Here is a 57,671-nt window from a genome sequence, read left to right as displayed (position 1 = left end):
GCAGCCGCTATTGCACGAGCAAAAGCGAAAAAATTAACAGCTGCAAATGCTGACTCAGAGACAACTACTGAATCAGCGACTGAGCCAACAACTCAGCAAGCAGATCCTAAAAAAGCAGCCGTTGCAGCCGCTATCAAACGCGCCAAGGAAAAGAAATTAGCAAAAGAGGTTGAGACGGCTCAAACAAACAATCCATCAGAGCCTGATAATACAGAAGTGATCAAACAACGCGCTATACGAAAAGAACAAGCTCGTTTGCATAAAAAACAATTGGAAGAAGCGCAAAAATCGACACAAGAAATGCCAAAAATGAGTGTTCAAGAAACACAACCAGAAACGAACAACGAAGACGATACTCAACAGGCTCAAGTAATAGCATCTAATGAGTCTGTCAGTGATAATAATCAAGATGATAGAAAAGCCAAAATAGCGGCTGTCATTGCCAAAGCAAAAGCCAAAAAACTGGCACAGAAGGATCAATAACCCATGGCACTTTTTAGTTCGACCTCGCCACACCAACGTATCAAAAGACGTACACCCGAAATAATGAAAATGGTTATTTTAGGGTTAACGCCGGGGATTATTGTACATAGCTACTTATTTGGTTTAGCTATTTATGTACAGATAGTATTAGCTGTCGTTACCGCTGTTGCAGTTGAAGCTCTATTTATGACCCTGCGCAAACGCTCTGTGATGGCTAGTATTGGTGATTATAGTGCTGTGCTTACTGCGATTTTATTAGCTATTGCGATCCCGTCTCTTGCACCATGGTGGGTGATTGTAATTGGTACCCTGTTTGCGATCCTTATTGTTAAACATCTTTATGGCGGGCTAGGGCAAAATATCTTCAACCCTGCAATGGCCGGTTATGTATTGTTATTAATATCTTTTCCTGTGCAAATGACAGCATGGTTGCCAATACAATCCATGCAAGCTTTTCCTGTCACGTTCATTGATACCTTAAGCCTGATTTTTACCGGCTTCAGTGTTGATGGCTATAGTGTCACGCAAATTAAAACGTCTATCGATGGTTTCACTTTGGCAACGCCATTGGAAACCATTCGAAATGCGCTGCACGTGGGTGAAACAATATCTGAAACATTGAAAACAACCTTATTCAGTTTGGACTCACTTCAAGGTAGCCAATGGGTTAATTTAGCGTACTTAGCTGGTGGGCTTCTATTACTGAAAAAACAAGTCATCATGTTGTATATCCCAGTGGCTTTCATCGTAGGTGTCACTGTTTTCTCGTTTATTCCCTTTGCAAGTGATCCCGATTTATATTCATCCCCTCTTTACCATCTATTTTCAGGTGCCACTATGCTTGGCGCTTTCTTTATTCTAACTGACCCGGTCACGGCAAGTACCACGGTGAAGGGACGCATAATCTATGGTTTATTATGTGCTTTATTAGTTGTGGTGATCCGCAATGTCGGTGGTTATCCTGATGCCGTTGCTTTTGCAGTATTGCTCGCCAATATGTGTGTGCCGTTAATCGATTATTATAGCAAACCCAAGGTTTACGGGAGAAAACGCACATGATGCTACCCATTATCAGTCGTAATGCTTTCTTACTAGCAACCTTTGCCGTTGTTTGTACTGGCGCAATCGCATTAATTAACGTGTTAACGCAACCGATTATTTTGCAACAGGAGCAAATTGCACTGCAAAACAATATTAATGAACTGATTGAACCTGACCAATATGACAACCAAATTATAAACAGTTGTTTCACCGTAATTGACTCAGAATTATTAGGTGACCAAACACCTAAACAAGTCTTTATTGCAACCAAAAATAAACAGCCGATCGCCGCGTTGATCCAAACCAGCACCTTTAAAGGTTACTCTGGCGAAATTAAACTACTGGTTGGCATTTATACCGATGGTAAAATCGCAGGTGTTCGTATTAATAGTCATACAGAGACACCAGGATTAGGCGATAAAATCCAAACCAATAAATCTGATTGGATTTATTCTTTTGATGGTAAAAGATATCAAGAAAGTACCGCTAGCAAGTGGGAAGTGAAAAAGGACGGTGGTAGTTTTGATGCATTTACTGGTGCAACTATTACACCAAGAGCCGTTGTGCATGCCGTTAAAGATACGCTTGTTTACTTTCAAAAAAACAAAACGCAGTTATTTAACACCCCTGCAAATTGTGGAGATAAATAATGACGCAAGAAACAGTACACAACACGGCAAATAATGCAGATCTCGAAAGTGATATAGCGGCAGATGAAGTGGACCTTACAGCTAACGAAGACCTTCAAATCTATAAGGACTTAAGCTGGCAAGGGTTATGGAAAAACAATCCAGGCATAGTGCAGTTACTCGGGTTATGTCCATTATTAGCAGTAACTAATACTTTAACCAATGCATTAGGGTTAGGTTTGGCAACATTATTTGTTGTTATTGCCTCTAATATATTGATCTCGTTAATTCGACATCATGTACCTAAAGCGATACGTATTCCTGTCTTTGTGATGATCATCGCTTCCTTGGTTAGCTGTATACAATTGCTGATGAATGCCTATACCTATCAACTTTATTTATCACTCGGTATCTTCATTCCATTGATCGTAACCAACTGTATGATAATAGGTCGAGCAGAAGCATTCGCCTCTAAAAACAATGTAAAACACTCCGCATTTGACGGTTTGATGATGGGCTTAGGTTTTACCGCAGTATTAGTATTATTAGGAGCTGGCCGAGAAATTTTAGCGCAAGGTACCTTATTTGATGGTATTGAAACATTATTAGGCGATTGGGCAAGTTTTATGACCATCACCCTTTACAATACCGACACCAGCTTTTTACTTGCGGCGTTACCACCGGGCGCATTTATTCTAATGGGCTTGATCATTGCCCTTAAAAACTTTATCGACCATAAGATAGTGAACAAATGAATACAGTAAAGCGCAGAGAAATATTAACCCGTTTAAGGGATAACAATCCACACCCAGAAACTGAGTTAAATTTTAGCTCCCCTTTTGAGTTATTAGTGGCAGTAACACTATCAGCACAAGCAACCGATGTGAGTGTTAATAAGGCCACAGATAAGCTATTTCCTGTCGCTAATACCCCTGAAAGCATTTATGCACTCGGTGTCGATGGATTAAAAGAATACATTCGCACCATCGGCTTATATAACAGTAAAGCTGAAAACGTTATCAAAGCTTGTAAAATGTTGATCGAGCTTCATAACAGCGAAGTGCCACAAGACAGAGATGCCTTGGTAGCATTGCCAGGTGTGGGCAGAAAAACCGCCAACGTAGTGTTAAATACAGCCTTCGGTTGGCCAACCATTGCCGTTGATACGCATATTTTCCGTGTTGCTAATCGTACTAAATTAGCCATGGGTAAAAATGTTGACGATGTAGAGCAAAAGCTATTAAAAGTAGTACCTGCGGAGTTTAAAGTGGATGTTCATCATTGGTTGATCTTACACGGCCGTTATACTTGTATTGCCAGAAAACCACGCTGTGGTTCATGTTTAATAGAAGATCTCTGTGAATTCAAAGAAAAAACCAGCGATTAACACATTCACCTTGATACAATATCAATAAGCTTTAATACTCTTTTAACGTTCGCTTATCTTCTCAAACAGCATAACTAGCAAAGCACTTATTGTTGCTATAAGCAGATAAAAGAATAATTGAAAATATCAATTTTCAAAGATTTGTTTCCAAGACTTTATCTAAGCTTTGGGGTTAATATAGTGAGGTTAATACAGTGAGTTCCAGAACTTTGATTGAACATATAGCTACCCTGTATATTTGAAATCAAACCAAACCATATAAAAAGTTGAAATTTATGCCTTTTCATTATCTACAGTACACACTATTTTTATTGCTCGGCTCTGTCACTTTAGGGCTCTCCGCAGCTAGCATTGGCACGGTTACACTTGATAACGGTGCCATAATATCATTCCACGATGATTACACTTGGGAATATGTCGCCATTAGTGATGACGCAGCAGATCAAGTGAGTAAAACTATTTCATCAAACAACATTAATTCAAATGTAGTCAGCCCTGCTAATTCTGAGCAAGCTTTAAAAAACAGATCTTCACTGCTACGCTCGGGTTTATTGAATACTAGCGTTAAAAATGACGTAAAAGTAACCTATAGCGATTCAATTTGGCGAGACCAATCCCTTGGTTTAAAGTTTATACTATCCAGTGATAATACTGATGGCGTTGTTATTGTTAAGGTGGCTATCAGTTTTTATGATGATAAAACCAATAAAATAACAGAACAAACCGTTAATGTTTGGCAAGCAAGCTATCGATTACCTGAAACATACTTACGAAAAGGTGATACACGAAACAGTCGAATCATTTGGATTGATGGCATCGACAAAATGAGTTGGACAAGTAAATTATTAAGTTTGAAGGTGATTGAAGTAGAAACTCGCTAATTTTTATATGGTTGGTAGAAATAATAGGACAACCAACCTTTTCAAGATTACTTACTCAACTCTGCATTGAGTTGTCCATCTACATGCATATCAAATAATAGGGATTAAGCATAATCGCATATGTAGTGGTACAGTAATAGTTGCATAATTGTATAGTTGTATAGTTGTATAGTTGAAAATAGCAACTTTAACAATCGAGGCAGAGCTGTAATGATTAGTCTTCAAAGTTTATGTGTCCAAGACTTTTATGAATTTTTCACGCTCGTTTTATCTCAGTAACGAGATAATGAACTAAGTCGCTTTCCCTCCCTTTGCGCATTACAGCCACCTCTGATCCACTCCCTCAAAAAATAAAATCCATAATAAAGAAAACATGATCATTTAAGCATTTGGTCTTTTAAAAGAAGCAAAATGAGAATATGATGTAATTTACAAATTAATCATTTTTTTGTGATCATTTAAAGTTTGCGCTTTTAAAGTTAATTTAGATAGGTTTACTGTTTTTTTAGGTGTTTCATCGTTATTTTATAATGAAGCCATTATTTTTCCGATAAAAATACCTATTTACCATAATAGTCATTTTATGCATGTTACTTTATGGAAAAAAAAGGCTTAACCATTACAGTTAAGCCTAAAAGAACATAAGTTCTTTATATCGATACATTATTGGGTAGACAGCCCTAGTATCGTTCTTATCACACCCACTCAACACACAACAAAAACCTTTTACTCATTTAAGCGACTCTTATTTTGTTTTTCAAACTTATTTTTGCGGAATCCAGAATATCTGGATTCACTTTTATACTTAACTTACTCTTAGCTTTATTCCCTAGAAAATAGGCAACACGTTCAGCATTTGCTCCACTTGGATGTGGTAAACCAGAAAGAAGCTGGTTAGGTTTTAGTGCCCCTTTTTTTACTAAGTATTCCAGTCCTTCTGTAGCGGCCTTTCCAAGAGGTATCCATAAACAGTCTGGTCCTAATACTTCAACTTCTTCAGCTAGGTAAGAATCTAACATTTCACGTAGAAATGGATGCTTAGATGCCTTTGGTACACCGTTATAATTATTTCCATTTTCCAAAACAACGGGGTAACGAATGGTACTTGTGTAATGTACTAAATCAGTTTTGCTATCAAATAAGTCATTGCATGTCTCAATGTTTAACTTTTCATTCAAACCAACAAGATCTAACATATCGCTCAACGGCTTTCTAAACCCCTTGAAACTTGCCGCTTGCTTTGCTTCTTCCTGTATTTTAACCAAATCAGTTTCAGAAATAATCCCTGTTTTAGCCGTATCAAGAGCTTGAGTTGCTTGCGTTTTTCCTGGTGTAATACCACAAATTACTACTTTAGCTTTGGTGTTAATATGCTCAAATGGTGCATAGTAAACAGATAATTTACTATCACTGTATATTTTTAATTCAGGGCTCCACGGAGACTCTGGCTCACACTTAACGACTGCTTTATAAAAATCATTTAGTATTTTCTTTTCCATATTTTAAATCCTACTTTAATTGTATTTATATTGTGGTAGTGACTACTACACCTGTATGGCTAAGCACCTACTTATAGCACTTTCAAGATAGTTTCCAGTTTGTTATGTGTAAGCATTTTAAATGTCCTTTTCGATTATTTTTATCAATTATAAACACCACAAAATAATTAATCAATATATTTTGGCTAATAAATTTAGCCTAAATAATCATTGAGTTTATTATTTAACTTTTATATAGTTAGTTTATAACAACAGAGGAAGGACAAAGACTAACCATGCAAGACTTAAAAAAGCACATTAATGAATTTTGTGAACGTATAGAAACATTACTCAATCCGCTAGGGATACGATATAAAGAGTCACTATTCTGTGAAAGTAAGATTGAATACTATTCGAATATTTGTTGTGAGCTCAGGGATACGGGAGGATTAGATAGTTCAAAGTTCCATACTATGGATCTATTTCACTTCACCAATTCAATGATTCAGATGGCAAAGGCAATAGAATTAGATCCAACTCTGGGCTGGTATGAATGGGAACCTAATGGTGATTCATCAGGCTTACTCGAACTGATGTACCTTGGGCTTGGTTATGCGCTGATTTATGAAGATGACTCTTCTGTTTTAAATGATTCTCTAGTCACTTATTCTACACTAAGTGACTCGTTAGGATCTTTATCTACAGATCATATGAGAGCAATGGCTGCGGTTGCAAGAATGAAACATTCGAGTTTTAAGTCTGCGGTATCTTTAGCTGGTATACAACTGTCTTCTGTAGATGATAATGATTTAATATCTTTTGTTAAAAGTCGACGTGGCTTTAAGCCGCTCAATATTTATGATGGTGAAGCGATCCAAGATGACTTTAAATTTTACTACTCAGAACATATAGCTCATTCATATAGATTCCTAGCAAATACCCTAATTAATAGAGCCAAATGGAGAAAAATTGATAGAACTCTCTTATGTCATATTTTACGTGTGGATGCCGATAAAAAGTTAGAAGATGAAATTATTCTGCTAGAAAATGCCACTACAGTATCAGAACTTCTTTCACTTAACCTTGAAGCTTATCTGCACTATTTGCAGAAATTGGAATTTGAAACGTTAAAAGAGGCAATAGCCATTAAATACTCAGAAGCGAGAAAGGTATCATCCAAGGTAGATATCTCTGATATCAAAAGTGACGATGAACGGATAACACCAACAGATTTCATCGAAATGGTCAAAAGTATCGGCCATATTCACCCCTCTTATGGTTCAAACAAAAAGCTGATGGGAGTATTGCTAAATAGTGGTATAGAGATAGGAATTGAGCTAACAGTAAAAACTGTCACCCTCTGGCTTAATGCTTCCAATAAAAACTTAATTACAGAACAATACATCAAAGCAGAGTACGACGCAGTATCAGATACTAGTGAGAAGTATGGTCGCCATAGTGCACTGCGAATTTATGATCAATTAGGGTATGCACCCGCCATAAAACTATCAATCATGAGTGTTGGAGAAGCAAAAAAAGTACTTAACAGCTTGAAATAACTTCAGATGAGAGAGTGAATACGATACTTTTAAGTAACTCAACTGAATTCTTTAAATTCAGGTAAAATAATATGACGCTCGTTTTTTTCCAGAAGCGATCATAATAGTAACAACTGTTTTTTGCTTACTATCTCTATAATGGGAGCGAAAGTGAGCTAAATTCATATATGTATTTACCATAACACCCGTTTTACGCATTAGTTTGAGGCCACCTAAAAATGGTGGCCTTTTTTATGGCTGAATATAAATTGGCTATCTTCGTTTACGTCCCAAATAACTTTAGAAAACTATGTCCACGCAGCATCGAGTTTAAACGAACTGAGCGACCATCATCTGGCTGTTTAGCCAATACGACTACATTTCTGTAGTGCTATTCAATTGATCCGTAATTGCTCGTAAACAGACCTTAACACTCAGTGGCATTTGGTTATTAAAAGGATGCAGTGCATAGACCGTATTCAATTGTAATTGATATTCCGGAAACACTTCATGCAACTCGGTCACTAAATTTTTCAAATGAAAATCAGGTATAATTCCTATCCCCGATGCAGATTTAATTAAAGCTAAGCAAGTATAAAAAGAGTTTGAAATACAATGGGTATTAGTATTGTAAATAAAACTATCCATTTTTTGATCTACTTGCTTAACTTTTGGTGCTTTAGAAGAAACAGATTGATACTTTGCGTGATAGTTAAACTGATGGCGTATCTGATGTCCTTGCCAAGTATTACCAATATACGCTAACTCTTGCCACGGCTTAGAAGCAATATATTCAGGTCTCCCACAAAGTACATCTCGAAACTCACCAATGCGTTTTTGCTTTAGTCCGCTTTCTTGGGATTGCCCTACTCTTATTGCTAAATCGATATCTTCCGATATCAGATCCAAGTGATGGTCATGACTAATTAACTCTGGGTTTAATAACGGATATTGTGCTAATAAATCTGCAATGGCGGGCGTGACTAAGGTTTCCATTAGCGCATTGGGAGCGGTGATCCTAATTCTTCCTTGCGGGATAGCTTTCATTTGTTGAGCATCATTCCATGCATCACTGGCCACTTGATTAAGGGTTTTACACTGTTGATAAAACTGTTGCCCAGCGACCGTCAATATTTGTTTACGCGTCGTACGTTTTAACAACATGATGCCTAATTCAGTCTCAAGAGATTTGAGATGCTGACTCACCACAGACTTTGATAATGTGAGTAATTCAGCAGCTGCGGTGATTGATCCTGTTTCCACTATATGCGCAAAAACCGACATTTGACGTAATCTAATCATGGTCATTGTTTACTTTTATTAAACAGTGTTTATGAATATAGCTGTTTTTCTTCAGTAATTATAGCGCTATTGTTCGTCTCAGCTATTGTTCATTTCAATCAGGGCACTACTTCTATCAAGGATAATTATATGACTAATGCAACAGCAGACAACATAACGTTAATCGCATGTAAAAAAGGTATTTCAGCTTGGCAAACTGCTTTCAACAATTCAGATGCTAAAGGGTGCGCAGCACAATACCAAGAACATTGCGTAATGACAGCGAGGCCATTCGGCGTCTTTGAGGGGCGTCAGGCAATTCAAGACTTTTGGCAAGGCATAATGGATCAAGGTTTTAAAGACGTGGATTACACACAAGTCACTTGGGAAGCTGAAGATGAAGGTTATATTTTAACATCACATTGGACCATGAATAATGCATTCGGGGTTGTGCATCGTGAGCGCTGGGTATTAGAAGCTGATGGCCAGGCTAGACTTGCTAGTGATGACTTTGAAGTACAAGGTGAACGCTAAAAGGAATATCAAATGCAGATAACTCAACACCGTTTACAAATCAGTAATCCTGAAAAATCATTAACCTTTTATCTAGATATTATGGGTATGCAGTTGATTCATCATTATGAATCAACACAAGGCATTCATTATTTTCTTGAATATTGTTATAACCAAAGAGGCTGCAGTGATGAAACAACAAACAAGACTTTCCATGCTCAACTTGAGCTGGTTTTCAATCCACAACAAAAATTTATAGTACCCGCTCAGCCTAATCGACAATCAGGTTATTGGAAATTCACTATCGCGGTTGGTCACTTAACGACTGCGCACCAGAAATTATTAGATAATGGTATTGAAGTCAGCTTATGTACGGTCATTCCTAATTTAGCTTATTTATGCCATCTAACGGATCCCGATGGTTATTGTATTGAATTAATTCAAACTCATTTAATTGAAAACACACAAACTGATTTAATTAAACTAGACGACATCGATTTTCCCTTAGGTTCGGCTGCACATATAAACTTATCAACACTTAGAATCAAAGATCTGAAACATAGCTTACCCTTCTATCAACGATTAGGCTTTGAACTGGTTTATACCTACCGCTCCGATGAACGCGCGATGACATTGTACTTTTTAGCAAATAAGCAGTCTGATTCATTTAATGATATAAAACATTCAGATAATATTATAGAAACATTATGGCAATACTCTGACACCCTATTAGAATTTCAACAATTTGATGGGACACAAGAGGATGATAATTTTAGCTATAATACCGATATCGAAAATGGTTTTTTAGGTTTAACGATCACTAATATCAGAAATATCAGAAAAAGTAATCTGCCCTCAACTCAAGCTAGTGAGTTGAACCTTCAAACAAAGAGTCATTTAATTGATCCTGATGGGTATCTCATAATTAATGATGAATGATGAATGATGAATTCTCACCTAAAAGACTTTGATACACAACTTACAGCACCCTAATCACTTTCCCATGAGCCCTTTAAAAAAGGTTCAGGGAGGTCAGATTCTGCCTTTTTCTTTATGAGAGAGTATCAATATAAATAGGGTAACCACAGTCAACTACCCGGTGTTAATGCATAAACCCATAGTAATAATCGAGTTTACTTCGATCTAATTATTTATATCTGAACCAATCAAAATGCTTACCTGTGACCATAGTATGAAATAATTTTTGAGGGTTAGGGTAGATTAACGATTGGGATTTAAGGTAGATTAATTATGATGACATATTAATTTATTCTATTCCTAGATTTGCATAATAAATACCATAAAATCATAACTAACGCTTTCGGAGTGCTTTTGTACAAGATAAAAAAATCATACAACGGATTTTACAACATAAAATTTTTTATACTCCTATTGATGAGCCTTACCTTATTTGTTCCATTTGGATTTGCACAGCAAAATAGTCTCGATAAAAAAATAGTTAACGAAATAGAACGCTTAGATAAAAACACCGAATTACTTGATGAACAAAAAAAACCAATTCTCACGACACTAGAAGATGCTCGAAAAATACTTACCAAAGCAGACGAGCAAACAAAGTTAGCTAATACCTTCAGTGAAAAAGCCGCTACCGCACCTCAAAAAATATTAGCGATTCAAAATGAAAATAATCGCTTAAAAAATCAAACAATAACAATCGCCCCCGATCAATCGACTGATAAATTAGAAAACCAACTATTAATAGACCTTGCGGAACAAGAAAACCGTTTGAGGGCACAGGCTGAAAAGCAGACAGAGCAAGATAACTTGAGTGTTCGCGCGAGTGAAATTGCAAATGAACTGAGTGCAGCCCTAGCAGATAAAAAAGCAATTAGTGATACGATCACCAAGCAGCCAAACCAAGATACAAGTCCTGATGAGCGAGCTGATTTTTATAAAAAAAGTGCAACTATTGAGAAGCTTGCGGCAACAATAAAAGCACTTGAACGAGAAATAGCCACCATCCCTGTAAGAGAAGCATTAGTAGATGCAGAGCTTATGCAGATGCGGTTACAAAGTGAACTTTCTGAAAAGAAAATTTTGGGGGTACAAAATTATTTATCGCAAAGCCGTAATGTAGAAGTAGAAAATACCTTAAAACAAAGCAAAGAAATGCTGAGTCAACTTGAACTAAAGCCAACGCTTTCTGTTATTGCGAAAGAAAACTTGTCGCTTGCAGAGCTACTCGCCAACAAGCAGGCCAATTCATCTGATAACAAAAAAAACATAAGTGCTTTACGTAGCCAAAAACGAGAAGTTGAACAATCATCTGAAACCATCGAGCGCGTATTGGCAACCGGAAGAGTAACCGATGAACTAGGGGAATTATTACGTAGATTACGAACGTCTTTACCCAACGAAGCACGTATTGAGAAACGTAAATATAACATTGAGGAAGATGCTGTTCGTAATCAACTTGATGTCATATTGTGGCAAGAAAGTTTACGTAATACAGCTCAAATTGAAGTTGCCGCTAAACAATTTCTGACCGATGCACGTCAAGAAAATAAAGAAAATTTAGTAAAAGAAAAAAGTGATATCGATATTGAATTCACAAACACTGATATAGAAGTGGCTAAAAATCTGGTGCAAGCGCGTCGTGAGTTATTGACCCTTTTAATTGAAGTATCAAGTGAACAATCTGATAGCATAGCAGAAGAAAAATTACTGATTAACCAGTTGTTGTTATCAAGTGCCGAGCTGAGAGAACTCCTAGATCGAAGACTTATTTGGTTACCTTCAAACTCAGAAAAATCAGGTGATCTGCTCATTAATTTCGTTAATAATATTGAGTGGTATACATCGCCCAGTTCTTGGTGGAAATTAATAAATATCGTGTATGCTGGTGTATTAACGGTACCAGCTTTACTTTTACTCACCCTCCCCATTACAATTTTGCTGCTACAATCTAGAATTAAAGGTGTTTTACGGTCATTGGTTGAACAAGTTGGTAAGGTAGGAAAAGATACTTATATTACAACCCCTCTTGCTCTAGTATTAACCTTTATCTTAGCCTTCCCCCTGCCCATTTTTTTATTCACGATTGCAGGAATTATCTTCAATAATGCTGAACCTAGCAGCTTTTCAACAGGCATTGCCACAGGCCTTGCATCAATGGCATCTGTAAGTTTGATTTTACTATTTTTTCACTCAATGTGCCGTGAAGATGGCATATTTGATAAACATTTTGGTTGGAGTGATATTGCACGGGATAAACTTCGAAAAATGTTAACGTGGTTTGTGTGGATACAGTCTTTGGTAACGTTTATCTTCGCAAGCGCCATCGCTAGTGATGAACCAGACTTGCGATATGGTATCGCTATTATTGCCTTCATCATTGGGTCTATTTTTATTACAATATTTAGTTATCAATTCTTTCAACCTAAAAGCGGTGTAGCAACCAGTGTCGAAGGACGTACCGCAGCCAGCACCTTAGCTATTTTATCTTTCCCAATTGTTGTTATTTCTCCGTTCGCGATTGGCTTACTTCCATTATTTGGCTTTTTTGATACGGCAGTTGAATTGCAATCAAAATTATTTTTGTCAGGTATCTTACTGGTGCTGGCCGCGGTGGTATATGGCATTATGTTGCGTACCTTTTTGGTTACTTTTCGACGTTATATAGTAAGAAAGAAACGCTTAGAAGCATTAGAGGCGAAACTTCAGCAAGAAGAATCTGCAGCACAGAACAGTGATGATTTAATCCCACCACCGACCATAAATAACAATATAAATAAAGACGAAGTTGTTCGCCAAAGCAGAGCAGTTATACACTGGGTCACCAGATTACTGTTTATAGTTTGCTTATGGTTTGTCTGGAAACCCTTATTGCCCGCATTAGGCATTGTTGAAGACATTGTGCTTTGGCAACAAGCTACCGTTGTCGATGGCGTAGAGTTATCTAGCGGTGTGACATTGTGGCAAGTTATTCTAGGAATTGGTTTTATGGTTGGAGGCGTGGTTGCGGCCAGAAATATTCGCGGCGTCATTGAAATTGGATTCTTTGAACGGTTTGCTATGGATAACGGTGCGCGTTATGCAATAGTGACTATTTTAGGTTATGTATTAATAGGGACAGGTGTTGTTGTTGGCTTATCTTTATTAGGTATAGATTGGTCAAAATTACAATGGATTGTTGCCGCTTTGGGTGTCGGTTTAGGTTTTGGTTTACAAGAAATTGTGGCTAACTTTGTTTCGGGTATCATCATCTTATTTGAGAGGCCGATTAGAGTCGGTGATTTAGTTACCATTGGCGATCAATCGGGCACTGTCACTAATATTGCTATTAGAGCGACAACACTAACTGATTTCGACAACCGTGAGGTTCTGCTTCCAAATAAGTCGATTATCACTGAGAACGTGACTAATTGGACCTTAAATGATGCTATTACGCGCGTAGTGATTAAAATAGGCGTTGCTTATGGCTCTGATGTGGATCAAGTGCGAGACCTGTTGATGCAAGTGCTTACGGATAAAGAAGATATATTAACTCAACCTGCGCCTCAGGTTTTCTTTTTAGAACATGGGGATAGTTCGCTTAATTTTGAAGCGCGAGTATTTGTTGAAAGAACTGAGCATCGTCTACCAATGACGCATGCTATTAACACTGGTTTTAATCGAATCCTTGCAGAACACAATATATCGATACCTTTCCCACAGCGAGATCTACATATTGTTTCAGGGCAAATAGGCGAACAAAGTGAGACATAAATGAATGAATTCTAGTCAAGGCTAGATTCAATATCATTCTTAGCTATTACCGCCTTATCTTATAGCGGGGTACAATTTTAGTGGTAGATTACTTTGCGCCGAAACTCGTGTCGTAATGACAGTCAGTGACTTATTAATAAATAATAGGCATAAAAAAACCGAGCTAGCTAGCTTGCTCGGTTTTTATCAGTATTTTCATACTTAAGACAGTCTATTTTATTCGACTTCTACTGCATCGGTACTTGGTTTAGTACCACGGAATTGCACAGTGATCCCGTCAATGAAACGACGTAATAATTGGTCGCCACAAGGTTTGAAGTTACGATGATCCGCTTTTCTGAATAAAGCAGATAATTCACCTTTAGAAACAGGGAAATTTGCAAGCTTCAGTGCATTTAGCATATCTTCATCTTTAAAGTTTAAAGCAATACGCAGCTTACGAAGAATATCATTATTAGATAATACAGCTTTAGCCGGTAATATTGCTGGAACAGCACCTTCTTTGCGACCACGTTTTTCGTAAATTAAGCCATCAAGAAAAAGTGACAATACGCTGTCACGACAAAAAACAAAACCTTCTGCATCTTCTTTTGCCATAATGCTGTGTAAAAAATCAACATTCATTTCGTTATCAACAGAAGCAAAAATTGCGAGCATTTTAGTATCGTTTAATTGCAGTGCAAAACGAACTCGACGTAAAACATCATTAGTAATCATATATTCTCAATAAGTTGTGTAAATAAAAACTGTTATCCACAGCATTTAAAGTAAAACGCTTATGCGTTACCTTTAACTTTTAACTGTTGTTCAGCAGCAAAGTTTAACATTCTATCTAACGACACTAATGCGCCTTTGGCAACATCAGCATCAACATCAATCTCATGCCCATTAGCATCAGTTAACGCATTATAAATCGCTTTAAGGCCATTCATAGCCATCCAAGGACAATGTGCACAGCTGCGACATGTTGCACCATTTCCAGCAGTAGGAGCAGCCATCATCTCTTTGTCTGGGCAAGCTTGTTGCATCTTATAAAAAATGCCCGTATCGGTTGCGACGATCAATTTCTTATTAGGCAACGTTTGCGCTGCTTTAATCAATTGGCTTGTAGATCCAACCGCATCAGCTAACTTCACCACGCTTTCAGGCGACTCAGGATGCACTAAAACAGCCGCATCAGGATGCACAGCTTTCATATCACGCAAAGCACTCGCTTTAAATTCATCGTGCACAATACAGTCACCTTGCCACATGATCATATCTGCTTTAGTTTTGCGTTCGATGTAACTACCTAAATGGCGATCAGGCCCCCAAATAATCTTTTTACCTTCGCTATCAAGGTGCTCAACAATTTCGAGCGCGATACTTGAAGTAACTACCCAATCGGCACGTGCTTTTACCGCTGCTGATGTATTGGCATAAACAACCACTTCACGATCTGGGTGTTGGTCACAAAACGCTGAGAACTCTTCTACAGGACAACCGACATCCAGTGAACAAGTTGCTTCTAGTTCAGGCATTAGTACCGTTTTATGTGGAGTTAAAATCTTCGCAGTTTCCCCCATAAAGCGTACACCAGCAATAATAAGTGTTTTAGCTTGATGGTCACGGCCAAAACGCGCCATCTCTAACGAGTCCGCTACATAGCCACCTGTTTCTTCAGCCAAAGCTTGTATTTCAGGGTCGGTATAATAATGAGCGACAAGTACTGCATCTTTTTCAACAAGTAATTGTTTGATTTTAGCTTTATAATCGATTTTTTCCTGTGAAGATAATTCAACAGGTTTACCTGGAAACGGGTAATCCGATCCAACAAGCGGGGAAAATTGGCTCATTCTTAACTCTTAGAAATGGAAAAATAGATGTAAATTATAACAATTTGAAACAATAATTGTAATGAAAAATTTAAGGGAATATAAAAGGATAAATCAGGGGAGTGGTGGGCCGTGAAGGATTTGAACCTTCGACAAATGGATTAAAAGTCCACTGCTCTACCAACTGAGCTAACGGCCCATATCATTAAGATATAGTATGGTTTTAATTTCTAATTCACTTTTAAACTAAAAGTGTATCAATAGCTCTACCAACTGAGCTAACGGCCCATATCATTAAGATATAGTATGGTTTTAATTTCTAATTCACTTTTAAATTAAAAGTGTATCAATAGCTCTACCAACTGAGCTAACGGCCCATATCATTAAGATATAGTATGGTTTTAATTTCTAATTCACTTTTAAATTAAAAGTGTATCAATAGCTCTACCAACTGAACTAACGGCCCATATCATTAAGATATAGTATGGTTTTAATTTCTAATTCACTTTTAAATTAAAAGTGTATCAATAGCTCTACCAANCACTTTAAAAAGTGGTGGGCCGTGAAGGATTTGAACCTTCGACAAATGGATTAAAAGTCCACTGCTCTACCAACTGAGCTAACGGCCCATATCATTAAGATATAGTATGGTTTTAATTTCTAATTCACTTTTAAATTAAAAGTGTATCAATAGCTCTACCAACTGAGCTAACGGCCCATATAGTTTTATATTAAAAGTGTTTCAATAGCTCTAACAACTGAGCTAACACCCATATAGTTTCATATGGCTTGGTTTTATTTTTGATATTCACTTTTAAATTAAAAGTAATTCAATAGCTCTACCAACTGAGCTGACTATAAAACCACTTTAAAAAGTGGTGGGCCGTGAAGGATTTGAACCTTCGACAAATGGATTAAAAGTCCACTGCTCTACCAACTGAGCTAACGGCCCATATAGTTTTATATGGCTTGGTTTTATTCTTGACATTCACTTTTAAATTAAAAGTTTTTCAATAGCTCTACCAACTGAGCTAACAACCATATAGTTTGATATGGTGATGATTTTCAACTCTTCATGTGAGTTTTTTGTTAATAGTTACAACATGAGCTAAGTCACATGTCCCTCTCAACTGCGGCGTATAATATAGAATTTTTTTAATAGCGCAACAAAAAATTACTACTTTTATTTCATCTGCTGAGAAATTAAACAAAATGCAATTAATGCACTATTAATTCAAATTATATTGTTAATTTTATAATGCTTTTAAACGTTTAGCAGATAACCCAGCTGCCGAAGAACTTGGGTATTCTGTAATGGTTTTTTGATAAAAAGATCTTGCTGAATCTTTATTACCTAAGTATTCATCAATAATACCAATTTTAAACATTGCATCAGCACGTTTATTCGAGTCTGGGTACTTATCTGTTACAACTAAAAATGCAACACGTGCCTCATCTCGTTTTTTCTCTTTGTATAAGAGTTGTCCTAACCAATATTGTGCATTAGGTACATAGCTTGATTTAGGGTGGTCAATCACAAAGGCTTCAAAAGCAGTGATCGCCTGCTCGTATTGTTTATCGTTGAGAACCAAATCTACTGCAGATTGATAAGCAGCCCTATCAGTTCCGTCACCAGTATCTTGATTAACAGGGGTTAATGCCCTAGATGAGTTAGTTGAACCTTTTTGACCTTCATCTATCATCTGATAAAGATTACGCTGTCTCTCTTCTATTTGCTCTAATTGATTAGCAAATACTTCCAATGAGCCTTTCATTTGGCTTACTTCTTGGCCGAGTTGATTAAGTTGAGTTTGAAAGCGAATTTGCATTTTATTGCGAGCGGTCATTACTCGAGTCAATTCGTCGATGCGATTCAGTAATTCTGCGTTAGTTGCAGTATTCACTGTTGCATCTGAAATAGGCGCAGCGGCATATAGTGGGTGAGAGATAAAAGCGGCCATTAGCATGGCCGCCTTAATAGTACTTTTATTCATAGGCGGATTAGTAAACTAATTCAGCACGACGGTTTTCAGTACGAGCCATCTCGTTATGTCCAAGATTAACTGGTTTTTCTTCACCGTAGCTTACTACTGTAATTTGGCTAGCTGCAACACCCATGTTTTCTAGGTATGTTGACACTGCTAAAGCACGACGTTCACCAAGAGCGATATTGTACTCAGGTGTTCCTAGTTCATCTGCATGACCTTCAATCGTAATTGTTTTGTCAGTGTTATTTACTAAGTATTTTGCATGTGCGTCTAAGATCACAGCGTAATCAGGCATGATTAAAGATTTATCAAACTCAAAGTGAATAGTTGTTTTTAAGATAGCATCAGTATAAAGCTGAGCTAGTTGCTCTTCAGCAGTTAATTCGATTGCTTCAATAGTATTTGTTTGCACATCATCAACAACTTGTTCAACAGCTTGAGTTGCGTTTTTTTCTGCAGACTCTGCATCTACATCAGAATTTGAAGAACAAGCACCTAGCGCTAACATTGGTAAGGCTATTAACAAGCTTTTTGAAATTATTGAACGATTCATTTTATTTCCTTAGTACGTTTAAATTAAATTATTGTAAAAATGGTGACCATGCCGGAGACTTCACATCACCGTTGTTCGATGGAATATTCGCTTTAAATCGCCCATCCATCGAAACTAATGCTAAACCTTGTTTACCTTGGTAAACAGTGCTGTAAATTATCATACTGCCATTTGGGGCAATACTTGGAGATTCGTCTAACTTTGTTTTGGTTAACGTTCTTAATTCTCCTGAATCAAGGTCTTGCACGGCAATCATATAATTCCCATTGTGACGACTAACCAGTACTAGATTATCACCATCAGGGGTTATTGTTCCACCTAAATTTATCTCCCCTTCCCAGGTAATTCGTTTTGTTTTACCAGTTGTGAGCGATACTTGATAAATTTGTGCTCTTCCGCCACGTTCTGATGAGAAGATAATAGATTTCCCATCTGGAGCCCAGCTCGGTTCGGTATCTATGACACGGTTTTTAGTCAATCGTTGCAAAGATTTTGTTAAAATATTAAAAGTATAAATCTCAGGCTGACCATCTTTTGATAGAACCAATGCTAACTGCGTTCCATCAGGAGACCACGTTGGTGAACCATTGATTTTAGGGAACGAAGTCATTAACTCACGCTTCTGTGTATATAAGTCTTGGATATAAATTTGTGAACGGCGTTTTTCGAAACTAACGTACGCTAATTTCCGTCCATCGGGAGACCAAGAAGGTGACATAATAGGTTGTTTTGAACGCAACACTAACTTTTCCCCTTCCCCATCATAATCTGAGATACGTAATTGATAAGGATGCGAGCTTTTCCGATCCACGGCAACATAAGCAATGCGTGTCAAAAATGCCCCTCTTTCTCCTGTTAATTTTTCATACACAATATCACTGATACGATGCGCATATTGACGTAGTTGATTTGTAGCGACGGTATTACGTCGTTTATCCATAATTGGATTATAATCAGCCATATTAACATTTCCCGTTAACACATCTAATAACTCAAAGGTCACAATATAATGACCCGCTTTAGTATCAGGTTTAACTTCGCCCATCACTATTGCTTCTATACCGAGCTTTGTCCAAGCAGCATAATCGACTTCGGCACTGGTAGAGGGCGTTTTAGGCATATTGTTGATAGATAAGGGATTAAATTTACCACTGCGTTGTAAATCGGCAGCAATAATTTCAGAAAAATTCTGCGGTTTTTTACCTTGTCCCAACCATTTAAATGGCACAACGGCAATCGGACGCGCGCTGTTGACACCTTCGGTGATCAAAATTTCTAATCGAGCTGATGCACTGCTACAAGCAGTGACCAGTACTAATGCCATAATAAATCTAATAAACATCTGCATTCCTTATAATTCAGGCTCTAACGTAATATCAAAATCCCGAAATTGAGAGATAATTTCAGGGTCTTTAGGAATAGGAAGTGTCTTTGCTTGTATAGTGGCACGACGCGCAGAATCACATAACCTTTTATCTCCACGGCTCATTCTTGCACTAAGCACTAAACCATCTGGAGCCAATTTTATTGCTAACGTACAACTACTCCCTTTCATACTCGGGTCAACTTTCCAATTTCGACTAATTTTGGCACGTATCAGCGCTTCATATTTAGCAATTTCAGATAGCTGTTTCGCGCTTCTAGCACTAGAGAAATCATCAGAAAACTCTGCCGCCATTTGCCTATCAAGTTCTGCTTGTCTCAACCGCTCTTTTTCCGCCGCAGCTTTACGCTTTGCTTCTTTCTCTGCTTTAATTTTGGCTACTTTTTCCTTTGCAGCTTTTTCTTTGGCAGCCTTCTCTTTTGCTTCTTTTGCGGCCTTTTCCTTAGCGGCTTTATCTTTCGCTTCTTTTTCAGCTTTTTCCTTCGCTGCTTTTTCTTTAGCTTCTCTTGCAGCCTTTTCTTCTGCCGCTTTTTCTTTCGCTAAGTTTTCTGCTTTTACCCTTTCCGCTTCTTTTTTAGCTGCTGCTTTTTTTTCAGCATCTTGTTTTATCCTTAGCGCTTTAGCATCTTCTTCGGCTTTTTGTTTCTCTTTTAAAGCGCGCGCTGCATCATCGGCCTTTTTCTTTTCCTGTAATACCTTGGCCTCTGCTTCAGCTTTTTGTTTTTCCTGTAATGCTTGAGCAGCCGCGACTTTTTCTGCTTCTAGTCGTTTTACTTCCTGTTGTTGTTTTAAAACTTCCTGCTCTTTACGTTGTACAGCTTCTTTTTCTGCTTTAATTTGGTCTTCTTTTTGCTTTTTAAGGCGCTCAGCCTCAGCCTGATCTCGTTCTTTCTGTTGTCGTGCATCATCTATTTTTTGCTGCTTAGCTTGCTTATTTTTTTGCGCACTTTTAGCGAGATCATCAAGCATTTGTTGATTTATCATGGTCGCTTCAATAATAGATACGGCTTCTTTAGGCTTATCCTTAGGCAAAGAGAAGTCGACATTCATGAGCAACAACCCACCAACAATAAGATGTAAAGAAAGCGCGGTAATGAATGCGATTAAATTTGTGCTTGTTTTCATTTATTGATCAGGCTCTGTCATTAAACCAAGTGATGGAACGCCCGCTTGCTGCAGCAACACCATTAAATCAATTACGGTTTTGTAATTCACATCACCGTCACCTTTAACAATAAATTGAGAGTTAGGGTCAAGTTCCAATTGTCGCTCAACAAGTGCAGACATCTCTTCTGCTGCCAATGGGGTATCGACACTATCGCCAACACTTAAGTAATATTGACCTTGTTTATCAATAGAGGCGATCAGCGGTGGTGTTGTATCCTCAGGCAACGATTCCGCTACTGCCTGTGGTAAGTCAACTTTAACGCCTTGTGTCACGAGAGGAGCCGTTACCATAAAGATAATCAGTAGTACCAACATTACATCAATGTAAGGCACAACATTTATCTCTGCAATGACACGTTTGCGTCTAGGAGTACGATAAGAATGTTGCATATAACTTACTCACCCTCAGTCATTGCTTGACGATGTAATATTGAAGTAAACTCTTCCATTAAATTAATGTAAGACGTTTCTAACTGCCCAACTTGGGTAGAAAATTTGTTATAAGCCATTACAGCTGGAATAGCTGCAAATAAACCCATCGCTGTTGCAATCAAAGCTTCAGCAATACCCGGAGCAACCATTGACAATGTGGCTTGTTGAACTTCACCAAGTGCGATGAATGAATTCATAATCCCCCATACTGTACCAAACAAACCAATATAAGGACTGATTGAGCCAATAGTAGCAAGCACTGGCAACCCGGCTTCTAACTCATCCATTTCACGCGATAGAGTAACGCGCATTGAGCGATGAGCACCATCAATCACACCTTCAACTTTACGTCCAGGCATACGATGTAAACGGGAAAACTCTTTAAATCCCATATAAAATATTTTTTCGCCACCATTAACACGCTCATTACGTGCTGCCGTTTCTTTGTATAAACGACTTAAATCATGACCAGACCAAAAACGATCTTCAAAGTGACTAAGCGCACTCTTGGCTGCTTTTAGCATTCTCGAACGCGAAAAGATCAACGTCCATGAATAAATAGACATGCCTAAGAGCAATAACATAACCGACTTTACAAGCAAACTTGCTTGTAAGAATAACCCTAAAAATGACATATCAGCGTGCACGAGTAATTACCTCAATTATTTCTGTTGGAATAGCGTTTGGTTTCATTTTTTGTAAATTTACGCAAGCGATTAGAGTATCAGCTTGGCAAAGAAGTTCCCTGCTATCATTGAAAATTTTCTGTGTGAACATCAAACTCGCTTTGCGGTAAGACGTCACTTCTGTTTCGACATTAATCAACTGGTTAAAACGTGCCGCTTTTATGCAATCCATTTCCACCTTTTTCACCACAAATGCAATATTCTGCTGTAATAGCGTATCTTGTTGAATATCATATTCACGTAAAAACTCTGTGCGGCCTCTTTCAAAAAATTTCAAGTAGTTGGCATAATAAACAATGCCACCCGCATCGGTATCTTCGTAATATATACGAATTGGTAAAGTTGAAATTAACACTCGGCTCCCCATTCACTAATAATAAAAAACATGAACGCGACAAACGCTACTACAACTACCACTTTTTGTCGATAAAGTGGTAGTAATTGCTGTTTTTTAGTCACAAAAAACGAGCATATCTTCTTTTTGTTTATTTGTTTACTATTCTTTTGAGTTAAAAATAAAAGAATAATCTTAGCCAATAAAAAGCCCTTGAAAATAATCATCTTCAAGGGCTTTAAAACACTAAAATGAATAACGTGCTCCTTGTTAAAAGAGCCGTTTTAGCTAGTCGGTCACCGACTTCATTTCACTATTAGACTTTACTTTATCTTGCTGTTCATTGTTTTTATTTTCTAGCTCATTAGTTTCTACTTGCTCTAACCACAAGCCATTGATAATACCTAATGCACACGCTAATAAAACACCTAAAATCCATGCAAAATACCACATAAAAAAACTCCTAATTAATACGCTGAATGTTTGTATTTTTTCATATGGGCAATACCGATACGTCCAAACATTTTCAAATAAGCAAACCCTGTATATAACAGAATTATTGGTATAAAGATGGCCGCCGCAATCGTCATTATGTTTAATGTGAACTCACTTGAAACAGCGTCCCATACGGTCAAACTCGCACTTGGATCTAAGCTTGATGGCATAATGAATGGGAACATGCTGAATGCACATGTCAATAACACGCCAACAATCGCAATACTGCTGCTGGTGAAAGCCGTTCCGCTATAATCTTTTTTACTCGCAAACCAAGCAAATAACGGAAATAACAAACCGATAGCAGGAGCAATCATCATCAGAGGATACTTATCATAGTTAGCTAACCATGCCCCAGGTTCAGACATTACTGTTTTTAGTAGTGGATTAGCTGCGCCGTTATTATCAATAACAGAAGTCAATACATAACCATCGATGCCTTTTGCTAACCACAGACCTAATACTGCAAATAAAGTAACAACAAGAGGTGCAACAATTAGACTCACCATTCTTGCGCGTTCTCTCACTTGCGCTTCAGTTTTCATTTGCAACCAAGTAGAACCCTGCAAGACAAACATCAGCAATGTGAAGATACCTACTAATAAAGCAAATGGGTTTAATAAACCGAAGAAACCTCCATGATAAGTAGATCGTAAAAACTCATCTAACGTGAAAGGTACACCTTGTAATAAATTACCAAAAGCGACACCAAACATAATAGGAGGAACAGCACTACCAATGAAAATTCCCCAGTCACATGTACTACGCCAGCGAGTATCAGCAATCTTACTACGATAATCAAAACCAACGGGTCTAAAAAACAGTGTAAACAAGGTCAACATCATGGCCACATAAAAACCAGAAAATGCGGTAGCGTAAACTGCAGGCCATGCGGCAAAAATTGCCCCTGCCGCTAATACTAACCAAACCTGATTACCTTCCCAATGAGGTGCGATGCTGTTGATCATAATACGGCGATCTTGGTCGGTTTTGCCTATCACAGGAAGCAACGCCCCTACGCCCATATCAAAACCATCGGTAATAACAAAGCCAATCAACAAGACGCTGATCAAAACCCACCAAATGACTTTTAACGTTTCGTAATCAAACATAATTTATCCTTATCCTTGCTTGTTTTCGAGTTGTTCAAAATGATAACGTCCAGTTTTCAAACTGCTTGGACCTAAACGAGCAAAACGAAGCATCAAAAATACTTCAACAACTAACAGCACGGTATAAAACGACGCAATAGAGATGATGCTGAACCAAAGTTGCTCAGTTGAGACCGTAGATGCACCCATGTGAGTTGGTAATATTTCAGCAATCGCCCATGGTTGACGGCCATATTCAGCAATAAACCAACCTGCTTCAATTGCGATCCAAGGTAACGGTAAACTGTATAGGCAGATACGATGGAATAATTTATTTTCGCCCACTTTATTTCTTGCTGATTGGTAAAATGCAAATAAGAAAATAAACAGCATAGCAACACCAGCTCCGACCATCACACGGAATGACCAAAAGATTGGAGCAACACCTGGAATACTATCATCCACGGCCATTTTGATTTGCTCTTCGGTTGCGTCAACAACATTGGGAGCGAACCTTTTTAATAATAAGCCGTAACCTAGATCTTCTTTAACCTGATCAAAGGCTTCAATATTTTCAGGCGTGTCCTCCCCCGACTTTATTTTTTCTAATAGAGAATAAGCCACCATACCCGTTCGAATACGCGTATCATGCTCCGCCATTAGATCTTTTAAGCCAGTAACCTCTTCATCAATAGAACGCGTTGCAATAATACCTAAGGCATAAGGAATTTTTACAGCGTAATCTGTACGTTGCTCTTCTTGGTTAGGTAATCCTATTAAATTGAATGCAGCAGGCGCTGGATGAGTTTCCCATTCAGATTCTATTGCAGCCAGTTTCACTTTTTGCACATCACCTACTTCATAACCACTTTCATCACCTAAGATGATAGTACTAAGGATACCTGCCGTCCCAAATGCAGCTGCAATCGCAAAAGAGCGCTTAGCAAAGGCAAGATCACGACCTTTTAGCAAATAGTATGAGCTAATCGCTAATACAAACATAGCACCAGCAACGTAGCCAGCAGCCACTGTATGAACAAATTTAACTTGCGCCACAGGATTAAATACCAGATCAGCAAAGCTATTCATTTCCATGCGCATGGTTTCATAGTTAAACTCAGCACCGACTGGGTTCTGCATCCAAGCGTTGGCAATTAATATCCATAACGCAGACATACTTGAGCCAAAAGCAACAAAGAATGTAGCCGTTAAATGTTGTAATTTAGACAGCCTATCCCAGCCAAAAAAGAATAAACCAACAAAAGTCGACTCTAAAAAGAACGCCATCATGCCTTCTATGGCAAGTGGAGCACCAAATACGTCCCCCACATAATGCGAATAATAAGCCCAGTTAGTACCAAACTGGAATTCCATTGTAAGGCCAGTAGCAACCCCTAGTGCGAAGTTAATACCAAATAACTTGCCCCAAAACTTGGTCATATCTTTATAAATCTCTTTACTGGTCATCACATAAAGCGATTCCATAATCAGTAAGATCCAAGATAACCCAAGGGTTAAAGGTACAAATAAAAAGTGATACATCGCGGTCATGGCAAATTGAAATCGCGATAAATCAACAATATCGTCCATTGTATTCTCCTAAGCTTATAAGTAATTAGTGTGTAAATTAGTTATGTTTAAATGTTTAAATCTTTAAATGTGTAAGGTGTAAAAGTTATATGTTTGAAATTTATATAAAATATTGATAAATAGTTAGCGTATTAACCACTATTAGGTGATAGCTGTATTGAAAAATAGTCACGTTCGAAAATGAGTGAAGTCGAGATGAGAATAGTATTTTTTAACTGTCTAAGCTGATCATTGTGCTCTTTAATAATAAAATTAAAGGATGAGAAAATAAAATCGAAAAAAGATGCACATTGGATAAGAAAAATTGCGCTCTTTTTAGTAATTTTTACAGTGTAGAATTGGTTAATCAAAGAAATAAATAGATATCTATTTTCAGGCAAAATATTTTTAAGCATTTTCCATTCCTTTTGAAATTAACCATCAAAAAACGAGATTAACACTTGCTTGTTAACTTAATGTAACAGCAGCAAGGAAACAAGCACATTCATTAACCAAGCTTTAACATAAAACAAACAATTATTTAACATCAATGACTTACGGGCCTATTGGACGTTATTTATACTGTTTATATTGATCTTGATCAAGTGAAAAGTATGATCTTGAATAAATAAATTAGAACTGTGAAATAGAAGAGAGTAAATTAAGATAGTCTGCATATTGAAAAGGATATCATCAATTTCAATATGCAGTAAAAGTAGAAATTAGAAATTAGAAATTAGAAATTCAGCTAAAATGTGGATCTATATTGACGGTTTATCAAAACCAAAATGTAGATAAGTACGATTAGTCGCAATTCGCCCTCGAGGAGTACGCTGCAAAAAACCTTGTTGAATCAAATAAGGCTCTAAAACATCCTCAATAGTTTCTTTTTCTTCACCAATCGCTGCTGCTAAGTTATCTAAGCCTACTGGGCCGCCTTGAAAAGTATCTAAGATAGCCATTAATAACTTACGATCCATATAGTCGAAGCCTTCATTATCTACTTCTAACATATCCAACGCTTGTTTAGCCGTTTCATCATTGATCACCGCGGCCTTTTTAACTTGTGCAAAATCACGAACTCGTCGTAATAAACGATTAGCAATACGTGGTGTACCACGTGAACGGCGCGCGACTTCAACCGCGCCTAATTCATCCATCACTAGTTGCAAATGCGAGGCACTACGCATCACAATTTTAGTTAATGATTTTAAGTCATAGTATTCTAATCGCTGCACAATCCCGAAACGGTCACGCAAAGGCGAAGTCAATGAACCGGCACGTGTTGTTGCACCAATCAGTGTAAATGGTGGTAAATCTAACTTAATAGAGCGCGCTGCCGGCCCCTCACCAATCATAATATCCAATTGGTAATCTTCCATTGCTGGATAAAGGATCTCTTCAACTACTGGACTTAAACGATGTATTTCATCAATAAACAAAACATCGTTCTCTTCAAGATTGGTTAATAACGCCGCTAAATCACCGGCTTTTTCTAAGATAGGCCCTGACGTTGTTTTAATATTGACTTCAAGTTCATTCGCAACAATATGCGATAAAGTGGTTTTACCTAAGCCTGGAGGCCCAAAAATAAGTAAATGATCCAAGGCTTCGTTCCGCTGACGAGCAGCCTCAATGAAGATCTCCATTTGCGCGTTCACTTGCGGCTGGCCTTCGTAATCAGCTAATAATTTAGGACGTATAGCCCTATCGATTAAATTATCATCGATCTTTTGCGTACCGGAAATAAGGCGATCTTCTTCAATCATGAATGACTCTATTGATGGTTAAGGTATAAGTTAAGGAATAAGTTACGATATAGGTAAAACATTAAATAAATGAAAACAGAATAAATGGATAATAAAGCATTTACATCATATTTTTTAATGAACTGCGGATCAAAGCCTCACAATCCATACCTTCTTGGTAAACTTGTTGAATGGTTTTCTCTGCCACAGCAGGCTTATAACCTAATGCTATCAATGCGCTAATCGCTTCATCTTTAGCGTTACCACTAACAAAAGTGCTTTCAAAGTCATTAGTCAGCGATAACCTATCGGATTCAGGTGTTAACAGATCAGAACCACCCCAGTTTTTCAGACGATCTTTCATTTCAACCACTAATCGCTCAGCCGTTTTCTTACCTACACCGGGTAATTTAACTAACGTACTAACTGCATCATTGTTAATACACTGCACAAACTGATTCGCCGACATGCCAGATAAAATAGCAAGGGCGAGCTTCGGCCCCACTCCATTTACTTTGATTAATTCACGGAACATTGCTCTTTCATGCTTATCGGCAAAACCATACAATAATTGTGCATCTTCCCTTACCACAAAATGCGTATAAACGACTGCTTCTTCACCCACAGCAGGTAAAGGATAAAAGGAACTCATCGGCAGTTGTATTTCATAACCAACACCGGAAACATCTAATAATATCTCAGGAGGTTGCTTTTCTAATAAAATACCGCGTAACAATCCAATCATGCTGTTCCCTGCCTTACTATTTAATAAATGATGACAAGCATAAAAAACAACTGAGTAAATATCCAGTGTTTTTTATGCTTGTTTGTTTTATTTAAACCATTTAATTAATTTACTTTCTAAAACAAACACTAATATTCCAAACCAAATACAAGCAAAGGTAAACATCTTGATAAAAGAGATAGGTTCATCGTAAACCAATACAGCGAACACAAATAATATGGAAGGTGCTAAATATTGAAAAAAGCCCAGTGTTGAAAGTGGTAAACGTAGAGCAGCTTGGCCAAAAAAGATTAATGGCAGTGCCGTCACAACACCAGCAAACATAAGCCACAGGTTAAGTGACCATGGATTAAGAAGTAGATTAGACGTTTCGCTATCTGTCATCACCACTAAATAGAAAGCCGCGATCGGTAATACCACCAGCGTCTCAATGAATAAACCTGTAATCGCTTTTACCTTTACTTTTTTACGCAATAATCCGTAGAAAGCAAAGCTGATCGGTAGTACTAATGAAACCCACGGTAATTCGCCCACTTGCCAAGCTTGTGCACTCACCCCAATAAAAGCTAATAACACCGCAAACCATTTGATACGAGACAAACGCTCACTTAAAAATACCAATCCTAAGATCACATTAATAATAGGGTTAATAAAATATCCTAAGCTCGCTTCTAACATTTTCCCGTGGTTAATCGCCCAAATAAAAACCAGCCAATTACAGCTGATTAGTAATGACGTCATGGTTAATACCAACAAGCTTTTATAGTTACGCGCAACCAGTAAAACATTAGGCCAATGTTTTAAATAAGTAATAAATAAAGCAGTCACTACAACTGACCAAATAACACGATGAGCAAGAATTTCATAAACCGGAATAAACCCTAAGTACTTAAAATAAACGGGTGCAAATCCCCACATTAAATAAGCACCTAGAGCGTATAGAATACCAACCTGCAATTCAGTTAGTTTGTTCATATGTTCTCGATAATAAGCAGTTAAGCCTGAAAAACAGGAAGTAAGATGTTAGATAAAAAGTTAAAAATAGAGTACTAACAATTAACGGAAACGGCCTCTTACCGTTTTTTTCACTTGCCCAGCCATTGCCACTAAAGATTGTGCAGTATGAGCATGGCAAATCGCCACTGCTAACCCATCAGCCGCATCAGCTTGAGGACGCCCCGATAAGTTTAATATTTGCATGACCATGGATTGCACTTGCTCTTTTGAAGCTGCTCCACTGCCCACAACTGCTTGTTTAATTTGCCTTGCTGAATATTCACACACATACAAATCAGACTGTGTTGCTGCAACCATTGCCGCCCCTCTTGCTTGACCCAGTTTTAATGCAGAATCTGGGTTCTTCGCCATAAACACTTGTTCAATAGCAAATTCAGAAGGGTTATATTGTTGGATGATTTCCGCAATACCATTAAAAATCATATTTAATTTAGGTGCGAGCGTATCACCTTTAGTGCGAATACAACCGCTGGCTAAATAAATACATTGACTGCCTTTTTGCTGGATAACACCATATCCAGTGATCCTAGACCCAGGATCTATGCCCAAAATAATACTCAACGCTATGCCGCCTTTTATGATCTCTTATTAAGATTGTTTATCGATTAAACTTGAACTGTAGTAGCCGCTCTCAAAAGTTATCTCACAGCAATAAATTTTCTTAGCCATCATCTATACCAATTCGGCAAAATAGCTGTTCACATACATAATGGAGCTAGTATGGCTATTAGACCTTTTTCATTCACGCAGGAAATAAAAACAGCAAACATAGTGACTGAACCGACGTAAAATATCCACTTAAAAAAAGCAGATGCAAAATAAGCACTGCCACAAATCAAAATACTTTAAAAAATAACAGCTTAAAGACTTAAGGGATAACTAGTTAGTTTACGTTTTTTTAAAGAAATGCTGCTCTAAAAAACGATTACGTAATGCCGGTACATTTTTTTCTGCGGATAATACAAAATCAATAAATGCCTTAGCAATCGGGGATAAATGTTTACTCTCATGGTGAACTAAATACCAACTTCTCACTAATGGGAAACCTTCCACCTTTAACTCGACTAAGATGCCAGTACTTAGCTCCAATGTAACGCTATGTTTAGAAACGACGGAAATACCTAAGTCAGCCATTACAGCTTGTTTTATCGTTTCACTATTACCTAGCGTCATATTCACTTTCAGTGGCACATTCTTATCTTTTAAAAATTGTTCAAACGCTTTGCGTGTGCCCGACCCTTTTTCTCGATGTATAAAAGCATGCTCAGATAACTCTGCTAATGGAATATGTTCTCGTTTTGCTAACGCATGCTGAGGACTGGCAATTAAAATAATCGGATTATCTACAAAAGGATATTTAGTTAATGCCATCGTTTCCGGAATTAATCCCATGATCACTAAATCATCTTTGTTTTCATGTAAGCGTTGAATAATTTGCTCTCGATTAACAATATCAAGATGGAAGTTAACTTTGGGATGTAATTTATGAAAAGCCCCGAGTAAATGTGGCGTAAAATATTTAGCACTGGTCACTGCAGATAAACAAAAATCACCGGTTAACTCCCCCTTCAAAGCACTTAGGGTCATATCAATATTATCAAAACTGATAAACAACTCATCGCAAAATGTTTTTAACTCTTTACCAGCAGGAGTCAGGAATAACGTTTTACCTATCTTTTCAAAAAGGAATATATCCAAGTTATTTTCAAGCTGCTTCAATTGAATACTCACAGCGGGTTGCGATAAACCTAGCTTATCCGCCGCTTTGGTATAATTCATGGAAATAGCGACTTGACGAAACACTTTTAATTGATGAAGAGTAGCGCGCATATTTAATCATTAACCTTTGTTTATGGTAAAAATAAAATTTATTAATTTTTATTAATGAAGTTTATCCTCTATTATCAGCATTATGTCAATAATAAGGAAAATTCTATGTCTGCTGCTGATAAATTAATTGCAGGATACCAACGCTTTCGTGAAGGTTACTATCAAGAAAACCAAGCTCAGTTATTTAAATTAGCTGACGAAGGCCAATCCCCTAAAATAGCAATAGTAAGCTGTTCTGATTCTCGCGTTGACCCAACCATTATATTAGATTGCGAACCTGGCGATTTATTTGTTATTCGAAACGTGGCAAATTTGGTTCCACCCTGTGAAGATACTGATAATTTTCACGGTACCAGTGCTGCATTGGAATTTGCCGTCACAGGCCTTGAAGTTGAAAGTATTATTGTTTTAGGGCACACCCAATGTGGTGGTATTAAAGCATTGATGGATAGTGCAGGGAAAAAAGTCGATAAAAGCTTTATCTCAAAATGGATGCTACAACTTGAGCATGTTCGTGATGATATTATTGCGGACACAGAATTAAAAGACCAAGCAAGTCGCTATAGTTGCTGTGAACAAAAAGGCGTTCAACAATCTTTAGATAATTTAATGACCTTCCCGTGGATTAAAAAGCGTGTTGAATCAGGAGATTTAAAACTACATGGATGGCGCTACGATCTTTACAGTTCAGAACTGTGTGCATTAGACGAAAAAAGCGGAGAATTTGTTCGCATTAGCTAGTGCTAATAAAATAAAGAGCTGTTAATACAGCTCTTTATAAAATTGATAACATTTTTAAAATACAACTCGAGTTGATACAGTAAACTTAATCGTCGTAACCAAAGTCAGTATCAGAGTCATAATCATCACTACTGGTATTGATATATAACCCATCTTCTAACTCTTCAAAGCCACTCGGCATTTGCACTACAAACTCATCGGCATCGACATCAAACGTAGCAACTACTTCAGGTAATTCATCGGTTTCAACATGAATGAAACGATATTGTTCTCCTGATTGATTCGCATCTTCCCAGATAAAATCATCGGCATCCAAAGTATACTCTTCTTCTGTATCTTCATTACGAAGTGCATAAAAACCCATTAACGACATAACTATCCCTTCTTAAATTAACAACTCTTTTAAATTAAACTAACAACACTAAATGGCAATTTTATGACACCAATAAATAACATAGTGCTTAACACTTAATAAACTATTCTGTGTGGTACATTTTGTCAAAACCCAATTAGGGTTAGATAATAGACCCATGATACTTTAAGGTACAAAGTCAGCAAGGAAAACTAGTGCCAAGATGATAGGCATAAAGTTAATTTTCGAGAGATAGTCACTCTACATGGAGACTTTATAACAACCCAAACTGGTGGTATTGCCCCTGATATTCAGATCCCGTGCAAGACAAATACCTTAAAGTGGCGTGGGTATAAATCTATTCAGTAATCTATCTACCCAGTAACCTATCTACTTACTGCCCTTGTTGTTCCTAATATTTCTAAAGCACCTAATGTTTCTAAAGCTCCTAATATTTCTAAAGCTTCTGCAATTTCAATTAATCAGTGACTTTCCCTCGCAACGCTTTGTTATTGCCCACTCGTTTTTTATCATCAACTCGACGTTTTTTTGCATTACGAGAAGGTTTTGTCGCCTTTCTTGATTTTTGTATCTTAACGGCACTTAAAATCAGTTCTTTTAAGCGGGCTAAGGCCTCTTCTCTATTTTTTTCCTGAGTACGATGTACTTGCGCTTTTAATATAATAACGCCATCTTCCGTGACTCTATGATCAGATAACGCTAATAGGCGCTGTTTATAAAAATCAGGCAGAGTAGAACTTTTAATATCAAAACGTAAATGTATGGCAGAGTTAACTTTATTTACATTTTGCCCACCAGCGCCCTGTGCTCGAATCGCGGTTAATTGCAATTGCCAGTCGGCAATTTCTACACCTGCAGATATTTGTAATGGCATTAAACATCACCTCCTTTAAGCGGGTCTAAGTAATGTTTCTGATATACCTCAGCAGGCATACTTGCGATTTGAAAGTCGATCATTTTATTAAACGAATCCAATAAAGGAATGAATTTAGTATGATCATTTTCTAATGCGGATAATAAAGCATAACCAGCTTCCACCGTCGATAAACCATCTTCTCGGGGGGATTTTCTAATACGATAATTACTTTTATCTGTGACATCCATCATCACTTTCGGTAATGCTTGTAAAAAAGGATTATTCATTAATAACTTATAAGCCTTTTTCCAACTTCCATCGAGTAATATAAATTGCGTATTAGCATCTATTTTTTGCTTTTCCTGTAAGGTTGATACTGTATTAGCCTGCTCATCGGGAAACACTAAGAACGTATTATCAAGGTCAAAATCAGTCGCTTCAAAGGTATCTGCCGTAGTTATTTTTACTCGTGACAAAGATAACGCTAAAATTCGTGCCGTGCCGATCGCTTTATGTTGTTCACTTGGGTCTTGCAAAACATGTAAAAAGTGTTGATTATCAAGCACACAAATTGAGGCACAAATACACGCAGGCAATGCTTTATTACATTGGCTGCAAACCGCTCTTTTACTCATTATTTGTTTCAACTTTTTTTAAGGTTCATTTTTTAAGGTTAATTAATGCGTTCAATATGGATTAACAACGCTATTATTTTGACACTCTGTTTATTGGTATTTATTTTTCAAGCAGAGAGTCATCAATGGTTAGCATATTATCACAGCGATATTGAAAAGGGCCAATGGTGGCGTTTACTGACGGCACATATTTGCCACACTAACGGTTACCATTTAATACTTAATGGCATAGGGTTAGCTGTAGTTAGTGCTTTATTTTTGGATACTTTTAAAACTGTTTCTTTAATCTTTTCAGCATGCTTCAGCGCGATTTTTATTAGTATTTGTTTATTATTACTAGAGCCAGACTTGCAATGGTATGTGGGCTTATCCGGCGTATTACATGCACTATTTGCCATCGGAGTGTGTGATGAATTAAAAAAAGGAGATAGATGGGGAATAGTTTTAGGATTGGGTTTTATCACTAAAATTGCATTTGAACAGTTTAATGGCCCTTCACTTATGACTGAATCATTAATTGCCGCCACAGTATTTATTAATGCTCACTTATATGGTGCGATTGCAGGTGTTGTATATTTTTTAATGATTCCACTCTGGCAAAAAATGCTTGTTACGGCAAAACGTGCGATAAAAAATAGTGTTAAAAATAACGAATGATAGGCTATAAATAACAAGAAAATAAAAGCGATATGCGATGTGTCTGTATACGAAAACCTTCGCTTAGCAGAATGACATTATTATTACCTATGTTAATTATCGCTTCTATTTTTAGATCAAGTTAAACAAACTGAGTTGTTGCAGTTGTACGTATGTTTTTTGAGAGATCTCTAACATACTATATTGTTCTTGATATTCACTGATCGCAGCCGCCATATCTAAGTCTTCTAAACTGGATAACGTAGTCTGAGCGGTTAAATTAAAGTCCAATGTTGATTCACGTTGATTATCAATGGTTCTTAATCGTGCACCCACTGAACTTTGTGTACTCATCACGTTATCCATTGCACCATCAATTTGTAACAATGAATTACTAAATGCACTATTACGTGCAGCCGTAGCTGTTTTATCGGTACCGGGAATGCGCAAAGCATCAATAGAACTCTGTAGCGTTGCAAAAATATCTTTTTCTTCACTTTGACGTAAGGTAAAAGAATCCCCATCAACTACATCTCCTTTAAGCTCAGTTTTAATGCCGTTGAATGTAATCGCTTTACCGTCTTCATAGGGTGTTGGTTCTACAAACTTGGTTAGCGCGTAACTATCACTATCATCAGGAAGACCATTAACTTCAAATGTGATGCCGTTTATGTTAAAGGATTCTGCTTTGCTATATTCATTGACAGCAGTTGCATCATAAACATCAGGATTCGATGATTGACCATTAACGATTATATAAAACTCATCAGGCGTACTTGTTTCTGAAAATTGAATTTCTACCGTTCCAGAGATTGAAGCATCAACGCTACTAATCCTGACATCCGCTTCACCCGAGACAGTTTTTTCTTTTAACCCATAAACAGAATATTCTGGACCATCGGTACCATCAGTAATTGCAATTGTATAGTCTTGATCGAGGTAATCACGCGCAGCGTTTGTATCAGCAACACTACCTTGACTAATCTCTGCACCACCTTGGTTTTCCGAACCAACCTCTGAAACGAAAGTACCATTACCTTCAGCTATATTCATAAAAACGTTAGCGCCGGAATCATTACCTTGAATCGACACTCCAGAGCCTATTCTATAGTCTCGTTCACCACTGTCTCCATGATATATAACTTGGCCAAACTCATTCTTTTGAAAAGGTTGTGTGTCCACTTCAAAGCCTGCGAAGATATATTGGCTGTTACCATCTTTGGTATTAGCAACCCCCATCAACTCATCACGTAAATTTTCAAGTTCGACAGCAATAGCTTCTCGATTTGATTCATTCATGGTGCCGTTACTACCGCTCACCATCAATTCGCGCGCTCGTTGTAAAATATTAGTACTCTGCGTAAGTGCAGTATCAATTAACTCGTTAGCGGACTCGGCCATTTTCCCATTTTCAATGAATTGTTCGCCCACGGAGATATCTTGCTTTAAGCGTTGTATGGTGGCAATAGCAACAGGATCATCACTAGCATGAATCACCCGTTTTTGGCTCGCCATATGCAAGTTTTGGTCACTTAACACAGACTGTTGTGACATTAATGAACTAGTATTACGCATAAAAAGCATTTGAGATGAAATTCGCATACGGCCTCTCTGATTTCTTTTTGAGCTTGACGCTCACCTATTTAATTAAAATGCAAAAATCACGCCAGTATGGTTATAAAACAGCTAAAAAAGGTAAAGAGGGTAATTTTAGAAGTATACGAAGGATTAAAAAGGATCACTGTATAAATAACAGATACAGCTACTTTGGAAAAAGTTAAAAATAAATCTGTCTTTTAAAGTACGGCCTTGAATAGATTGTTTTAGCATTATCACCCAGATGTAAAAACAGCATTTGGATGATAACGAGATATTATCGAGCCGCCTGTAAAATAGTGTCAAATAATTCACTAGCAATGGTAATAACACGTGCAGCTGCACTGTAGTGTTGTTGATACATTAGTAGGTTTGCTGCTTCTTCATCCATATTCACTCCACTCACCGATTGAATACGTTCAAAAGATTGATTTTTTAATATTGCTGAAGATTGCATCGCTACATCTGCGTTTGCTGTTTTAGCGCCTATCTCGGAAATCATTTCACTATAAACATCTTGAAAGGTCGACTTACCGTCATTCATTATTTTAGTATTTTGCAGATCAGACATAGCTAAAATATTTCGATTATCACCTGCACCTGTTTCATTATAATTTAATGTGATCTCATCACCGGCAACGGGTATACCTTTTTCCATTTCTACCTTAACGCCACCAAATTCAAGTGTAGCTTTGCCAGTTAAAGGGTCAATTATAGCGGTTAACTCTGGTGTGTTAATTTGATTGTCATTTTTATCAAAAATATTATAAAAAACTTCGCTGGTAGTTGTATTCGTTGATATTTTAATTGTTATTGGACTATCTTCATCCATATAATTAGGGTCACCTTTATCAACAATGCCACTGACATGAAATGTTGCAGTGCCATTATTGGTATCGCTAACTACCGCTTTAATTTCCGCGTCTGCAACGGCTACTTTTGTAGGGTCTGTCTCATCTAAACTAGCTTGCTGAGCCCCTAAACGTGTTGGACGCAAGGTGAATTCTTTACCGACCTGTAATGGTTCTGAAGCTGAAATTGAATCGATTCCAATACTAATGCCTGCTCCAGGAATCTCAATACGCTTATCATTTGTCAAGTCTGTGATGGAAACAGTTTGAGTTTCGCCGGTGGTATTGTTGGTAACAGAAAATGTAAGATCTATACCAGGATCATTAGGAATTACTTTTAATGAGAATTCATCGGCAGATAACTCGCTTAAATCATCAATACGCACACTTAATGTGGCTTCACCTTTACCATCAGCATGACTTAATACACGGCTTTTCATGGCCTGATCACTATTAATATCATTAAATAATGCCGCACCAATCTCGCCGTCTAAGGTTTGACCTTGTTGTTGCTGCTCATTGATAGCGTGGGTTAAACCGATTACATTCTGGCCTAACTGATTAAATGCACGCTCTATTTCATTTTCACGAGTTTCAAATAACGCACTGACTTTCCCCCCAAACTTACTACCATCAACTGGCGATGTTTTACCATTATTGCTTAATGCTAGTTCTTTTCGAGCGGGATCTGGGTCTCCGTTAATCGCAACAATAGATTGAGATTGAACACCCATCACTAAACCTTGGCCGCTACCGATATAAATATTCACCATATTATTATCCGCTTCAAGCACGGAGACATTAACGTATTCACTTAAGGCGGTAATTGCCTGATCACGTCTATCTAATAAATCATTAGCATCTCCGCTACTGTCAGAACTAGACACAGTAAGAATACGACTATTTAATGTCGCAATATTGTCAGCGAGTTCAGTGATCGCCGCGGCAGAATTCTCAATATCATTATTAACACCACTGTATTGCGTTTCTAATTGTTGATACAGCGTATTGTATTGATTGATCATATTCGATGCATCTTCAAGGAATACTGCACGCGTTTCTATTGTATTCGGATGATCTGCAACATCGCCTAGTGAAGAAAATAAACTAAGAACGGACTTAGCAACAGAGGTGCTTTCGTTCGAGAGTAATTTATCTAATTGGCTCGCTTGCGTGTAACTCACTTCGTTATAAGCGTGATCCGAGGTATTAATAATGTTTTCTTTAAATGCAAATTGATCATAGGCACGGTCAATTCCGTTGATAATAGAGCCATTACCAATAAAATTGGCCCCTAATTTTTGTGCCTGTGCACTGGTAATGTCAACAGTTTGACGAGAGTAGCCTTCCGTACTCACATTACTAATATTGTGACTGGTAGTTGCTAGACTTGCCTGTGAAGAGTAGATCCCCGACAGTCCAATTTGGAATAAATCAGCCATTGTTATTATCTCCCGCAACAACCGATTGGAAGTTATCGCTGTTCATAATCGCTTTAATTTTATCTGCATATTGCGGATCGGTTGCATAACCCGCTTGTTGTAACTCTTCAATATAACGATCTGCGTTCTCACCTTGCTGTAAAGCTTGCTCGTAGCGTTTATTGTTACTAATAAAATTCGTATAATCTTTAAAACTTTCATGTAGATTTTCGTAAACTCGAAAATTAGAACGACGCTGTACACCAACACCATCTTCAACCTCTAAACTGCTTTTATTAACGCTTTCACCCTGCCAACTATTGTGAGATTTAATGTTAAACAGATTGAAACTACTTTGCTGATTGGCAGTTTGTAGCACTTTTTTACCCCAGCCTGTTTCCAATGCAGATTGAGCGACTAAAACCTCAGGTGAAATACCTAAAGACTTAGCTGCTTTTTGTGCATAGGGTAACAATGTGGCAATAAAGGACGATGGCGAACTAAAGTCAATTTTCTGTGCGCTAGCATTTGTATTAACATCATCGGCACTCTCCGCTTTCTGTTGCAATGCACTATCATTGATTTTTGTTTGTAATGACGCCTGTAATTGATCTGGCTTTTTAAAGTCAGTAGTGCTTTCTTTTGTTGTTAAACTCATCATTTCAGGCTCTTGCTCAGGCATCATTAGTTGATCCTGTGGCACTGACTGTGGGCGTACCATAGATGTTGGGTCTAACTGCCTAACTAATGCATCAGCGAGTCCTAGCGAACCGTGACGACTGATATCAACGGCTAACTGCTTATCTTGCATATCCGTATAAAATTTTGTTTGTTGGTTATTAAAGGGACTTTCAGTTTCAAAGGCAGCGTTAGCTTCACGCATTGATTTAATTAACATCGATGCAAACATAGACTCAAACTGATTCGCGACTTCACGGATCGTTTCTTTGTCATTGGTCTTGGTTTTTTGACGCAACTGCTCTAATCCTTGTAGATCAAAGTAATTACTTGCCTGTGTTACCGTTTGATTGCTCATTAACAGCCCCTATTTATACCGTTAAACTAATAAAGCAAAATAGGTGCCAACAGTTCCAATTAGAACTATAACTACCTTTTTTCTGATTAATAATAAAAAGGAGGTTAGTTTTCTCAGCAAAGTAGTGCTGCATCACGTAGAATGCCTGCGATTTTTACCCTACCCACAAGGAATAGTTATGCTTAACCCTGTTTTACTGGCGGTATGTATCATGCTTATTTTATCCATGATGCGCATTAATGTTGTTATTGCACTGACACTCAGTGCTCTAATTGGAGGTTTAACGGCTGGTTTATCTCTGCCTGATACCATCTCTGCATTTGAAAGTGGCCTAGGTGGCGGTGCAACTATTGCATTGAGCTATGCTATGTTAGGTGCCTTTGCCGTTGCGATTTCTAAATCAGGTATTACTGATTTATTATCACAAGCGATTATTAAACGCTTAAACGGAGAGCAGACACAACAAGTGTCTACAACCATCAAATACACTGTATTTACCGTTATCCTATTGATGACAATCGCATCACAAAATGTGATCCCTGTGCATATCGCATTTATCCCTATCTTAATACCGCCGTTACTGGGTGTGCTTAATAAATTACGAGTGGACAGACGTTTAGCCGCTTGTATTCTAACCTTTGGTTTAGTGACTCCTTACATGGTGTTACCCATCGGTTTTGGTGGTATTTTCTTAAATAACATTCTTTTAAAAAACTTACATGACAATGGCTTAGAGGTCACAGCAGCACAGGTACCGACAGCGATGCTTTTACCTGCAATGGGTATGATTGTGGGTTTATTAACAGCGGTTTTTATTAGCTACCGTAAACCGCGTGTATACCAAGAAAAAGTAGCTAATTCAAAAGCGGCGGAATTAAAGGTACTGGATAAACGCCATATTATTGTTGCTTTATTAGCAATTATTGCAACCTTAACTGTACAACTATTAACGGGGTCAATGATTGTTGGCTCGCTAGCGGGTTTCAGTGTATTCACCTTGGGTGGCGTCATTGCTTGGAAAGAAACCCATGATGTATTCACTAAAGGTGTACACATGATGGCAATGATTGGTTTTATCATGATTGCCGCTGCAGGTTTTGCCGCAGTAATGAAAGCAACTGGCAGTGTGGAAACATTAGTAGAAGCATTATCTTCAGGTATTGGAGAGAACAAATCCTTAGCTGCAATATTAATGCTAGTGATTGGATTGTTAGTCACCATGGGTATAGGCTCTTCATTTTCAACTATCCCTATTATTGCCACTATTTATGTCCCTCTAGCGATAGCATTTGGCTTCTCTCCAATGGCCATTATTGCATTGGTAGGAACAGCGGCTGCATTGGGTGATGCCGGTTCACCTGCATCAGACTCAACATTAGGGCCGACGTCAGGCCTTAATGCTGATGGTGAACATGACCATATCCGTGACACTGTTATTCCAACTTTTCTACATTACAATCTTCCGTTAATCGCCTTTGGTTGGATAGCGGCAATGACCCTGTAATAAGCACAGAGAAAAATAGTTTAAGAGCGACTTGCTGATATTGATCACGCGATAGCCCTTAACGTAAAAAGGGAAAACCATTGGTTTTCCCTTTTTTGTATCCGCATACTTTTTTGTACACGTATAAATGAATGATTCCATTACCGATAAAGATTAAATAATAACTAGCTCACCTTGTAAGGCACCCGCTTGTTTTAATGCTTCTAGTATCGCCATTAAATCACCAGGCGCAAGCCCTACTTCATTCACTGCACGTACTAAATCATTTAGACTAATTCCCGTATCAAATCGAAACATACGGCTATCTTCCTGAGTAACATTAACAATACTATTTTCAACTACTTCAGTATCACCACCAGCAAATGGGTTTGGTTGCACCACGTCTTTGTTTTCACTAATCGTGACACTAATACCACCATGAGTAATAGCTGTTGGTAATAACCGAACATCTTGCCCAACTACTATTGTACCTGTACGTGAGTTAACAATGATTTTTGCCCCTGAACGTGCAGGGCTAAACTCTAGATTTTCTAGTGTTGATAAATAAGAAACACGTTGTGAGATATTGCGCGGCGCTAACACCTGAACTGACGTTGCATCTAATAAACTGGCCGTATTAGGACCCACTAAGTTATTAATCGTATCTGCCATCAATTTTGCCGTAGTAAAATCAGAGTCATGCAGGTTAAAAGTAATAGTATCGCCCTGTCCAAAAGGAGAAATAACTTCTCGCTCAACAATGGCACCATTTGCAATACGACCAACGGTAGGTGTATTGATCACTACTTTCGAACCGTCAGCACCTTCAGCGCCAAGCCCTCCAACAACAAGACTCCCCTGTGCTAGCGCATAAACCTTACCATCAACCCCTTTCAAAAAGGTCTGTAACAACTCCCCCCCACGTAAACTTTTTGCTTCACCAATTGCTGACACAGTGATGTCAATTTTCTGACCTCGTTTAGCAAAGGCTTTTAATTCCGCAGTGATAGCCACTGGCGCAACATTTTTAATCTTTAAAGTTTGACCTTGTGGAATATTGATCCCAAAATTTCTTAACATGGTCGCGAAGGCTTGCTCAGTAAATTTACTACTTTTTTCACCCGTGCCCGGTAAACCGACTACCAAACCATAACCAACTAATTGGTTGCTTCGAACCCCTTGCACACTGGCAATATCTTTGATTCGCGCCGCATCCGCTGTATTAACCAACAGCGATAGGGTTAAACCTAAGCATGCTGAAAAAAAACAGTTCGCTGTTCCTTTTGATGAAAATAGCATATAACTCTCCTTACCTTATCGCTTATGTAAATAATATCGCTGATGCAAATAAATGACTTTTAGAACGGCCAATAAGGGCCATTAAAGAATGCAGTTAACCAACCTTGGCTTTGTGTATTAGCAAAGGTGCCGGTGCCGCCATATTGAATGCGAGCATTGGCAACATGGGTTGATGAAACCGAATTATCAGAACTAACATCTTCGGAGCGAATTACGCCACGTATGCGTACAAACTCTTCACCATTATTTAGCATCAGCCATTTTTCACCGCGAATTTCTAGATTACCATTACTTAAAACGCGTGTTACGTTAACCGTGATACTGCCTTTTAAACTATTGCTTTGGTCTGCATCGGCATCTCCGGCAAAACCACTGTCTTGAGAAATACCTCCCCCAAAACCAAAACCAGGTACAAGTGAGCCACTAGGTAACGTAATATCGTCGACACTCATTTTATACGAATTACTTTTATCCAAACTGGTGCCAGCTTGTTTAGTGGCCTTGGTTGATTCTTCTAGATTCACGGTGATAATGTCACCAACGCGATGCGCTTTAATATCTGAATAAAGGTTATTAGCATAACTCTCTTGAAATAAAGACCCTGTAGTGACCACATTTAAGTCTGCTTCAAGTGGCTCTACCGGTGCATATTCAGGGTCATTCTTCACTTCTTGATTGGGTAGTGAAGTACAACCTACGACGCTAAATATTGCACATAAAATTATAATATTTCTCATATTAACCACCTATTTATAGCTGTTGGCTAACGTAAGAGAGCATTTCATCAACCGCTGAAATTACTTTTGAGTTCATTTCGTAAACACGCTGACTCTCGATCAAGTTAACCAGTTCTTCTGTTACGTTAACATTAGACGTTTCCAACATTCCCTGACGAATAAAACCTAATCCGTCACCACCCGGTACGCCTTCAATAGGAGCTCCAGAAGCCCCTGTTTCTGCGTATAAATTTTGCCCTAAAGGCTCTAAACCAGATGAGTTAATAAAATCATTCACATTTAATTGCCCAACCACTTGGTTTTCGGCTTGACCGGCAATACTCACTGACACTTCACCTTCAGCACCAATACTAATCGTTTGCGCATTTTCAGGAATTTGAATTTGTGGTAATAATGGATAACCAGAACCTGGCGTTACCATGACCCCTTCTTCATTAAGCATGAATTGACCGTTACGCGTATACGATGAACTTCCATCTGGCATTTCTATTTCAAAAAAACCACGACCATCAATCATCACATCTAAGGAGTTATTAGTGGTTAATGCATTACCCTGTGTAAAGTTCTTTTGTACCGCGACAACCTTCGCACCAGAGCCAAGCATTAACCCCGAAGGAAGCTTAGTATTTTGTGTTTCATTAGCACCTGGTTGGTTAACCGTTTGATATAACAGATCTTCAAAAATGGCACGACTCTTTTTAAAACCAACGGTACTTGCATTGGCTAAGTTATTTGAAATAGTTGCGACGTTAGTTTGCTGTGCATCTAACCCTGTTTTACTGATCCATAAAGCGGAATGCATAACCTTTCTCCTTAAAATTCTTTAATAATGCGTAGACTAATGACTTAAGACATTCGAAGTAGAGATTCAGAACTTTTATCTATCTCTTCGGCTTTTTTCATCATCTTAATTTGCATTTCAAAACTACGTTGTAAGTTAATTAAACTGGTTAACTCACTACTTAAATTAACGTTTGATGACTCTAGAGCACCGTTAGCGACAACCACATCATTTGAAACTTGTAACGGTTGACCATCAATACGGCGGAATAAACCATCTGAACCACGCATTAAATCTTTGATATCTGGATTAACTAATTTTAATTTAGCGATGTCTTCCATTGCATCTGCAGGTGCACCTTCAGGACGAACCTCAATCATGCCGTCTTTACGAATATTGAATTTTTCAATGGGCATCGGGATATAAATATTATTGCCAGTTTCATCCATCACTTCTTGGCCATTGGCGTCAATTAAAAAGCCTTCTGCAGTGATATTAAAATCACCACTACGTGTTAACCCTTCGTCACCCGCTTCGGATTTAACAACAAACCACCCCTCACCTTCTACGGCAACATCTAACTCTCGTCCGGTATCATGAACAATGCCACTGTCAAAATTTTGTCCTGGTGACTCGGTAAGCGCAAAGACTCGTGTTGGTAAGCCTTGCCCGTGAACTTGCATACTACGAGCTTGCTCAAAACTGGCCTTAAACCCTGTTTTACTGGCATTTGCTAAGTTATTACTGTGAATAGCTAACGCATTCATGGTCTCTTTAGCGCCTGACATTGAAACATAAAGAAAATTATCCATTTTTGACTTCCTTAACTATTAACCGCTTAATTCATAACAATGGCAATTGCCGCATTATTTATTGTGTTTTTTTCTTGATACATTCATAAATGCAATCGTTATGCCAACAAAATAAAAATGAGGAAGCTAAGCAGCAAATACAACTAAAGTTAGGGAGGGAGAAGACTTAGCTTTTAGATCTTAAAATATGGGAATGCAGGAAAGCAGGAAGACTGAAATGCTCAAGCATTTAAATAATATGGACGTTAACTTTTAAATAACAAAAACGCACCGAGAAGGGTGCGTTTTAGGAATCATTAACTAATTTATAAAATTAACGAATTTGTAAAATAGTTTGTTGTAATTCGTTACTGATCTCTAATGAACGAGAGTTAGCTTGGAAGTTACGTTGCGCAGAAATCAAGTCCACCAGCTCAGTTGTTAAATCAACGTTAGATTGCTCTAGGGCAGCAGAGTTAATGAGACCAAATGAACCTTCCCCCCCTTCTCCTGCAATGGGTTCGCCCGAACTTTGCGAAGCACTCCAGCTTGACCCTGTTTGTGCTAACCCTTGTTCATTACGAAAGCGCACCATAGCAACACGCGCAATAGGATCAGACGTACCGTTACTATAAGTTGCTTCTACTAATCCATCATCACCAATTTCAACACCAGTCAAACGACCAACAGTTAAACCATTTTGTTCTAATGAAGTCACCCCAAACGATGAGGCATTTTGTGTAGGGGCCACAAACTTAAGTGTAATTTGTTGTTCTCCATCAGTTCCTTCTTTCAACAATCCGGCTCCATTTTTTCCAAGAGTTTCAAATTCAAGTACTTCAGGGATACTAGTTATATACTTACCAGAAGAGTCAAAGCTAAGAACGACGCCATGTTGAGCTGTAACAGAACCATCATCGTGTGTAAAAGAATATTCTGTACTTTTCGTTAATGGGCTATATGTGGGATTATCATCTTCATCTAGTACTGGGTTATCATCTGCATCAAGAACCGCTTCGAAATCAAATTCACCATCTCCAATATCCTCACTATCCTCATTGGTAGCACCTGTAATATCATATTTATAACCAATAGTATCAGACGCATTTTTAGGGTCGATTGGAACGCCATCAATCGTCATATAAGCTACCCATTGGCTCATGCCATCTGCAGAAGCATTTTCTGGTTTAACATAATAAGTATTCATCGTACGCGCTTCACCCAATGAATCATAAACAGTTACTGAAGTAGCGTTATTATAGGTACCAGGGTCTTTAGGATTAAACTTAGTAGGATCTAGCGCTTCATCACTAGACGGTAAATTTAACGTTATTTCTACACTAGACGTAGCTTCAGGGTCGCCTGCGGTTTCTGGCAATTGAATCGGTTCTGTTGTACTTAAACTAACCGATGAAGAAGTCCCATCATCATTAACAGGAAAAGCTTGTAAGTAATTGCCGCTGTTATCAACAATATAATTTTCATCATTTAATTTAAAAGTACCGGCACGCGTATAACTTAAATCTTTATCGTCAATGCCACTGGCCGTGGCAAAGAACCCACTACCTGTAATAGCTAGATCCAATGGATTATCGGTAAATTTTAAACTACCTTGGTGAAATTGTTGTGCAACGGCGGCAACGGAAGTACCGTCACCCACTTTGGTCGCACTGTTAGAAAATAGAGAGTTTGCGTAAACGCTATCGAACTCGGCGCGAGACTCTTTAAAACCAACGGTATTTACATTTGCAATATTATTTGACGTTGTGTCTAAATCAGTCTGAGCTGCCGCAATTCCGCTTAATGCTACATTAAATGACATAGTGACTTCCTCTTAGTTATATGTTTTCTGCAACTTCAATTGCATCTTTAAGTTCAATTCCGCCTAAACCTTTTAGATTTAAGTAGACGCTAGCAGTCCCACCACCTAAGCTCACACTTTCTACATGCGCATAGGAAGCCGTTGTTAATGCTTCACCTTGACCATTCACCATACCATTGGCGGCAAATGTATAGCCTCCAGCCGGTGCGGGATTCCCCTGTGAATCTAAACCATCCCAATCAAAACGTTGATTACCCGCCCCAACATCACCTAATGTCAAGGTACGAATAATATTGCCGGTTTTATCGGTAATGGATACCGAGGCATTATAAGCACCGGTTGTTGTTGTTAATGAGCCTGAAGCAGTGCCCCCTTCAGTTAAATAAGCTTGGTCGCTTGGTATTAATACTTTTTTACCCACTAATGATGAAGCTTCTAATGCTTGGCTAGAGTTTAATACTTCTTTAATGCCTGCAAATTCACTGCCCATAGTGGCAATCCCTTCGGCGGTCGTAAACGAAGCCATTTGCGCAATCATTTCTGAGTTATCTACGGGAGAGAAAGGGTCTTGATAAGCAAGCTGTTGTGATAATAGAGAGAAGAAATCTTCTTGACTCAATTGCTGCTCTGCATCGATCTCAGAGTTTGCATTAACCTGTTCTTCGGTTAAAGGCGTTGTAAAATTAAACGATGATGAAGTGATAGTAGTCATCTAGATATCCTTACGCTTTGCCTAATTGCAATGTGCGATTCAACATTTGTTTTGCCGCTTCTGCAATTTGCACATTAGTTTGGTATGAACGAGAAGCACTGATCATATTCGCCATCTCTTCCATCACATTGACATTGGAGTGATAGATAAAACCATTTTCATCGGCTTTAGGGTGATTAGGTGCATATTCTTGATTTAATTCAGCAGTACTTTCAACAATGCCCTGTACTTTGACACCAACACTACTGTCTAAGCCACCCATTGCTCTATTCAACTCAGCAGCAAATACAGGGTGTCTCGCTTTATAGGTTTCGTCGATATTACTGCTAACACTGTTTGCATTCGCCAAGTTACTGGCGGTTGTATTTAAGCGAACAGATTGTGCACTCATGCCAGTTCCGGCTACATCTAATACTTTTAATAAACTCATAGTAGTTCCCCTGACACGCTATTATTGGCCTTTGATCGCTATGCGAAGCCCTGATATTTTGCTATTTAAGAAATCTAAACTGGCTTGGTATTCCAAGCTATTTTTCATAAACAAATTACGTTCAACTTCTAAATCTACTGTATTACCATCACCGGTATCTGGCTGATTTGTATTACGGAATAACAGACCATTTTGAGCCATTGAAGTTGAGAAGCCTAAATTATGAGCGCTATCGGTACGGTTAAGTGAAACACCTGCACCGGACTTTGCCGCATTGAGTGCGTCTTTAAAGTTAATATCTTTTGCTTTGTAATTAGGTGTATCAGCATTTGAGATATTAGAAGCTAAAATTTCAGTACGACGTGATCGAATGCCTAACGTGTGCTGATGCATGCCTAATGCTTTTTCAAAGTTAATCGCCATAATTTTCTCCTTTGTTATTACAAATGCAAAGCATGTGCCAAAAAGAAATATCAAAGATAATTAATTAATAAAAAATTAGAGTTGTGAGTATTTAATAGTAAATAACAGGGAGTTTGTGTGGGTGAATCGATATTGAAGAAGATATAAAGGCTAGATAAGCCCATATATTGATAGATAACAGAATGAATAATACAGTTAAGCTAATCGACTTAACGTTTTTATGGCAAAGAGGCAAAAACTGCCCCTCTACCAAAAAAGTGGCAAACAAAGACTTACTTGCTTTTTAGTTTATAAATAATACCAGGATTGCAACGTACCATTTCAAACCGGTCAGTTAATCCATTTAATGATTCAGAAGCCCCGAGAATAAGGTATCCACCAGGATTTAAAGCAGATGCAAACTGATTCAATATTTTTGATTTCACGTCGTTCGCAAAATAGATAAGTACGTTACGGCAAAAAATGATATCAAACTTACCTAGCGAGCCGTAGCTATCCAATAAATTTAAACTTTTAAAGGAAGTCAAAGTTTTGACCTCAGGTTTAATTTGCATTTTATTTCCGTCACTGCCTGCAGGAACAAAAAATTGACGTTTACGAGTATCAGACAAACCTCGAGATAGCGCTAAATTATCATATTCTGCAGCTTTACATTGTGCCAACATCGAATCAGAAATATCAGTGCCAATAATTTGTACACTTAAATTACTAATAGGTTTACTCTTTTTATACTCTAAAGCCGTCATAGCAATAGAGTAAGCTTCTTGACCAGATGAGCTAGCCGATGACCAGATTTTTATATTCTTTTTCGTTTCAAGAAACTCAGGAAATAATTTACTGGTTAATAATTCAAAAGGGTATCTATCTCGAAACCATAGAGTTTCATTGGTCGTCATCGCATCAATAACCATAGTGCGTAATTGACGATTTCGAATGCCCATTGCTTGCTCTATCAGTTCAGTTAAGCTTTCCAGTTTAAACTCAGTCACTAATGGCAACAAACGACTTTTAACAAGGTATTGCTTGTTATCGCCCAACACAATGCCACATTGCACTTCTAAAAAACCAGCAAACTGCTTATAGGTGCTATCAGAAATAGTTCTCACTAATTATTACTCGCTTTTAATTGTTGTATAGAGGACATGGCAACTTAATTTTTTAACCATTAAGGTATATATAAAAAATAATAGCTGACAAAATAATTATCAGCTATTGTAAATTAAACTGTTTTCGATGATTTTCGTTCAAAGGGTGTTATTTAATGCCTAAGTTAATGACTTTCTGCACAGCCGACGCTAACTCATCAGGATTAAATTTGGCAATAAAATCATCAGCTCCCACTTTCTCAACCATCGCTTGATTAAAAACACCACTCAAAGAAGTATGCAATATAATATGTAAGTCTTTCAAATCAGGGTGGGACTTTACTTCAGCAGTTAAGGTATATCCATCCATTTCTGGCATTTCTACATCTGAAATCATCAATGCATATTTTTCAATAACGGGTTGCGTCTTAGCCACTTCTTTTAAGAAATTCAGTGCTTCTTTGCCGTCCTTAACAAGGTCACATTCAATACCAAGCGCTGAAAGAGCACGTTGAATTTGTTTACGTGCAACTGACGAGTCATCTGCAACTAAAATACGTTTGTTCTTCATCTCTTCCATTGGTAACTGGGCGATCACTTCAGCCGTAACTTCGGTATCGACTGGCGCAATTTCATCTAGAATTTTTTCAACATCTAAAATTTCGACAAGAGAGCCATCAATTTCAGTAACTGCGGTTAAGTAATTGTAACGACCAACACCATTTGGCGGTGGTAGAATGTTTTCCCAGTTAATATTAATAATACGTTCAACCGATCCCACTAAAAAGCCTTGAATGGAGCGGTTATATTCTGTAATGATAATAAATCTATCCTGAATATCTTGTATTGCACGTCCACCCGTTGCAAGGTTCATATCAATAATAGAAATCGTCTGCCCTCGCACATGGGCGACACCACGAACAGCGGGATGAAGTTTAGGTAAAGCGGTAAGTGGTGGACATTGTAAGACTTCTCTTACTTTGAATACGTTAATACCATAACGTTGAATGCCACCTAACTTAAAAAGCAGTAACTCAAGTCTATTTTGACCTACCAACTGAGTACGTTGGTTAACCGAGTCTAAAACACCTGCCATATTCTGTTCCTTTTTGTTATGGTTGCTGGCTATGATTATTTTTTATAAAAATACTATAATCTTTAATAATGCATCAGCAATATAAAATTCACTTACACGAGGTGAGCAAATTGATTCGATTTATTTTAATTGTCCTAAGTCTAGGCACTTCTTACAGTTTTGCAGACTCTAATTACTCAAAAGAGATAGAAAAATTTGCAGAGGCTCTAGTTTTTGATAAATATCAACAAACTTTTGAACTAACGGGCGAAAAAAAACTTTATATCAAAGCTATCGAATTATCATCTCGACAAACTTTTGCCATTTGTACCGAGCCATTACAGGGACATATTGTAGGCGATAAAATCAAAAGTAAAACCGCCGTCAAGGTATCTTGCCTAGGAGAAAGTAAGTGGGACACTTATATTCGCGTCAAAGTACAAACTTTAATTCCATTAATTGTCACTCGACACTCTTTAAATAAGGGAGAAATGTTGAATGATGACAATATTAAACGTATTTATAAAGCCCAATCTCAAGTGCGAGGCAGTACGTTCAGCAGTACAGAATCGCTAACAGGTGTTCGCTTAAAAAGAAACGTATCATCAAAGAAAAGTATTCGCCACAAAGATATTTGCTATGTTTGTGAAAATGATAAAGTGACAATTACCGCAAACCAAAATGGCTTAGTAATAAAAGCCTCGGGTATTGCGTTAACTGATGGTAATATAGGCAGTACTGTGAGAGTGAAAAATGCGCGTACACAACGTGTCGTTGTAGGTACTGTTTATGCACTCAAAGAAGTACATGTAACTTTTTAAAAAAGTCATCATTTTAGCTAAAGTTATCCATATTTCTGCCGATACCTTAACTATGTAGACTAATTGGAATACGATTATGAGTATAAACATCAACCGTCAAACGCCTCAGAGCAAGCTTTCTGTTGAGCAACATAAAACTCAAAAACAAAGTGAGACAAACGCCGCGGATAACAAAACGGCTGCTAGCTCAAGTAAAGACTCTGTACAATTGACTTCACAGGCATTGAATTTAAATAAAATGCAAACATCGAGTGAGTCCCAGGTAAATATGAAACGCGTAGAAACATTGAAAGCGGCGATATTAAACGGTGACTATAAAATTAATACTGAGCAGTTAGCTGAAAAACTAGGTAAATTTGAAGCTGATTTTAGCAAAGCATTTTCAAGCTAATACATTACACTTAAAAGAATAAAAAATGCTAACAAAACAACTATCAGAGCTATCAGAAACAATTCAAGCATTACATGAACTGCTTGATGAAGAGAAAAACTGTTTAAAAGAAAAGTCATTTGATGGGCTTAACACTTTGTTGTTTAACAAACAGAAGCTATTACAAAATATTAATAGTTATAACAAGTTGATCAGCACACCAGAAAATTTAGCTCTTATTCAGCAAGACCCTGAACTTGTGATATTACAAGGTGAGATTCAAACCAATCTACAGCTTTGCCAAAAAAATAATGCGATTAACGGTCGATTAATAGAATTAAGCATGAAGAGCAACAAGCACTTAATGCAAATACTGACACAAGCCAAAGGTAAAAACAGTGTTACCTACGATCAAAAAGGGTTACTCAGTGGCGGAAGTTTATTAGGTAAAAATATTGAAGCGTAATAAACAGTTTTAACTCTACCTTAGCGCTCTAAAAGCGCCCCAAAGCCCCCTTCAATTACCCCCAAGCCCTCTCTTAACTTTCTGTTCTAAACATCGCTTGGTTAAGCGTGCGAATATAATAGCTAATGTAAAAGTTAGTTAGCAACACGCACGTAAATAATAAGGCTAAGTTTTTATTACAGCCTCTAAGCTTACTTAACAATTCTAAGATTGATTAACAACTCGAAAGTTAATGAAAAACGGTCCTTATCAGCTCCAATCAAGAAAAGTCGACTAAATTTAGCTATATAGTTAACAATAAAACGAACAATGACCTATCAACATACGCCTCTCATAAAGCTTCTCTAATCCAGCTTTAAACTTAATAATAAACTTGGCTTTGCACTTTTATCACCGCCTCACTGTCAGCAAACTCAGCATCTTTTAAGAATGGAAGAGTTTTCATATTGAGCCCTAACTCAGTAATGTACAAATCATCTTCATGGTAGGTACGAAGTACTTTAGCTCCCCTCACCAAGCCTTTCACTTTACCTTTTATGCCGTTACTTTGTAGCTGATATTCCTTAACACTATTTTCAGACGTTAACATAACACCGTAAACTTGCTCTGCTAATTCTTTATAAGCCTCCAACTTAGAAGCTTTAATAGCATTAAGCATTTTAATGTCATCGGTAGCCCCCTTCTGAGCATCCATTGTTGCGTACCCAACTGCTACAAACTCATATTCTTCCACAGTTTCTTTAGGTACATTATGCAAGCTACAAGCAGATAAAAATAACACACTAACTACTACAGGTAATGCTGCTATAAAATGACCATATTGATTCAATCTGAGCATTATAAATTCCTCTTTTATTAATAAGCAAAGGCAGTCGATCCTTTCCTTATACCGGTTTATTGTCGATGATTATAAACACAAGCAATAAACGTACCTTTATATTAAAAATAGAATTTTAGATTTAAATATAAAGGTAGGAAGTATAAAAAATAAGGGAAATATTAAAGTGAATATCAACCTCCAACTCGACTATCGATATTTAGCGAGAAAAAAGCAGACCGAAGTCTGCTTGTAACAATAAATTATCTAACATGGTGAAGAAGTACTTTTTACTCAACTAAGCGGACTAATGCATTACTTTCATTACGTTGGCTGTTACGAGAAATGAATTGCTTAGGACGATAATCATATCGACCACCTACAAATATATTATGTGGAATGAAAGCACTACTTGTGGATTCAACAACACTACTTGCAGCATTAACTATACGTACATTAACAATTACACCTTCTTCATTACGAGACATAGTCCCCGTTAATATACGAGTCACGTCAACATTGTTATTGAGTTTCTTCCAGTCCCTAGAAATAGCAAACTCTCCATTTTCAGTCACTTGTATATTACCAGTTAATTTAAAATCTATAACACGTAACTTTCTAATATGTAGCTCATGAATGAATTGCTCAGAAATAGTTTGCCCTAACCAACTTGTATTTTGATGATTGTTTAAATCAACTAATGAAGTTAATGCGATAGCAGAGTTTTGAAATTGATATTCATAATTAAAAAGTAATTGATCCGCCATTTTACTGACAACTTCAGATAAGATAAGTGATTTTTTACCGTTGAACGTATATAAATGGCCATAACCATTAGAATCTGTTTGTACGTCAGCTTGATCGCTGCCTTCACTATCAAGCTTATTATTACTAAATGAATGAGCCACATAATAATATAGGTAGTCATCACTAGCATGTCGCTCATGTTGTAACTGCTCCAATCGTGCCTGTTCTTTTATTTCAACCTCTTCCGGTGAAGGGGTTGATGAAGAGGAGCAACCCTGCAAAAGAAGAATCAATGTGGATATAATAAATAGCGTTTTCATGGAAACCTGCCTCGATAATAAATTTTTATACTAAAAAGGTTATCGGTCGGAACTAAAAAAACTTTAATACAAATTTATTGTGCTATTAAAAAGCATATCCAAATAAAGTTGGTTTATATTTTGCTTACTAATAATCAATAGCCATAAATTAAAGATACTTGACCGTTTTGTAAGTTCGAGATCTCAATAAATATGGCAACTCTTTTAATGATTCCATTCAGCAGGTGAGCATGTCATGAGACAAATTGTATTTTTTTTATTGCTAATATCATCTTTTAATATCTCTGCACAATGGTTTCAAGCAACAGCTAATAGCGCCATTATAAATAATGATATTGAACAAGCCCGTGAACAGGCGATTAAAAAAGCAGTGAAAGACGCCTTGTTATTCTCTGGTGGCGCGATTTCTAGCCTACAGCAAGTCAATCAAGGTGTTTTAGTTGAAAATAAGTTAATGCTTAACTCAGGCGGTGAAATTAAAGGCTTAAATATTATTGAAGAAACTGAAAAAAATCAGTTATTAACGGTAACGATCAAAGTCAATATCGTAGCGAAGGAACAGCAATGTATTGGTAGTCAATTTCCAAAATCCATGGTAGTCAGTCGCTTTGCCATGAACGTCCCGCAGCAAACAGTTGATGGTCAAATTTATGACTTACATAAAAAAGTAAGTGAAACTTTTTTCAATCAGCTATCTCTTAGCCCTAATTTGTTCAATATTCGTCGATACATAGACACCCCATTAAAATTAGGTGAAAAATATAATAATAGAAACTTAACGGACACTTTAAAAAGTCTTTCGGCTCAAATGGATAGTCAATTTGTAATATTTGGTGAAATTAATGACTTATCAGTTAAATTTGAAAGTAAAAATTCACTATTATATTGGGTAAGTGATCCAGAGCGACATTTTTATATGACGGTATATCTCTATGATGCCTTTCAAGGAAAACTGTTATTCAGTAAACAATACCGACAAAAAACGACATGGCAGTATGGAAAAGAAGAATATGCCGATTTAAATAGTAAACAATTTTGGGATTACCAATACGGACAGGCTATATTAAGCAGCTTAGCCGAAGCGAATACAGACATATCTCAACACATACAGTGCGTAGTACCCAAGGCTCGAGTTGTTGCAGTCACTAGTGACAGTGTACAAATAAACTTGGGAATGAAAAATGGGTTACAGTCTGGCACTATTATTGAACTTGCTTACTCAAGTAACTTTAAAGATCAATTTGGTATAGAAAGACAATCGGCAACTGCATCTACACAAGCAATGAAGGTAGTTGAAGCATATGCAGATAGTGCAGTACTAGTCACGTTTGATGACTATCCCTTAAGTAATATTCAAATCAATGACATTGCTACTATTAAACCAATACAATAATTATGTATAATAAGTAAATATTAATCTCTCTATAGCTCAACAGGATAGAGCACCCGCCTCCTAAGCGGATGATCGGGGTTCGAGTCCCTGTGGAGAGACCATTAAAATTTGACAGGCTAATTTAACACAACAGTATCACGCACTTATTTTGCAGTATCGCTTTAGTGTAACTCGCCTTACCCCAATATATTCATAAAAATACTAACAGCAAGCCAATAAAAACAATTATCCTTATAAAACAACATCTTAAATTTAATAAATCAACTTTTATGATTTTTTGTTCGCTTGAATATTTATACTATAATAGATGCGTGATTAATTAAAATGCAGAGGGAATATGGATTCAGAGAGACAACGTAGTTTATTAGCCCATCAAAAAAACATACTATCCAAGATTGCGCTAGGTGAATATCTCAATGAAATTTTTGATGATATTTGCTTGGCTATTGAAGAAATTATTGATGATAAGGCAGCTAAATGCTCTATTTTGTCACTCGATGGAAAGCAACTTTTTCATTGTGCAGCCCCAAGTATTGATCCTGAATACTCAGCCATAATCAATGGGGTACATATTGGTGAAGCGGTGGGTTCATGCGGAACTGCCGCACATAGAAATTCACGTGTCATTGTAGAAAATATTGAAACATCACCTTTATGGCAAAACTTCAAAGAAGTTGCGCTTAAGTTTAATCTTAAATCCTGTTGGTCTACTCCTATTACCTCTTCGCAATCAGAGGTGCTAGGATCATTTGCAATTTATCATGACCATCCTAAAACGCCTTCTAAAAAAGACTTAGAACTCATTGATTATTTTGTTAACTTTTCAAGTATTGCACTGGAAAAATTACAACATCTAAATAAAGTAGAAAACTTAATTAACGATCTTGAAATAAGCAACAAAAAACTTAATGCATTTACCAAGGTGATGCCCGACCCTGCTCTTATACTAAGTGAAGAAGGTGTCTACCTTGATGTTTATGGTTCATCAGAAGATTTATTAGCTTACTCTTCAAAGCAATTAATTAATAAGAATGTAAATGATATTTTACCTAAAAAATATGCTAGCGCTATCATGGAAACCCTCAAAAAAACATTAACAAGTAATGAGATCCAAGTATTTGAATATGAACTTGAAGTACAAAAAGGGTTGGTTATTTTTGAAGGGCGAACAACACCTATTATTTATGAGCAACCAGGTGAGGAGCCTAAAAAACATATACTTTGGGTATCAAGGGACATTACTCTGCGTAAAAAAGCCGAAAAAGAAATAGAGAAGTTAGCCTACTATGATCCACTCACCAATTTACCCAACAGACGATTATTAACAGAGCGTCTAACTCGTTGTGTAGAAAGAATAAAACGGTCTCAGAAAACTGGGGCCTTACTATTTTTAGATATTGATAATTTTAAAAGAATTAACGACTCATTAGGGCATAGTGCAGGTGATGAACTATTAATAGAAATGACAAAAAGGCTAAGCTCCGTAGTGCGGGCATCCGATACTTTAGCAAGAATAGGCGGAGATGAATTTGTTATATTGCTAGAATATATTGGAGAAAACAATGAACATGCGACCAATGAAGCTGCGGTAGTTGCACAAAAACTACAGCGCGTTTTTTATGAAAAATTTCAAATAGGCGCGCTAGCTTTTCAAGTAAGTGGCAGCATGGGAATATGCTTAATAGAAAACATAAATTCAAGCGTAGAAAATATTTTAAAATTTGCAGATACAGCCATGTATCGCGCTAAATTAAAAGGAGGCAATGGTTATAGTTTTTATGATTCACGCTTGCAAACTTTACTTGAAAAACAAACAGAGCTAGAGACCGATATAATAAGGGCGATTGATAGCAATGAATTCTGTGCTTACTTTCAACCACAAATAGATGTCAAAGGTAAAATAACAGGTTGCGAGGCATTGATACGTTGGAACCATCCGATAAAAGGACTTATTGCACCTAATGAGTTCATTTCTATTGCAGAACAGTTTGGTCTAATTCAAAAGCTACAAAACATAGTTTTACAAGATATCTGTCGATTGATGAATCAGTTAACTCACCTCGAAATTATCGATAGTGAATTTAATCTTTCGATTAATATAAGCCAAAATCAATTTAACTCATCTACATTAAAAACTGAATTACTTAACATTATCAATAACTTTAAAGTTACACCTTCTAAAATAAAATTAGAAATTACAGAATCAATGCTTGCTCATGATCCTCTTCATACCGTACAGCAAATGGAAGAGCTAAAAGCGCTAGGATTTTCTTTTTCTATAGATGACTTTGGTACAGGATATTCTTGTCTGTCACATTTACATGCTTATCCTGTTAAAGAATTGAAAGTAGATAAAAGTTTTATTGATAACATTTTAAACAATACTTCAGGCTTAAGTATTGTTGAAACTATTATCAACCTAGCAAAAAACTTAGATATAACAGTAGTGGCAGAGGGTGTGGAAACTCAACAGCAATTTGATATATTAAAAGAGATGGAAATTGATGCAATACAGGGCTATCTCATTGCAAAACCAATGCCTTTTAAGCAATATTTAGAATGGCAAAAACAATACCTCATTCAAAGCAGTGCAACTCACAAGTAGAGCATTAGTACTAAAGCCCTAAGCGAAAAAAACCTGCTGACGGGATTGTTCTGGATATGATGTAAGCTAGTCGATGGGTGAGCACTGCTCAATGTAGAGCATAAGTCGATAGCATTAAAAAAGCCCTACCCGAACCAGTTGAGCTATTTTAAATTAGGTGCTTGGCGTGGGTGGACATTGCTCATGACCCATCGCTGTCGCGATATCACCAGGGCACGCAGAGCTTAGCCCGCTCATAAAACGATGCTGTCGCATCATTCGCCCCTATCTATCGCTCTGAAGGAAGCCACTGCGTGGCGCTTTATTTATCCCCTGCTCAAGCAGGACATCACCACCAAAGGCCCTAAACGAAAAAAACCCTGTAGACAGAGTCTACAGGGTTTTTCCTGAATACTATGCAAGCTTGGCGATGGGTGGACATTGCTCATGACCCATCGCTGTCGCGATATTCGCCCTACTATCGCACTCAAGGATAGCCACTGCGTGGCGCTTTATTTATCCCCTGCTCAGCAGGACATCACCACCAAAGGCCCTAAA

General features: G+C 37.5%; 54 protein-coding genes, 4 tRNA genes and 1 pseudogene (1 of these 59 running past the window's edge). 19 read left to right on the top strand and 40 right to left on the bottom strand.

All coding sequences use genetic code 11. The features are described 5' to 3' along the window. The 6 genes from rsxC to GQR44_RS09370 form a co-directional block, all read left to right on the top strand. Positions 1-483, top strand: the 3' portion of a protein-coding gene (rsxC, locus tag GQR44_RS09395) for an electron transport complex subunit RsxC (RefSeq protein ID WP_240923610.1). 2,355 nt of this gene lie to the left of the window's left edge; only the last 483 of its 2,838 coding nucleotides appear in the window; the start codon falls outside the window, past its left edge; its stop codon occupies positions 481-483. A gap of 3 nt (positions 484-486) precedes the next feature. Next, on the top strand, positions 487-1,542 hold the full coding sequence (rsxD, locus tag GQR44_RS09390; RefSeq protein ID WP_166371577.1) for an electron transport complex subunit RsxD: 1,056 nt from the start codon (positions 487-489) through the stop codon (positions 1,540-1,542). Continuing rightward, a complete protein-coding gene (gene rsxG / locus GQR44_RS09385; RefSeq protein WP_240923609.1) occupies positions 1,539-2,174 on the top strand; it encodes an electron transport complex subunit RsxG in 636 nt (211 codons plus the stop codon). Before rsxD ends, rsxG begins: the two co-directional genes overlap by 4 nt. Continuing rightward, on the top strand, positions 2,174-2,908 hold the full coding sequence (locus GQR44_RS09380) for an electron transport complex subunit E (RefSeq protein ID WP_166371575.1): 735 nt from the start codon (positions 2,174-2,176) through the stop codon (positions 2,906-2,908). Before rsxG ends, GQR44_RS09380 begins: the two co-directional genes overlap by 1 nt. Further along, positions 2,905-3,540 (top strand): endonuclease III, encoded by a 636-nt coding sequence (gene nth, locus GQR44_RS09375; protein ID WP_166371573.1) that lies wholly within the window; start codon positions 2,905-2,907, stop codon positions 3,538-3,540. The genes GQR44_RS09380 and nth overlap by 4 nt, the downstream gene beginning before the upstream one ends. A gap of 275 nt (positions 3,541-3,815) precedes the next feature. After that, positions 3,816-4,421 carry a DUF3157 family protein gene (locus GQR44_RS09370; protein WP_166371571.1) on the top strand — a complete coding sequence of 202 codons (606 nt, stop codon included), beginning with the start codon at positions 3,816-3,818 and terminating at the stop codon, positions 4,419-4,421. Between the two features lie 734 nt (positions 4,422-5,155). Here the strand turns inward: GQR44_RS09370 and GQR44_RS09365 are convergent. After that, on the bottom strand, positions 5,156-5,920 hold the full coding sequence (locus GQR44_RS09365) for a hypothetical protein (RefSeq protein ID WP_166371569.1): 765 nt from the start codon (positions 5,918-5,920) through the stop codon (positions 5,156-5,158). Between the two features lie 275 nt (positions 5,921-6,195). On the opposite strand from GQR44_RS09365, the gene GQR44_RS09360 reads away from it, so the two are divergent. Then, positions 6,196-7,458, top strand: coding sequence for a hypothetical protein (locus GQR44_RS09360; RefSeq protein ID WP_166371567.1), 1,263 nt, complete (start codon positions 6,196-6,198; stop codon positions 7,456-7,458). Between the two features lie 354 nt (positions 7,459-7,812). Here the strand turns inward: GQR44_RS09360 and GQR44_RS09355 are convergent, their stop codons facing one another. Then, complete coding sequence (locus tag GQR44_RS09355; RefSeq protein ID WP_240923608.1) at positions 7,813-8,745, bottom strand: LysR family transcriptional regulator; 933 nt, start codon at positions 8,743-8,745, stop codon at positions 7,813-7,815. 123 nt (positions 8,746-8,868) lie between these two features. On the opposite strand from GQR44_RS09355, the gene GQR44_RS09350 reads away from it, so the two are divergent. The 3 genes from GQR44_RS09350 to GQR44_RS09340 all read left to right on the top strand — a co-directional run bounded on the left by GQR44_RS09350 (position 8,869) and on the right by GQR44_RS09340 (position 13,959). Continuing rightward, positions 8,869-9,252, top strand: a complete 384-nt coding sequence (locus tag GQR44_RS09350) for a nuclear transport factor 2 family protein (RefSeq protein ID WP_166371565.1) — start codon at positions 8,869-8,871, stop codon at positions 9,250-9,252. Between the two features lie 12 nt (positions 9,253-9,264). Next, entirely contained in the window at positions 9,265-10,170 is a 906-nt protein-coding gene (locus GQR44_RS09345) for a VOC family protein (protein WP_166371563.1), read from the top strand. Positions 10,171-10,626: 456 nt separating this feature from the next. Continuing rightward, positions 10,627-13,959, top strand: coding sequence for a mechanosensitive ion channel domain-containing protein (locus GQR44_RS09340; RefSeq protein ID WP_166371561.1), 3,333 nt, complete (start codon positions 10,627-10,629; stop codon positions 13,957-13,959). 216 nt (positions 13,960-14,175) lie between these two features. Here GQR44_RS09340 and GQR44_RS09335 read toward each other — a convergent pair whose 3' ends face one another. From GQR44_RS09335 to GQR44_RS09240, 20 genes and pseudogenes are all read right to left on the bottom strand, one after another. Continuing rightward, positions 14,176-14,676, bottom strand: coding sequence for a DUF1456 family protein (locus GQR44_RS09335; RefSeq protein ID WP_166371559.1), 501 nt, complete (start codon positions 14,674-14,676; stop codon positions 14,176-14,178). Positions 14,677-14,735: 59 nt separating this feature from the next. After that, positions 14,736-15,794, bottom strand: a complete 1,059-nt coding sequence (gene nadA, locus GQR44_RS09330; protein WP_166371557.1) for a quinolinate synthase NadA — start codon at positions 15,792-15,794, stop codon at positions 14,736-14,738. A gap of 102 nt (positions 15,795-15,896) precedes the next feature. Continuing rightward, positions 15,897-15,972, bottom strand: a tRNA-Lys gene (locus GQR44_RS09325). Positions 15,973-16,326: 354 nt separating this feature from the next. After that, positions 16,327-16,402: transfer RNA gene (locus GQR44_RS09320), tRNA-Lys, on the bottom strand. A gap of 247 nt (positions 16,403-16,649) precedes the next feature. Next, positions 16,650-16,725: transfer RNA gene (locus GQR44_RS09315), tRNA-Lys, on the bottom strand. 301 nt (positions 16,726-17,026) lie between these two features. Next, positions 17,027-17,734, bottom strand: coding sequence for a tol-pal system protein YbgF (gene ybgF, locus GQR44_RS09310; protein WP_240923607.1), 708 nt, complete (start codon positions 17,732-17,734; stop codon positions 17,027-17,029). 40 nt (positions 17,735-17,774) lie between these two features. Continuing rightward, positions 17,775-18,314: a peptidoglycan-associated lipoprotein Pal gene (pal, locus tag GQR44_RS09305; RefSeq protein ID WP_166371553.1), complete on the bottom strand. Its 540-nt coding sequence runs from the start codon at positions 18,312-18,314 to the stop codon at positions 17,775-17,777. A 28-nt stretch (positions 18,315-18,342) separates the two neighbouring features. After that, positions 18,343-19,656: a Tol-Pal system beta propeller repeat protein TolB gene (tolB, locus tag GQR44_RS09300; RefSeq protein WP_166371551.1), complete on the bottom strand. Its 1,314-nt coding sequence runs from the start codon at positions 19,654-19,656 to the stop codon at positions 18,343-18,345. 9 nt (positions 19,657-19,665) lie between these two features. Then, complete coding sequence (gene tolA, locus GQR44_RS09295; RefSeq protein ID WP_166371549.1) at positions 19,666-20,823, bottom strand: cell envelope integrity protein TolA; 1,158 nt, start codon at positions 20,821-20,823, stop codon at positions 19,666-19,668. After that, positions 20,824-21,255, bottom strand: a complete 432-nt coding sequence (gene tolR, locus GQR44_RS09290; RefSeq protein ID WP_166371547.1) for a protein TolR — start codon at positions 21,253-21,255, stop codon at positions 20,824-20,826. Between the two features lie 5 nt (positions 21,256-21,260). Next, positions 21,261-21,944 (bottom strand): protein TolQ, encoded by a 684-nt coding sequence (tolQ, locus tag GQR44_RS09285; protein WP_166371545.1) that lies wholly within the window; start codon positions 21,942-21,944, stop codon positions 21,261-21,263. Next, positions 21,934-22,338 (bottom strand): tol-pal system-associated acyl-CoA thioesterase, encoded by a 405-nt coding sequence (ybgC, locus tag GQR44_RS09280; RefSeq protein ID WP_166371543.1) that lies wholly within the window; start codon positions 22,336-22,338, stop codon positions 21,934-21,936. The genes tolQ and ybgC overlap by 11 nt, the downstream gene beginning before the upstream one ends. Positions 22,339-22,695: 357 nt before the next feature. Then, a pseudogene (gene cydX, locus GQR44_RS19785) lies at positions 22,696-22,770 on the bottom strand (cytochrome bd-I oxidase subunit CydX); the annotation flags it as partial. 14 nt (positions 22,771-22,784) lie between these two features. Continuing rightward, a complete protein-coding gene (gene cydB / locus GQR44_RS09270) occupies positions 22,785-23,924 on the bottom strand; it encodes a cytochrome d ubiquinol oxidase subunit II (protein ID WP_166371539.1) in 1,140 nt (379 codons plus the stop codon). 9 nt (positions 23,925-23,933) lie between these two features. After that, positions 23,934-25,493 carry a cytochrome ubiquinol oxidase subunit I gene (locus tag GQR44_RS09265; protein WP_166371537.1) on the bottom strand — a complete coding sequence of 520 codons (1,560 nt, stop codon included), beginning with the start codon at positions 25,491-25,493 and terminating at the stop codon, positions 23,934-23,936. A gap of 740 nt (positions 25,494-26,233) precedes the next feature. After that, a complete protein-coding gene (gene ruvB / locus GQR44_RS09260) occupies positions 26,234-27,241 on the bottom strand; it encodes a Holliday junction branch migration DNA helicase RuvB (protein WP_166371535.1) in 1,008 nt (335 codons plus the stop codon). A gap of 100 nt (positions 27,242-27,341) precedes the next feature. After that, the gene (gene ruvA, locus GQR44_RS09255) at positions 27,342-27,965 is read right to left on the bottom strand and encodes a Holliday junction branch migration protein RuvA (RefSeq protein ID WP_166371533.1); all 624 of its coding nucleotides are present in this window, start codon (positions 27,963-27,965) and stop codon (positions 27,342-27,344) included. Positions 27,966-28,052: 87 nt separating this feature from the next. Further along, the gene (gene rarD, locus GQR44_RS09250; RefSeq protein WP_166371531.1) at positions 28,053-28,940 is read right to left on the bottom strand and encodes an EamA family transporter RarD; all 888 of its coding nucleotides are present in this window, start codon (positions 28,938-28,940) and stop codon (positions 28,053-28,055) included. Positions 28,941-29,021: 81 nt separating this feature from the next. Then, positions 29,022-29,543: a crossover junction endodeoxyribonuclease RuvC gene (gene ruvC / locus GQR44_RS09245; RefSeq protein ID WP_166371529.1), complete on the bottom strand. Its 522-nt coding sequence runs from the start codon at positions 29,541-29,543 to the stop codon at positions 29,022-29,024. 327 nt (positions 29,544-29,870) lie between these two features. Then, positions 29,871-30,812, bottom strand: a complete 942-nt coding sequence (locus GQR44_RS09240; protein ID WP_166371527.1) for a LysR family transcriptional regulator — start codon at positions 30,810-30,812, stop codon at positions 29,871-29,873. A gap of 105 nt (positions 30,813-30,917) precedes the next feature. Here GQR44_RS09240 and GQR44_RS09235 point away from each other — a divergent pair, with 105 nt between their 5' ends. After that, the gene (locus GQR44_RS09235) at positions 30,918-31,553 is read left to right on the top strand and encodes a carbonic anhydrase (RefSeq protein ID WP_166371525.1); all 636 of its coding nucleotides are present in this window, start codon (positions 30,918-30,920) and stop codon (positions 31,551-31,553) included. 85 nt (positions 31,554-31,638) lie between these two features. Here the strand turns inward: GQR44_RS09235 and GQR44_RS09230 are convergent, their stop codons facing one another. The 3 genes from GQR44_RS09230 to GQR44_RS09220 form a co-directional block, all read right to left on the bottom strand. Beyond that, a complete protein-coding gene (locus GQR44_RS09230) occupies positions 31,639-31,926 on the bottom strand; it encodes a hypothetical protein (protein WP_166371523.1) in 288 nt (95 codons plus the stop codon). Between the two features lie 457 nt (positions 31,927-32,383). Beyond that, positions 32,384-32,800, bottom strand: coding sequence for an alternative ribosome rescue aminoacyl-tRNA hydrolase ArfB (arfB, locus tag GQR44_RS09225; RefSeq protein ID WP_166371521.1), 417 nt, complete (start codon positions 32,798-32,800; stop codon positions 32,384-32,386). After that, positions 32,800-33,417 (bottom strand): tRNA-uridine aminocarboxypropyltransferase, encoded by a 618-nt coding sequence (locus GQR44_RS09220; protein WP_166371519.1) that lies wholly within the window; start codon positions 33,415-33,417, stop codon positions 32,800-32,802. The genes arfB and GQR44_RS09220 overlap by 1 nt, the downstream gene beginning before the upstream one ends. A 45-nt stretch (positions 33,418-33,462) precedes the next feature. Between GQR44_RS09220 and rrtA the strand changes: the two genes are divergently transcribed. Then, positions 33,463-34,074, top strand: a complete 612-nt coding sequence (gene rrtA, locus GQR44_RS09215; RefSeq protein WP_166371517.1) for a rhombosortase — start codon at positions 33,463-33,465, stop codon at positions 34,072-34,074. Positions 34,075-34,185: 111 nt separating this feature from the next. On the opposite strand, the gene flgL is transcribed toward rrtA, so the two are convergent. The 3 genes from flgL to flgJ form a co-directional block, all read right to left on the bottom strand. Then, on the bottom strand, positions 34,186-35,655 hold the full coding sequence (gene flgL, locus GQR44_RS09210) for a flagellar hook-associated protein FlgL (RefSeq protein ID WP_166371515.1): 1,470 nt from the start codon (positions 35,653-35,655) through the stop codon (positions 34,186-34,188). A 271-nt stretch (positions 35,656-35,926) separates the two neighbouring features. Further along, positions 35,927-37,942 carry a flagellar hook-associated protein FlgK gene (flgK, locus tag GQR44_RS09205; protein WP_166371513.1) on the bottom strand — a complete coding sequence of 672 codons (2,016 nt, stop codon included), beginning with the start codon at positions 37,940-37,942 and terminating at the stop codon, positions 35,927-35,929. Next, on the bottom strand, positions 37,935-38,957 hold the full coding sequence (gene flgJ / locus GQR44_RS09200; RefSeq protein ID WP_166371511.1) for a flagellar assembly peptidoglycan hydrolase FlgJ: 1,023 nt from the start codon (positions 38,955-38,957) through the stop codon (positions 37,935-37,937). The genes flgK and flgJ overlap by 8 nt, the downstream gene beginning before the upstream one ends. A gap of 178 nt (positions 38,958-39,135) precedes the next feature. Between flgJ and GQR44_RS09195 the strand changes: the two genes are divergently transcribed. Then, positions 39,136-40,461, top strand: a complete 1,326-nt coding sequence (locus tag GQR44_RS09195) for a Na+/H+ antiporter family protein (RefSeq protein WP_166371509.1) — start codon at positions 39,136-39,138, stop codon at positions 40,459-40,461. 153 nt (positions 40,462-40,614) lie between these two features. Here GQR44_RS09195 and GQR44_RS09190 read toward each other — a convergent pair whose 3' ends face one another. From GQR44_RS09190 to GQR44_RS09145, 10 genes are all read right to left on the bottom strand, one after another. Beyond that, positions 40,615-41,739 (bottom strand): flagellar basal body P-ring protein FlgI, encoded by a 1,125-nt coding sequence (locus tag GQR44_RS09190; protein WP_166371507.1) that lies wholly within the window; start codon positions 41,737-41,739, stop codon positions 40,615-40,617. 59 nt (positions 41,740-41,798) lie between these two features. Beyond that, positions 41,799-42,476 (bottom strand): flagellar basal body L-ring protein FlgH, encoded by a 678-nt coding sequence (flgH, locus tag GQR44_RS09185; RefSeq protein ID WP_166371505.1) that lies wholly within the window; start codon positions 42,474-42,476, stop codon positions 41,799-41,801. Between the two features lie 13 nt (positions 42,477-42,489). Further along, entirely contained in the window at positions 42,490-43,278 is a 789-nt protein-coding gene (gene flgG / locus GQR44_RS09180) for a flagellar basal-body rod protein FlgG (protein WP_166371503.1), read from the bottom strand. 44 nt (positions 43,279-43,322) lie between these two features. Further along, a complete protein-coding gene (locus GQR44_RS09175) occupies positions 43,323-44,069 on the bottom strand; it encodes a flagellar basal body rod protein FlgF (RefSeq protein WP_166371501.1) in 747 nt (248 codons plus the stop codon). Between the two features lie 313 nt (positions 44,070-44,382). Beyond that, the gene (locus GQR44_RS09170) at positions 44,383-45,870 is read right to left on the bottom strand and encodes a flagellar hook protein FlgE (protein WP_166371499.1); all 1,488 of its coding nucleotides are present in this window, start codon (positions 45,868-45,870) and stop codon (positions 44,383-44,385) included. Positions 45,871-45,886: 16 nt separating this feature from the next. Continuing rightward, complete coding sequence (locus GQR44_RS09165; protein ID WP_166371497.1) at positions 45,887-46,582, bottom strand: flagellar hook assembly protein FlgD; 696 nt, start codon at positions 46,580-46,582, stop codon at positions 45,887-45,889. Positions 46,583-46,592: 10 nt separating this feature from the next. Next, entirely contained in the window at positions 46,593-47,012 is a 420-nt protein-coding gene (flgC, locus tag GQR44_RS09160; protein ID WP_166371495.1) for a flagellar basal body rod protein FlgC, read from the bottom strand. A gap of 21 nt (positions 47,013-47,033) precedes the next feature. Continuing rightward, positions 47,034-47,435 (bottom strand): flagellar basal body rod protein FlgB, encoded by a 402-nt coding sequence (gene flgB / locus GQR44_RS09155; protein ID WP_166371493.1) that lies wholly within the window; start codon positions 47,433-47,435, stop codon positions 47,034-47,036. A 272-nt stretch (positions 47,436-47,707) separates the two neighbouring features. Then, positions 47,708-48,541, bottom strand: a complete 834-nt coding sequence (locus GQR44_RS09150) for a CheR family methyltransferase (protein ID WP_166371491.1) — start codon at positions 48,539-48,541, stop codon at positions 47,708-47,710. A gap of 148 nt (positions 48,542-48,689) precedes the next feature. Continuing rightward, positions 48,690-49,616: a chemotaxis protein CheV gene (locus GQR44_RS09145; RefSeq protein WP_166371489.1), complete on the bottom strand. Its 927-nt coding sequence runs from the start codon at positions 49,614-49,616 to the stop codon at positions 48,690-48,692. A 110-nt stretch (positions 49,617-49,726) separates the two neighbouring features. On the opposite strand from GQR44_RS09145, the gene flgA reads away from it, so the two are divergent. The 3 genes from flgA to GQR44_RS09130 all read left to right on the top strand — a co-directional run bounded on the left by flgA (position 49,727) and on the right by GQR44_RS09130 (position 51,252). After that, positions 49,727-50,416, top strand: a complete 690-nt coding sequence (gene flgA / locus GQR44_RS09140; RefSeq protein ID WP_240923606.1) for a flagellar basal body P-ring formation chaperone FlgA — start codon at positions 49,727-49,729, stop codon at positions 50,414-50,416. A 76-nt stretch (positions 50,417-50,492) separates the two neighbouring features. Next, positions 50,493-50,807, top strand: a complete 315-nt coding sequence (gene flgM / locus GQR44_RS09135) for a flagellar biosynthesis anti-sigma factor FlgM (protein WP_166371485.1) — start codon at positions 50,493-50,495, stop codon at positions 50,805-50,807. A 25-nt stretch (positions 50,808-50,832) separates the two neighbouring features. After that, positions 50,833-51,252 (top strand): flagellar protein FlgN, encoded by a 420-nt coding sequence (locus GQR44_RS09130; RefSeq protein WP_166371483.1) that lies wholly within the window; start codon positions 50,833-50,835, stop codon positions 51,250-51,252. Positions 51,253-51,613: 361 nt separating this feature from the next. Here GQR44_RS09130 and GQR44_RS09125 read toward each other — a convergent pair whose 3' ends face one another. After that, on the bottom strand, positions 51,614-52,090 hold the full coding sequence (locus tag GQR44_RS09125) for an LPP20 family lipoprotein (RefSeq protein ID WP_166371481.1): 477 nt from the start codon (positions 52,088-52,090) through the stop codon (positions 51,614-51,616). Between the two features lie 269 nt (positions 52,091-52,359). Then, the gene (locus GQR44_RS09120; protein WP_166371479.1) at positions 52,360-53,136 is read right to left on the bottom strand and encodes a FlgO family outer membrane protein; all 777 of its coding nucleotides are present in this window, start codon (positions 53,134-53,136) and stop codon (positions 52,360-52,362) included. A gap of 235 nt (positions 53,137-53,371) precedes the next feature. Here GQR44_RS09120 and GQR44_RS09115 point away from each other — a divergent pair, with 235 nt between their 5' ends. The 3 genes from GQR44_RS09115 (at position 53,372) to GQR44_RS09105 (ending at position 57,134) form a co-directional block, all read left to right on the top strand. Next, positions 53,372-54,529: a flagellar assembly protein T N-terminal domain-containing protein gene (locus GQR44_RS09115; RefSeq protein WP_166371477.1), complete on the top strand. Its 1,158-nt coding sequence runs from the start codon at positions 53,372-53,374 to the stop codon at positions 54,527-54,529. 25 nt (positions 54,530-54,554) lie between these two features. Then, a tRNA-Arg gene (locus GQR44_RS09110) sits at positions 54,555-54,630 on the top strand. A gap of 236 nt (positions 54,631-54,866) precedes the next feature. Continuing rightward, complete coding sequence (locus tag GQR44_RS09105) at positions 54,867-57,134, top strand: EAL domain-containing protein (RefSeq protein ID WP_166371475.1); 2,268 nt, start codon at positions 54,867-54,869, stop codon at positions 57,132-57,134. Positions 57,135-57,671: the final 537 nt, after the last annotated feature.

It is taken from the genome of Psychromonas sp. SA13A (assembly GCF_011378715.1).
GTDB lineage: Bacteria > Pseudomonadota > Gammaproteobacteria > Enterobacterales > Psychromonadaceae > Psychromonas.
The sequence above is the reverse complement of the archived record's forward strand: the minus strand, read 5'-3'. Positions and strand labels throughout refer to the sequence as shown.

Excerpts from the sequence above, each read along its gene's own strand:
- nadA (WP_166371557.1), bottom strand. The coding sequence starts at position 15,794 with ATGAGCCAATTTTCCCCGCTTGTTGGATCGGATTACCCGTTTCCAGGT.
- GQR44_RS09355 (WP_240923608.1), bottom strand. The coding sequence starts at position 8,745 with ATGACCATGATTAGATTACGTCAAATGTCGGTTTTTGCGCATATAGTG.
- rarD (WP_166371531.1), bottom strand. The coding sequence starts at position 28,940 with ATGAACAAACTAACTGAATTGCAGGTTGGTATTCTATACGCTCTAGGT.
- GQR44_RS09105 (WP_166371475.1), top strand. The coding sequence starts at position 54,867 with ATGGATTCAGAGAGACAACGTAGTTTATTAGCCCATCAAAAAAACATA.
- cydB (WP_166371539.1), bottom strand. The coding sequence starts at position 23,924 with ATGTTTGATTACGAAACGTTAAAAGTCATTTGGTGGGTTTTGATCAGC.
- GQR44_RS09115 (WP_166371477.1), top strand. The coding sequence starts at position 53,372 with ATGAGACAAATTGTATTTTTTTTATTGCTAATATCATCTTTTAATATC.
- rsxG (WP_240923609.1), top strand. The coding sequence starts at position 1,539 with ATGATGCTACCCATTATCAGTCGTAATGCTTTCTTACTAGCAACCTTT.
- flgK (WP_166371513.1), bottom strand. The coding sequence starts at position 37,942 with ATGGCTGATTTATTCCAAATTGGACTGTCGGGGATCTACTCTTCACAG.
- flgJ (WP_166371511.1), bottom strand. The coding sequence starts at position 38,957 with ATGAGCAATCAAACGGTAACACAGGCAAGTAATTACTTTGATCTACAA.
- GQR44_RS09235 (WP_166371525.1), top strand. The coding sequence starts at position 30,918 with ATGTCTGCTGCTGATAAATTAATTGCAGGATACCAACGCTTTCGTGAA.
- ruvA (WP_166371533.1), bottom strand. The coding sequence starts at position 27,965 with ATGATTGGATTGTTACGCGGTATTTTATTAGAAAAGCAACCTCCTGAG.
- GQR44_RS09175 (WP_166371501.1), bottom strand. The coding sequence starts at position 44,069 with ATGGATAATTTTCTTTATGTTTCAATGTCAGGCGCTAAAGAGACCATG.
- GQR44_RS09350 (WP_166371565.1), top strand. The coding sequence starts at position 8,869 with ATGACTAATGCAACAGCAGACAACATAACGTTAATCGCATGTAAAAAA.
- GQR44_RS09360 (WP_166371567.1), top strand. The coding sequence starts at position 6,196 with ATGCAAGACTTAAAAAAGCACATTAATGAATTTTGTGAACGTATAGAA.
- arfB (WP_166371521.1), bottom strand. The coding sequence starts at position 32,800 with ATGCCATTACAAATATCTGCAGGTGTAGAAATTGCCGACTGGCAATTG.
- GQR44_RS09145 (WP_166371489.1), bottom strand. The coding sequence starts at position 49,616 with ATGGCAGGTGTTTTAGACTCGGTTAACCAACGTACTCAGTTGGTAGGT.
- tolR (WP_166371547.1), bottom strand. The coding sequence starts at position 21,255 with ATGCAACATTCTTATCGTACTCCTAGACGCAAACGTGTCATTGCAGAG.
- GQR44_RS09130 (WP_166371483.1), top strand. The coding sequence starts at position 50,833 with ATGCTAACAAAACAACTATCAGAGCTATCAGAAACAATTCAAGCATTA.
- flgL (WP_166371515.1), bottom strand. The coding sequence starts at position 35,655 with ATGCGAATTTCATCTCAAATGCTTTTTATGCGTAATACTAGTTCATTA.
- GQR44_RS09170 (WP_166371499.1), bottom strand. The coding sequence starts at position 45,870 with ATGTCATTTAATGTAGCATTAAGCGGAATTGCGGCAGCTCAGACTGAT.
- ruvB (WP_166371535.1), bottom strand. The coding sequence starts at position 27,241 with ATGATTGAAGAAGATCGCCTTATTTCCGGTACGCAAAAGATCGATGAT.
- flgB (WP_166371493.1), bottom strand. The coding sequence starts at position 47,435 with ATGGCGATTAACTTTGAAAAAGCATTAGGCATGCATCAGCACACGTTA.
- GQR44_RS09230 (WP_166371523.1), bottom strand. The coding sequence starts at position 31,926 with ATGTCGTTAATGGGTTTTTATGCACTTCGTAATGAAGATACAGAAGAA.
- nth (WP_166371573.1), top strand. The coding sequence starts at position 2,905 with ATGAATACAGTAAAGCGCAGAGAAATATTAACCCGTTTAAGGGATAAC.
- GQR44_RS09125 (WP_166371481.1), bottom strand. The coding sequence starts at position 52,090 with ATGCTCAGATTGAATCAATATGGTCATTTTATAGCAGCATTACCTGTA.
- GQR44_RS09365 (WP_166371569.1), bottom strand. The coding sequence starts at position 5,920 with ATGGAAAAGAAAATACTAAATGATTTTTATAAAGCAGTCGTTAAGTGT.
- ybgF (WP_240923607.1), bottom strand. The coding sequence starts at position 17,734 with ATGGCCGCTTTTATCTCTCACCCACTATATGCCGCTGCGCCTATTTCA.
- rsxD (WP_166371577.1), top strand. The coding sequence starts at position 487 with ATGGCACTTTTTAGTTCGACCTCGCCACACCAACGTATCAAAAGACGT.
- flgM (WP_166371485.1), top strand. The coding sequence starts at position 50,493 with ATGAGTATAAACATCAACCGTCAAACGCCTCAGAGCAAGCTTTCTGTT.
- GQR44_RS09335 (WP_166371559.1), bottom strand. The coding sequence starts at position 14,676 with ATGATTACTAATGATGTTTTACGTCGAGTTCGTTTTGCACTGCAATTA.
- GQR44_RS09345 (WP_166371563.1), top strand. The coding sequence starts at position 9,265 with ATGCAGATAACTCAACACCGTTTACAAATCAGTAATCCTGAAAAATCA.
- flgC (WP_166371495.1), bottom strand. The coding sequence starts at position 47,012 with ATGAGTTTATTAAAAGTATTAGATGTAGCCGGAACTGGCATGAGTGCA.
- flgG (WP_166371503.1), bottom strand. The coding sequence starts at position 43,278 with ATGCATTCCGCTTTATGGATCAGTAAAACAGGGTTAGATGCACAGCAA.
- GQR44_RS09370 (WP_166371571.1), top strand. The coding sequence starts at position 3,816 with ATGCCTTTTCATTATCTACAGTACACACTATTTTTATTGCTCGGCTCT.
- GQR44_RS09220 (WP_166371519.1), bottom strand. The coding sequence starts at position 33,417 with ATGAGTAAAAGAGCGGTTTGCAGCCAATGTAATAAAGCATTGCCTGCG.
- GQR44_RS09340 (WP_166371561.1), top strand. The coding sequence starts at position 10,627 with ATGAGCCTTACCTTATTTGTTCCATTTGGATTTGCACAGCAAAATAGT.
- flgH (WP_166371505.1), bottom strand. The coding sequence starts at position 42,476 with ATGAGAAATATTATAATTTTATGTGCAATATTTAGCGTCGTAGGTTGT.
- GQR44_RS09380 (WP_166371575.1), top strand. The coding sequence starts at position 2,174 with ATGACGCAAGAAACAGTACACAACACGGCAAATAATGCAGATCTCGAA.
- GQR44_RS09190 (WP_166371507.1), bottom strand. The coding sequence starts at position 41,739 with ATGCTATTTTCATCAAAAGGAACAGCGAACTGTTTTTTTTCAGCATGC.
- GQR44_RS09265 (WP_166371537.1), bottom strand. The coding sequence starts at position 25,493 with ATGGACGATATTGTTGATTTATCGCGATTTCAATTTGCCATGACCGCG.
- GQR44_RS09120 (WP_166371479.1), bottom strand. The coding sequence starts at position 53,136 with ATGAAAACGCTATTTATTATATCCACATTGATTCTTCTTTTGCAGGGT.
- GQR44_RS09195 (WP_166371509.1), top strand. The coding sequence starts at position 39,136 with ATGCTTAACCCTGTTTTACTGGCGGTATGTATCATGCTTATTTTATCC.
- pal (WP_166371553.1), bottom strand. The coding sequence starts at position 18,314 with ATGAATCGTTCAATAATTTCAAAAAGCTTGTTAATAGCCTTACCAATG.
- GQR44_RS09240 (WP_166371527.1), bottom strand. The coding sequence starts at position 30,812 with ATGCGCGCTACTCTTCATCAATTAAAAGTGTTTCGTCAAGTCGCTATT.
- tolB (WP_166371551.1), bottom strand. The coding sequence starts at position 19,656 with ATGTTTATTAGATTTATTATGGCATTAGTACTGGTCACTGCTTGTAGC.
- tolA (WP_166371549.1), bottom strand. The coding sequence starts at position 20,823 with ATGAAAACAAGCACAAATTTAATCGCATTCATTACCGCGCTTTCTTTA.
- rrtA (WP_166371517.1), top strand. The coding sequence starts at position 33,463 with ATGCGTTCAATATGGATTAACAACGCTATTATTTTGACACTCTGTTTA.
- GQR44_RS09165 (WP_166371497.1), bottom strand. The coding sequence starts at position 46,582 with ATGACTACTATCACTTCATCATCGTTTAATTTTACAACGCCTTTAACC.